This is a genomic window from Arthrobacter sp. NPDC057388, assembly GCF_042668165.1.
Classification (GTDB): Bacteria; Actinomycetota; Actinomycetes; order Actinomycetales; family Micrococcaceae; genus Arthrobacter.
Genome location: NZ_JBHVBL010000030.1, coordinates 1 through 54,431, shown reverse-complemented (window position 1 = coordinate 54,431; position 54,431 = coordinate 1). Strand labels below are relative to the sequence as shown.

Annotated in this window: 43 protein-coding genes and 1 tRNA gene; 23 read left to right on the top strand and 21 right to left on the bottom strand. The window is 64.1% G+C overall.

The window, feature by feature from the left end; genetic code table 11:
- Positions 1-683: 683 nt before the first annotated feature.
- Positions 684-1,754 carry an IS110 family transposase gene (locus ACFUTU_RS14610; RefSeq protein WP_377965462.1) on the bottom strand — a complete coding sequence of 357 codons (1,071 nt, stop codon included), beginning with the start codon at positions 1,752-1,754 and terminating at the stop codon, positions 684-686.
- 1,119 nt (positions 1,755-2,873) lie between these two features.
- On the opposite strand from ACFUTU_RS14610, the gene ACFUTU_RS14605 reads away from it, so the two are divergent.
- Positions 2,874-3,416 carry a hypothetical protein gene (locus tag ACFUTU_RS14605; RefSeq protein WP_377965460.1) on the top strand — a complete coding sequence of 181 codons (543 nt, stop codon included), beginning with the start codon at positions 2,874-2,876 and terminating at the stop codon, positions 3,414-3,416.
- A complete protein-coding gene (locus ACFUTU_RS14600) occupies positions 3,359-4,108 on the top strand; it encodes a hypothetical protein (RefSeq protein WP_377965458.1) in 750 nt (249 codons plus the stop codon). The genes ACFUTU_RS14605 and ACFUTU_RS14600 overlap by 58 nt, the downstream gene beginning before the upstream one ends.
- A gap of 51 nt (positions 4,109-4,159) precedes the next feature.
- Here the strand turns inward: ACFUTU_RS14600 and ACFUTU_RS14595 are convergent, their stop codons facing one another.
- The 9 genes from ACFUTU_RS14595 to ACFUTU_RS14555 form a co-directional block, all read right to left on the bottom strand.
- Positions 4,160-5,263: a Gfo/Idh/MocA family oxidoreductase gene (locus tag ACFUTU_RS14595; RefSeq protein WP_377965456.1), complete on the bottom strand. Its 1,104-nt coding sequence runs from the start codon at positions 5,261-5,263 to the stop codon at positions 4,160-4,162.
- Between the two features lie 344 nt (positions 5,264-5,607).
- Positions 5,608-6,699, bottom strand: coding sequence for a nitrilase-related carbon-nitrogen hydrolase (locus ACFUTU_RS14590; protein ID WP_377965454.1), 1,092 nt, complete (start codon positions 6,697-6,699; stop codon positions 5,608-5,610).
- Between the two features lie 175 nt (positions 6,700-6,874).
- A complete protein-coding gene (locus tag ACFUTU_RS14585) occupies positions 6,875-7,867 on the bottom strand; it encodes a LacI family DNA-binding transcriptional regulator (RefSeq protein WP_377965452.1) in 993 nt (330 codons plus the stop codon).
- A 149-nt stretch (positions 7,868-8,016) separates the two neighbouring features.
- Positions 8,017-8,730: a gluconate 2-dehydrogenase subunit 3 family protein gene (locus ACFUTU_RS14580; RefSeq protein ID WP_377965450.1), complete on the bottom strand. Its 714-nt coding sequence runs from the start codon at positions 8,728-8,730 to the stop codon at positions 8,017-8,019.
- Between the two features lie 36 nt (positions 8,731-8,766).
- Positions 8,767-10,419, bottom strand: a complete 1,653-nt coding sequence (locus ACFUTU_RS14575; RefSeq protein ID WP_377965448.1) for a GMC family oxidoreductase — start codon at positions 10,417-10,419, stop codon at positions 8,767-8,769.
- 44 nt (positions 10,420-10,463) lie between these two features.
- On the bottom strand, positions 10,464-11,414 hold the full coding sequence (locus tag ACFUTU_RS14570; protein ID WP_377965446.1) for an aldo/keto reductase: 951 nt from the start codon (positions 11,412-11,414) through the stop codon (positions 10,464-10,466).
- Between the two features lie 46 nt (positions 11,415-11,460).
- Positions 11,461-12,519, bottom strand: coding sequence for an ABC transporter permease (locus ACFUTU_RS14565; RefSeq protein WP_377965444.1), 1,059 nt, complete (start codon positions 12,517-12,519; stop codon positions 11,461-11,463).
- A 37-nt stretch (positions 12,520-12,556) separates the two neighbouring features.
- Positions 12,557-14,134, bottom strand: a complete 1,578-nt coding sequence (locus ACFUTU_RS14560; RefSeq protein WP_377965442.1) for a sugar ABC transporter ATP-binding protein — start codon at positions 14,132-14,134, stop codon at positions 12,557-12,559.
- A gap of 79 nt (positions 14,135-14,213) precedes the next feature.
- A complete protein-coding gene (locus ACFUTU_RS14555; RefSeq protein ID WP_377965440.1) occupies positions 14,214-15,305 on the bottom strand; it encodes a sugar ABC transporter substrate-binding protein in 1,092 nt (363 codons plus the stop codon).
- Positions 15,306-15,670: 365 nt separating this feature from the next.
- Here ACFUTU_RS14555 and ACFUTU_RS14550 point away from each other — a divergent pair, with 365 nt between their 5' ends.
- Positions 15,671-16,708, top strand: coding sequence for a LacI family DNA-binding transcriptional regulator (locus ACFUTU_RS14550; RefSeq protein ID WP_377965438.1), 1,038 nt, complete (start codon positions 15,671-15,673; stop codon positions 16,706-16,708).
- 409 nt (positions 16,709-17,117) lie between these two features.
- The gene (locus ACFUTU_RS14545) at positions 17,118-17,501 is read left to right on the top strand and encodes an SLC13 family permease (protein WP_377965436.1); all 384 of its coding nucleotides are present in this window, start codon (positions 17,118-17,120) and stop codon (positions 17,499-17,501) included.
- Here ACFUTU_RS14545 and ACFUTU_RS14540 read toward each other — a convergent pair whose 3' ends face one another.
- Positions 17,502-17,651, bottom strand: coding sequence for a hypothetical protein (locus ACFUTU_RS14540; protein WP_377965434.1), 150 nt, complete (start codon positions 17,649-17,651; stop codon positions 17,502-17,504). It lies immediately after the preceding gene.
- A gap of 1,139 nt (positions 17,652-18,790) precedes the next feature.
- Between ACFUTU_RS14540 and ACFUTU_RS14535 the strand changes: the two genes are divergently transcribed.
- From ACFUTU_RS14535 to ACFUTU_RS14520, 4 genes are all read left to right on the top strand, one after another.
- Positions 18,791-19,939, top strand: coding sequence for a glutathione-independent formaldehyde dehydrogenase (locus tag ACFUTU_RS14535; RefSeq protein ID WP_377965432.1), 1,149 nt, complete (start codon positions 18,791-18,793; stop codon positions 19,937-19,939).
- A 69-nt stretch (positions 19,940-20,008) separates the two neighbouring features.
- Complete coding sequence (locus ACFUTU_RS14530) at positions 20,009-21,148, top strand: zinc-dependent alcohol dehydrogenase (protein WP_377965430.1); 1,140 nt, start codon at positions 20,009-20,011, stop codon at positions 21,146-21,148.
- A 13-nt stretch (positions 21,149-21,161) separates the two neighbouring features.
- The gene (locus tag ACFUTU_RS14525) at positions 21,162-21,746 is read left to right on the top strand and encodes a hypothetical protein (protein ID WP_377965428.1); all 585 of its coding nucleotides are present in this window, start codon (positions 21,162-21,164) and stop codon (positions 21,744-21,746) included.
- Between the two features lie 172 nt (positions 21,747-21,918).
- Positions 21,919-22,560: a DUF1345 domain-containing protein gene (locus tag ACFUTU_RS14520; protein WP_377965426.1), complete on the top strand. Its 642-nt coding sequence runs from the start codon at positions 21,919-21,921 to the stop codon at positions 22,558-22,560.
- Between the two features lie 70 nt (positions 22,561-22,630).
- On the opposite strand, the gene ACFUTU_RS14515 is transcribed toward ACFUTU_RS14520, so the two are convergent.
- The gene (locus tag ACFUTU_RS14515) at positions 22,631-23,719 is read right to left on the bottom strand and encodes a LacI family DNA-binding transcriptional regulator (RefSeq protein ID WP_377965424.1); all 1,089 of its coding nucleotides are present in this window, start codon (positions 23,717-23,719) and stop codon (positions 22,631-22,633) included.
- A 212-nt stretch (positions 23,720-23,931) separates the two neighbouring features.
- Between ACFUTU_RS14515 and ACFUTU_RS14510 the strand changes: the two genes are divergently transcribed.
- From ACFUTU_RS14510 to ACFUTU_RS14450, 13 genes are all read left to right on the top strand, one after another.
- Positions 23,932-24,414 (top strand): hypothetical protein, encoded by a 483-nt coding sequence (locus ACFUTU_RS14510; protein WP_377965422.1) that lies wholly within the window; start codon positions 23,932-23,934, stop codon positions 24,412-24,414.
- Positions 24,415-24,455: 41 nt separating this feature from the next.
- A complete protein-coding gene (locus ACFUTU_RS14505) occupies positions 24,456-25,616 on the top strand; it encodes a substrate-binding domain-containing protein (protein ID WP_377965420.1) in 1,161 nt (386 codons plus the stop codon).
- Positions 25,617-25,671: 55 nt separating this feature from the next.
- Complete coding sequence (locus tag ACFUTU_RS14500; protein WP_377965418.1) at positions 25,672-27,180, top strand: sugar ABC transporter ATP-binding protein; 1,509 nt, start codon at positions 25,672-25,674, stop codon at positions 27,178-27,180.
- A 3-nt stretch (positions 27,181-27,183) separates the two neighbouring features.
- Complete coding sequence (locus ACFUTU_RS14495; protein ID WP_377965416.1) at positions 27,184-28,170, top strand: ABC transporter permease; 987 nt, start codon at positions 27,184-27,186, stop codon at positions 28,168-28,170.
- 5 nt (positions 28,171-28,175) lie between these two features.
- Positions 28,176-29,327 carry a Gfo/Idh/MocA family protein gene (locus tag ACFUTU_RS14490; RefSeq protein ID WP_377965414.1) on the top strand — a complete coding sequence of 384 codons (1,152 nt, stop codon included), beginning with the start codon at positions 28,176-28,178 and terminating at the stop codon, positions 29,325-29,327.
- The gene (locus ACFUTU_RS14485; RefSeq protein ID WP_377965412.1) at positions 29,327-30,142 is read left to right on the top strand and encodes a sugar phosphate isomerase/epimerase family protein; all 816 of its coding nucleotides are present in this window, start codon (positions 29,327-29,329) and stop codon (positions 30,140-30,142) included. The genes ACFUTU_RS14490 and ACFUTU_RS14485 overlap by 1 nt, the downstream gene beginning before the upstream one ends.
- A gap of 68 nt (positions 30,143-30,210) precedes the next feature.
- The gene (locus ACFUTU_RS14480) at positions 30,211-31,383 is read left to right on the top strand and encodes a Gfo/Idh/MocA family protein (protein ID WP_377965410.1); all 1,173 of its coding nucleotides are present in this window, start codon (positions 30,211-30,213) and stop codon (positions 31,381-31,383) included.
- A 72-nt stretch (positions 31,384-31,455) separates the two neighbouring features.
- Positions 31,456-31,779, top strand: a complete 324-nt coding sequence (locus ACFUTU_RS14475; RefSeq protein WP_377965408.1) for a putative quinol monooxygenase — start codon at positions 31,456-31,458, stop codon at positions 31,777-31,779.
- 28 nt (positions 31,780-31,807) lie between these two features.
- A complete protein-coding gene (locus ACFUTU_RS14470; RefSeq protein ID WP_377965406.1) occupies positions 31,808-32,809 on the top strand; it encodes a sugar phosphate isomerase/epimerase family protein in 1,002 nt (333 codons plus the stop codon).
- Between the two features lie 163 nt (positions 32,810-32,972).
- On the top strand, positions 32,973-34,886 hold the full coding sequence (locus ACFUTU_RS14465; protein WP_377965404.1) for a helix-turn-helix domain-containing protein: 1,914 nt from the start codon (positions 32,973-32,975) through the stop codon (positions 34,884-34,886).
- Between the two features lie 165 nt (positions 34,887-35,051).
- The gene (locus ACFUTU_RS14460; protein ID WP_377965402.1) at positions 35,052-36,302 is read left to right on the top strand and encodes an iron-containing alcohol dehydrogenase; all 1,251 of its coding nucleotides are present in this window, start codon (positions 35,052-35,054) and stop codon (positions 36,300-36,302) included.
- Positions 36,303-36,336: 34 nt separating this feature from the next.
- Positions 36,337-37,812, top strand: a complete 1,476-nt coding sequence (locus tag ACFUTU_RS14455; protein WP_377965400.1) for an NAD-dependent succinate-semialdehyde dehydrogenase — start codon at positions 36,337-36,339, stop codon at positions 37,810-37,812.
- A gap of 66 nt (positions 37,813-37,878) precedes the next feature.
- Positions 37,879-39,246, top strand: a complete 1,368-nt coding sequence (locus ACFUTU_RS14450; RefSeq protein WP_377965398.1) for an MFS transporter — start codon at positions 37,879-37,881, stop codon at positions 39,244-39,246.
- A 311-nt stretch (positions 39,247-39,557) separates the two neighbouring features.
- On the opposite strand, the gene ACFUTU_RS14445 is transcribed toward ACFUTU_RS14450, so the two are convergent.
- Together ACFUTU_RS14445 and ACFUTU_RS14440 are read right to left on the bottom strand one after the other, a co-directional pair.
- Positions 39,558-39,833, bottom strand: coding sequence for a hypothetical protein (locus tag ACFUTU_RS14445; RefSeq protein ID WP_377965396.1), 276 nt, complete (start codon positions 39,831-39,833; stop codon positions 39,558-39,560).
- A 542-nt stretch (positions 39,834-40,375) separates the two neighbouring features.
- Positions 40,376-40,780: a TerC family protein gene (locus tag ACFUTU_RS14440; RefSeq protein WP_377965394.1), complete on the bottom strand. Its 405-nt coding sequence runs from the start codon at positions 40,778-40,780 to the stop codon at positions 40,376-40,378.
- Between the two features lie 167 nt (positions 40,781-40,947).
- Between ACFUTU_RS14440 and ACFUTU_RS14435 the strand changes: the two genes are divergently transcribed.
- A complete protein-coding gene (locus ACFUTU_RS14435; RefSeq protein ID WP_377965392.1) occupies positions 40,948-41,571 on the top strand; it encodes a hypothetical protein in 624 nt (207 codons plus the stop codon).
- A gap of 463 nt (positions 41,572-42,034) precedes the next feature.
- Here ACFUTU_RS14435 and ACFUTU_RS14430 read toward each other — a convergent pair.
- Positions 42,035-42,116 (bottom strand) — tRNA-Leu (locus ACFUTU_RS14430).
- Positions 42,117-42,322: 206 nt separating this feature from the next.
- Between ACFUTU_RS14430 and ACFUTU_RS14425 the strand changes: the two genes are divergently transcribed.
- Positions 42,323-42,928, top strand: a complete 606-nt coding sequence (locus ACFUTU_RS14425) for an ANTAR domain-containing response regulator (RefSeq protein WP_306922492.1) — start codon at positions 42,323-42,325, stop codon at positions 42,926-42,928.
- Positions 42,929-43,065: 137 nt separating this feature from the next.
- On the opposite strand, the gene pyk is transcribed toward ACFUTU_RS14425, so the two are convergent.
- The 6 genes from pyk to trpB form a co-directional block, all read right to left on the bottom strand.
- The gene (gene pyk, locus ACFUTU_RS14420) at positions 43,066-44,580 is read right to left on the bottom strand and encodes a pyruvate kinase (protein WP_377965390.1); all 1,515 of its coding nucleotides are present in this window, start codon (positions 44,578-44,580) and stop codon (positions 43,066-43,068) included.
- An 82-nt stretch (positions 44,581-44,662) separates the two neighbouring features.
- Complete coding sequence (locus ACFUTU_RS14415; protein WP_377965388.1) at positions 44,663-46,120, bottom strand: glutamate synthase subunit beta; 1,458 nt, start codon at positions 46,118-46,120, stop codon at positions 44,663-44,665.
- Positions 46,113-50,729 (bottom strand): glutamate synthase large subunit, encoded by a 4,617-nt coding sequence (gene gltB, locus ACFUTU_RS14410; protein WP_377965386.1) that lies wholly within the window; start codon positions 50,727-50,729, stop codon positions 46,113-46,115. The genes ACFUTU_RS14415 and gltB overlap by 8 nt, the downstream gene beginning before the upstream one ends.
- Before the next feature lie 266 nt (positions 50,730-50,995).
- The gene (lgt, locus tag ACFUTU_RS14405; protein ID WP_377965384.1) at positions 50,996-52,258 is read right to left on the bottom strand and encodes a prolipoprotein diacylglyceryl transferase; all 1,263 of its coding nucleotides are present in this window, start codon (positions 52,256-52,258) and stop codon (positions 50,996-50,998) included.
- Positions 52,259-52,266: 8 nt separating this feature from the next.
- The gene (gene trpA, locus ACFUTU_RS14400) at positions 52,267-53,085 is read right to left on the bottom strand and encodes a tryptophan synthase subunit alpha (RefSeq protein WP_377965382.1); all 819 of its coding nucleotides are present in this window, start codon (positions 53,083-53,085) and stop codon (positions 52,267-52,269) included.
- A complete protein-coding gene (gene trpB, locus ACFUTU_RS14395) occupies positions 53,082-54,401 on the bottom strand; it encodes a tryptophan synthase subunit beta (protein ID WP_377965464.1) in 1,320 nt (439 codons plus the stop codon). The genes trpA and trpB overlap by 4 nt, the downstream gene beginning before the upstream one ends.
- Between the last annotated feature and the right edge of the window lie 30 nt (positions 54,402-54,431).

Here is a 54,431-nt window from a genome sequence, read left to right as displayed (position 1 = left end):
CGCGGCGGACAGATCATTATCAAGACAAACCCTTCGCAAGGCGTCAGTCACACCCAGAGTCACACCGCAACACAAGCCAATTCCATCATTACTGTGCACACCCTCTTTTTTCGCCCTTTGAGGCACCACGCAACGAGGGAACTTAGCCGTGGCGGGTGTGTAGAATCCTATTTCCATTACGACCGTGACTTCGCCCGGCGCCATAACGTTTCCGTGCTCGGCCGATATCCGGCGGATGGCGTTGTCTTAGCAGTCGTGTGCGACCAAGCTGAGGGCTGGGCTTCAATGAACGTCACGGCGTCTCGCCTCATTCGGACATCCCATGGGGCGGACACCACAGAAGAGGCATGACCCGGACCTCGCCCTATCGAGCATCGGACTGCCACAACTCCCGGCGCCCTCCTATATGACGAAGGCCGGTTATCGGCGGTGCGCGGATCAGACGACCGCGGCTGTCCAGGTCAGGCCATCAATCATGGGTTGGGCAACTCTAAAAGCAGGACTACCGCAGCTTCACGGCCAACCGTCCATGTGATCGACTAGATTCGCTGACTGGCTGGTAGGCTGTCGCGAGAAATGCCGCGCTGGGCGGCTCATGCTGGGGAAAACTTAATGATCCTGTCTTCACCGTTTCACGCGTCCGCTTGCCGCGGTCATAACGGCAATGACCCTTCTATGGTTGGTCAAGTGCGGCACGGGTTCGGTTTTGGTGCGTTGAGTGTTCGGTAGACCCGGCGGGCAAGATAGCGTTTCACGCACCGGCGGACTTCCTTTTTGGTCCGCCCTTCAGCTCGTCGTTTCTCGACGTATTCAACGGTTTCGGCGTCGAAAGTCATCCTGCTGACAGCGGCCATGTGCAGGGCTTTGTTCAGGGTTCTATCGCCGCCACGGTTGAGTCGGTGTCGGACGGTGTTGCCAGAAGAGGCCGGGATTGGGCTGACCCCGGCCAAGGCGGCGAAGGCGGCCTCGGAACGTACCCGCCCTTGGTGGGACCACGCGGTAAGACATACGGCGGCTGTGACGGGACCGAAGCCGGTTTCCTGCAGTAATGGCGCAGCTTCGCTTATTTCGACCAGTTCGGTGATCTGATAGATGTTGGTCTTGATGTCGGCGTCGAGCTCGCTGATGTGTTTGGCCAACCGGACTGCTTCGAGGCGGGCAACAGACAGTGCTAGGGGTTCTTCACGGGCACGCCAGCGTGACACCTCTGTGATTTGGGCGCCCGTCAGGGTTTTACGGGCGTCAAGACCAAGGTCGTTCGTTCGGAGAAGCGCAGTTAGGCCGTTCACGGCGCGGGTGCGGTCGGTGGTCATGGATTCTCGCGCGCAGACCAGGACTCGCAAGGCTGCGCGGACCCCTTCATTCAGCCGCGGCTGGCGTAGCTGCTGCTGGTCCAGCGGGAGGACGGCACCGGCGATCCGGTGCGCGTCCAGCGGATCGGACTTGCCCACTCCGCGTCGGTCCCGGGCATCCATGCGCGCAGCTTCGGCCACGCGGTAGCCGGCCGCACCGACGGCACCGGTAAGCAGGGCGCCATAGGAAGCAGCGCCCTCAACCACCCATAGGGTCGCCAGGTCGGCGCCGGTGCGGCGCGCCACCCAAGCGATGGCCCGGTTGATGCCGGCACAGGTGGTTGGAAAATCCCGGGTCTCGAGCAGTTCGCCGGTCGGGGCGGCGATGATCGCGTAAACATGGTTCTTGGCGTGTGTGTCGACGCCTACGACAAATGGGTGGGAATGCGCAACGATAGACATAGCGGTTCGGGCATCTTCCTCATCTTCGCGAATATGGTCAGGGCCGCGTTCGGCCGGTACCAGTCCGGGTCGAGGTCACTTCGGAACAGCACTGTGACGAGTCACGCCCAGCCATTTGGGGCGGACAACCTTCTGATCAAGTTACCGAGGTGGGCCGGGCCAGGTACCGGTCGCTCTACCCCACGGACGGACGAGTCAATGGAAGGGCGCCCGCACTGGGGCCAGTTCTTTGTTGAGTCACGGCCACGGGGTGGAGCGGCCAGTACCTACTCTGCCAGCCAGTCCCGGACTAGCCACTCCAATCCTCACAGTTCTTTGTCGTCGGGCTGCCACACAACGCCCAGGCGGCTTCAACTGGGCCCGGCGCTCCTGAGCTGATCGCGCTCGCGTTGGAATCTCCCGCGGCAGCGGCGCCCGGTGACACGGTAACTTGGCGGTGGCGGGCGCGCGAAGACACCAAGGTCGTCGGTTCGCTGGTCCTGCGCACTGACAGCGATCCGCAATGGCTTCGCTTCCTGCCATTGTCTAATGCCGTCCAGGACGGTGACGGGTCCTTCACTGGGACCGTGTCGGCCACGCTGAACGACTACGACTGGCCCTCGGGCTCGCTTTACGTCACCGAGATCCAAATGAACGACGGAGCGGCGTACAGCGCCTTCTCTTCCCCAGCGGATTTCATCTCCCCGACCGTGGCTGTGACCGGCACGGAATATCAGCTCGGTCCCCGGCTGCGGGACGTGAGCTTTCAGCCGGCCCAGCCGCTCCCCGGCGACACGATTCGCGCGACCTTCCGGGCGGACGATCTACAGGGCATCCGCGGCCAGCTGGGAATGGGAAGACTCGATCGCTACCAGCGCCGAGGACCTTGGTCCCGGGACCTACTGGGTTGCCTCAGTCCGTCTGGACGATTCCAAAACGGGATCCTCGTCAAGGTGCTGCTACTCCGCCCCCGACGAGTCGCCGTATACCTTCACGGTCACCGACGACCCGGCACACATCACATCGGTTCCGGTGATCTCCGGCCAAGCCCAGGTTCCCTACACACTGAGCGCTGATCCAGGGGTGTGGGGGCCCGGCGCCGTTGACTTTTCCTACCAATGGACGATCAAGTCGCCGACAGTGTGGCCCCTGGAGGCGCAGCCCATCGAGGGTGCCACGGACCCGACCTACCAATTGAAGTACAGGATCTACCAGGACCAGCCGCAGGTCCGGGTCACCGGCACCTGGCCCGACGGAACCAAACGCACACGATTCTCCGAACCCATCACCAAAGTCCTGCCCGGTGACCTTGGAACCCACAAAGCCACCGTGACCGGGACCCCTGGGGTGGGAAACAGACTCACAATCCACGTCGACGGCACCTGGCCCCAAGGAACGTGGTTTGATTATGAATTCGTTACCGCCGACGGCAAGACCGTCAAGCCGGGCCAGTTCATCGACCTGGCCCCGGAGCACATGGGCAAAACCCTCATTGGGCGGGCACGGGCCTACGCCGATGGCTACAACACAGGCTCGTTTGATGCCGCGCCCGTGACCGTCGCGAAGGGAACCATCCCCAACGTCGACGACCTTGGCTTCAACAACATCCCGACCTACGGCTTCCCGTGGAATCCTTCATCAACACCATGGATCCGGGGTGGACCACCGATTACCAGTGGATGAGGAACGGTCTTCCGATCGCGGGTGCCACCACCCCTCGGTACACCCCGGTGCTTGCTGATATCGGAACGAAACTCACCCTGCGTGTCAGAAGGAACCACCCGGCCTACAACACCTTCACCGAGGTCTATGGATCCGGCGCCTATCTCGTCCAAAAGGTGACGTGGTCATTGTCGACAACAGCCACACTCGCGGGAACCGCCAAAGTCGGTTACTCCCTCACAGCCGGAGCCGGGCGCCAGCCGTCGGGCACAACCTACACCTACCAATGGTTCCGCGGCGCGACCGCCATCCCCGGAGCAACGGGCCGAACCTACACACCGGTAGCAGCCGACCTCGGGCGCCAGCTCCGGGCGCGGGTCACGCCCCTCAACCCGATCTACTTCATCCACGCGGCGTGGACTCCCTACTCGGCGGCCATTGGCTACGGATCACTGACTCTTGGAACGCCCTACCTCAAAGGTTCTGCCCTCGTGGGAGCCACCCTCACCGCCTACCTTCCGGGATACACGAGCGGAACCACCCTCAAAAGACAATGGCTGCGTTCAGGCGCCTTCATCCCCGGCGCCACCGGGGGTTCCTACCGGCTCACAACAGCAGACCGCGGGAAACGAATCTCCTTCCGAGTCCTCGCCAGCAAACCCGGCTACACGACAGTCACCAAAATCTCGCCCCTTACCTACACGATCCGCTAAAGCACCGGGTGAACTCTCCGTGAGGAACAATCCCGCTTGACCGAATAATCATTATCGGCGAGCCTGCTCGATGATTTTGAGGACTTCAACTGCGTCGCTGGGATCAACAGGAGGAGCGCTGCCTGCTCGTAGGGCATGCGCCAGCTGCGCGTAGAACTGGGGATAGTCTCCCCGGCTGGTCGGCTCGTCCCGAAAGGATCCAGGAACGCCTAATTTCCCCCAACTTTCCCGAGGTTCAATGCCATATTCAGGATCGGTTGGACGCACGCCCTCCCCTAGCGCCTTTTCCTGTCCATCGAGTCCCCATTTCGTGTAGGCGGCCCGGGATCCCAGGACATGGAACCGGGGACCTAACCGGGCAGCATTACCGTTCATCCACAGTCGCGATCGGGTTCCGGAGCGGTGCAGAAGTGAGAGAAAGGCATCCTGATCTGCGTCGGACTTCTTGGGATCGTCATATCGGGCGGTTTCCCCGTAGATTTTCGCGACCGGGCCAAACAATTGGATGGCCTGGTCGATCAGGTGGGCGCCGAGGTCGTGAAGTATCCCTCCACCCTCAGCCAACAGGGCTGTGTCGCGCCAGTTCCGGAACCCATCCGGCATCCACCACTCGAAGCGGGATTCAAAGGTGCGGACCTTGCCAAGCTTTCCGTCACGAATCAGCTGCTTGAGGGTAAGGAAATCACCGTCCCATCGGCGGTTCTGGAAGACCGTCAGGCACCGACCGGCGTCAGCCGCCGCGGCAATAAGCTCCTCAGCATCTTCAGAAGACGGGACGAGCGGTTTGTCGACAACGACGTGGAGGCCCCTTTCGAGGGCTGCTTTGGCCAGTTGTTTGTGGTTGACGGGAGGTGTGCCGATGACGACAACGTCGAGGACCAGTTCCCCTTCGTCAACCTTGGCAAAGAGCTGCTCAGGGTTGGGAATGATCCGGGCGTACGGATAACTTGCCCGGGCAGCTTTAGTCCGTCCTGGGTCTGACGTGACGATGGCTTCCAGAACATAAGAATCGTCTGCCTGAATGAGCGGGGCGTGGAAGACACGGCCGGATATCCCGAAGCCAATAATGGCGGCCCGCAGTGAAGGCCTGTCACTTCCTGTTGCTTCTTTCGGCTCTGATTCGTAGTCTTCGCCGGTGAGCGGCTCGCGGGTCATTGAGCATCCTCTTCGATCGGATGGTGAACACAGTTGAGCAATGTCTCCGGGGTGGCCGGCCCAGAGTGTCCGGCGACGCGTGTGCTACCCGGGTTGGGCAGGGAATGCTGACCGCCCTTTGCCTGGGTCTGGCTTCGCCCTCCGGAGGGCGATGCCGCCGGCACGAGTCGCCCATACGCGGGCTTCCAGGCCTGCGCATTCTTAGGGAAACGAAAAAACGGTAGCCGTCGTCGTCAGGCTTTGTTCCCATATCATGGCGCCGCTCCCCCGGTCCCCGACGGCATGGCCGCCATTGTGGGATTGGCCGGGGTCCACGCGACGTGTTCCCCGGCCAATCCCCCGGATTAGGCCTTGTAGCCGGACGGCGGTGTGAGTACCCCGCGCTCAATGAGTTTCTCGATATTGGCAGCCCGGGTCGAATCTTCCCGGGCCAGCCAGTCCTCGCTGGGCGGCGCGTCCAGGTACTGGTTCTTCGGGTAGATCGGGTTGTCGTAGATGACCCGGTACTGCTCTGTACGAAGATCCTTGAACTGGTTGTACAGGCCGTTCGACACCCGCGCCCGGCGGAGCGCTTCGATGTCGATCGTGGTGCAGACGAACGAGTCGCCCGAGGTCCAGCCCTGCTGCTTGGTCAGGATCTGGCCCCGCGGTCCGACGATCATGGACTGGCCGCCAAACAGGTCCTGCATGCTCCCGTCCTCACGGACTTCAGGCCCGAGGTTCGGAGCGACGACGTACGCAGAGTTGAACATGGCGTGCGCCCGGTTCTGGAGTTCCCACATGCCGTTCTGCACGGCCGGCTCGATCAGGGTGCCCCGGATAATGATCTCGGCGCCGTTCATCGCGAGCCCACGCGCCACCTCGGGGTACACACCCTCGTGGCAGATGGCGTAACCGATATTTCCAATCTCGGTCTTCGCCACCGGGAAAATGGCGTCCATCGGGTTGCCGTTCCCCTTCTTCTCGATCCACTCGTCCCACACGTCGTGCGGGTTCATGTTGCCGAGCATGCCGCCCTCGTAGGCATCACTGGTGGCCTTGTAGCGCTTGTAGATGATCTCGCCCTGCGGATCGATGATGAAGGCGACATTGAAGTGGCGGTCGGGGAAGTCCTCGTCCTTCACCATGTACAGTTCGGCGGCGATGTAGGTGTTGAGTTCCACGGCTTTTTTCGCCAGCTCGTCCGTCTCCGGCCCCGGGATCGTCACGGCAAAGTGGCGCTCCTTTTCGCGGTTTCCTGGCGTGTTGGCGATCATGCCCTGGATTGCCATTTCGGGAAGGACGACCAGCTTGACCGGAGAGCCCTCCCAACGGCCCACCATCACAGCCGTGTCGATGAATTCGTTGATGCGCTTGACGTTGGCGACGCCGTCGCCGGGATTCTTCACATTGATTGTCCGCGGCGAAACCGCAACAACGACAAAAGGATCGACCATTGTTTTTTCTCTTTTCTCTTCCTTGAGTACCTGAGTTAGCGCTAACTCACGGTATTTCGGTTTTGCTGGAAATTGCAAGACCCGGCGGTTGATTTCTAAAAAAGCGGGGCAGGAGCCCCTGGTCCCGCGGCCTTGAGTTCAGCCATGGGAACGGGTGCGGCAGGCGCGGGAGGGGTCATCCCCTGCTGCGCGGCGACGCTGTGGTGTCCCGGAGCATGAGGAGCGGTTCAAGCAAGGGGATGTCCCCCTCCGCCTCCTCTTTGATCATGGCGAGGATGCGGCCCACAGCAACGTGGCCGATGGCTTCAAAATCAAGCTTCACGGTCGTCAATGCCGGCCGGAAGAACGGCGCTTCCTTGACATCGTCGAATCCCACCACGCTGACGTCGTCCGGCACGTTGCGTCCGGCGTCGTCCATGGCTTTGATCACTCCGAGCGCGAAAGGATCGTTGGCGGCAAAGACTGCCGTGACGTCCTTCCTTGCGGCGAGTTCACATCCCACGCGGTATCCCTCCGCGGCGGACCAGTCCGTCGTTGCCAGGGGCGTCGGAACGACGCGTCCGGCCGCTCCCAGCTCCTCCGCCCAGCCCTGGACCCGGGAGGACGTTGCCATCCATCCGGGCGGGCCCTGAACGTGCCACACCGTTTCATGCCCGAGGTCCAGTAGGTGGCGCACCACCATCCGGGCCCCCCGCACTTCGTCAACGGAAACGCTTGTCGGGCTCGGATGCGATCCTTGCTGGAAGGTCACCACGGGGACGCCGATGTCGAGGTCCTCGAGCACCGTGATCGCGTCCAGGAGGGGCGCGAGCACGATCACCCCGTCAACCGTGTCCGAATTGATGGATTCGAATGCAGCCCGGATATCCCGCCGTTCGAGACTGGCCAGCGTGACCAAACGGGTGGCATAGCCGTGTTGCCGGGCTTCCTCGGAAATACCGTACAGGGCCACCGTTGGGCCCAGGACCGAGAGTTCGAAGCTGACAACACCGATGGTCATGGTCCGGTTGCTGGCGAGCGCCGCGGCTGCGGGATTCCGGCGGTACCGGAGTTGCGCAATCGCGCGCTCAACGCGCTGGCGGATGTCAGGGTCCACATTAGTGGCTCCCCTTACAACCCGTGACACTGTCTGCTGGGAGACCCCTGCGAGCCGGGCAACGTCGGACATCCGGGGAGCTTTTGACCTGGAGGCCAACCGCTCCCCGCGCCCGTTGGTGTTTCGGGCTTCTGAGGGCGCGGGATTCGTGGACATCATCCCATTATCCCCGGCTACCCTCAACGAGGTCCGGAACGCACCGCTGCCCGGCGCGCCAGCTGTCACGGACGCCGGTACCGCAGGACTTCGGGATGCTGGTCGTACGGCCACTCGGCCCCCTCCACCATGTACTTGCGGGTGGTGTAGCTGCCGTCCATGGTTGAGGCAAGCGACGGAGGCCCGTCGAAGCCGATGACGCCCCAACCGACCCGGTTCTCGTTGCCTCCGTATACCGGGTCGCCGTAGAAACCCTGGCGGGTGTTGAGCACCAGCAGCGGGAAGAACTCGAGGAAGTCCTCGTTGACGGGTTGGTTTCCTGCCGGGGCACCCCCCAGACCAATCTCGGAGTGCTCCAGTGAGAAAGCATGCGGCTTGGCCGCACCCGAGAGTGTCTCGAGCACCGCGTCCTGCTCCTCTTCCGTAAGTTGGAGGAATTCGACGTCGGCACGCTCTTTCGCGAGCCGGTCCAACTCCAGGACGCCCTCGCGGTAAAACTCCCGGCGCTGCTTTATGCGCTCCTGCCACGCGGTTTCGTCGCGGCCTTCCATCCGGAGGAACCCGTTGCCGTCCGCGGCCGGGAAGATGAATTGCGTTCCTGCCAGCATCCGGTCAATGAACCGCACGACCTTGGCCTCACGGGCGCCCGGGTGGTGGTCGGTGGGGATGATCCGGGCCGTCGCCGCCTCGATCGTCTTCCACTCGTGCTCGGTGAAGAAGATCGGGCCGTCGACGTCCCGGGTTGAGATGGGTATCGTGGCCCATTCCGCCTGTCCCATGTGAGATCTGTCCTTTCGTGTCCTGTGAAGTGTGGATCAGTTTTCGGACCAGCCGTGGCGGTCGACCTGGAGGATCCGGTCAGAACACCGCCAGGCGTTGGCCATGATCGTCAGGGCCGGGTTGATGCCGGTCGCGGTCGGAAAGAAGCTTGCATCGAAGACGTAGAGGTTTGGCACCTCGTGGGAGCGGCACCAGCGGTCGACGACGGATGTTGCCGGGTCGTTGCCCATGCGGGCGGTGCCCAGTTCGTGTGAGGTGTTGCCCGTGATCCGCTCCATGTTGACCGGAATGATCTTTTTCGCGCCTGCGGCCTCCAGGATTTCCCCGTTTTTGGCGACCTGCCAACGTTCCTGGGCGAAGTCGTTGGAGTGGGGCGTGTGGGTAATCCGGGCGACTGGCAGGCCCCATGCGTCCTTGACGTTCGGGTCGAGGTCGACCCGGTTGTCCTCGACCGGCAGGTCATGCAGCAGGACCCCGATTTTCATGCTGTGGTTGAAGAACTCGCGGTCTGAGTCCTTCGCTGCCTGGCCCCAGGTGGGCCGGCCGGGGAAGCTCCAGTTCACCGGGTGGCCGATCATCGACGGGAAGATCAGCGATCCGAGGATGTGACCCCGGCTCTCGTCCGTCTCGTAAAAGTCGAATGAGCACAGGCTCATGTAGTGGCCCGCCCACCCGTACAGCGGGTCGCTGACCTCACGGTCAAACAGGCCGACGGAGAAGGAATACTGATGGAAGGTCGCGTTCTTGCCGACCATGCCGCTGCCGTTGCCCAGGCCGTCAGGGAAGAGGCCGGACTTCGACATGAGCAGCAGGCGCGGGGTCTCGATGCCGCCGCCACAGACGATTACGGCCTTGGCGTGCTGGATGAATTCGTCGCCGTCCTCGTCCTGGTAGCGGACGCCGGTGGCGCGGCCGTCTTTGCCCACGAGGATCTCGCTGACATAGGAGTCGGGGCGGAGGTCGTAACGGCCGGTTGCAATGGCGTCGGGAATGAAGCTGATCAGCGTGGAGGACTTGCCGTTGCCGGGGTCCGGGTACTGCTGCCAGAAACCGTTCTCACTGAATGGCTGGCGGCCCCGGTAGGGCTCAGTCACCATGCCCTGCGGCATGGGAAATGTGCCGTGGCCGAGCTTGGACATCGCAGTGGCGAACGTCCGGCCGATCTGGCTCAGCGGTGAGGGCTTGGTCGGGTAGCCGCGGCTCCGCCACGCCTCCCACTTGTTCGCTCCTGCCAGACCGGATGTACCGAACTCCCATTCCACCCGTGTGTAGTACGGCTCCAGCTCGTCATAGGAAATCGGCCAGTCGACAAGGCTCGCGCCCGGAACGTCGCCGTGCAGACTGCGCAGCTTGAAATCGCTCTCCGCCATGCGCGGAACCATGCCGCCCCAGTGGGTGGTGCCGCCACCGACGACCTGTGGCGTCGCGGAGAAGTTGGTGATCTCCGCTTCGACCTTGTCGTTGGGGCGGTAGGTCCTGGGCTTGACCTTCGGGTCCTGCCAAATGAAGTTCCGGTTGAGGAACTTTAGCTCATCGCCCGAAGCGTGCTCGGGCTTCAGCCATGGCCCGCGCTCGAGGCCCACCACCTTCAGGCCAGCCTCGGACAGCACCTTTGCCGCGGTTGCCCCGCCCGCGCCGGCGCCGACAATGACAACGTCGACGGGCTCAGGCTGCTTCTTCCTGGTCATTATTTTTCGTTTCCTTTCGTAATTCCTGCTTAGCGCCCAGGCGGTCAGACCGTCGCGGCTTCAATGCCGTTGCGTCCCGCGCTGGCAAGAGGCAGCAGCTGGTCCCAAAGTTCCTGGGGGATGTCATGGTTTAGCAGCCGGAGGGTCTCCTCGACCCGGCTCGGGCGGGACATTCCAACGATGGTGGATGCCACGCGCTCATCGCGCACCGAGAATTGCAAGGCGGCCGCCGCCAATGGGACGCCGTGCTGCTCGCACAGCGCTTCCATGCGCAGGACCCGGTCGATGGTTGCCTGGTCCACGGGTGCGTAGCAGTAACGCGGAACGGCCCGCGGTCCCTTGACGAGCATCCCGCCGCCGAACGGGGCGGCATTGACGAAGGCGACTCCGCGGCGGGCTGCCTCCTCGAGGAGAGGCTCGGCGGTCTGTTCAACCAGGGTGTAGCGGTTGTGGCTGATGACGGCGTCGAACGCGTCCGTCGCAAGGTATTGCAGCTCCAGGTCGATCGGGCCGCCGGCGACGCCCAGGTACTGGATCACGCCCTGGTCCCGAAGATCGACGAGGGCTTCGAGTGGTCCTCCCTTGGCCACGCCTTCCTCGAACGAGATCTTTTCCGGGTCGTGCAGATAGACGAGCTGGAGCTTATCGAGGCCGAGTCGCTCGAGGCTTTCCTCGACAGATCGGCGGACGCGGTCACCGGAGAAGTCGGTGCTGCCGGGAATCGGGTCGACCTTCGTAGCGACGACGTATCCCTTGGGGATGCCGCCGCGCTCGGCGATCGCCCGGCCGATCCGTTCCTCGCTGGCACCCCCGCCGTACTCGTTGGAGGTGTCGATGAAGGTGAAGGGCCCGTCGAAGACGCGGTGGATTGTGGCGACGGCGGTGTCCTCATCGACTTCGTAGCCGTACTGGGCGGGGAAGTTCCCGAGCGCACTCGTGCCGACACAGATATCGGAGACGGTCAGATCCGTGCGGCCGAAGGGACGAATGGACATGAATTCCTGCTTTCTGCTGCTGAATGGGTTGATGATGGGTATCCGGTTAGGCGGCCTGGGCGCGCCGGAAATGTTTGGAGAAGAATCCTGAGATCCTTTGCACGCCGCCTGCGCTCGAGAGGAAGACGGCGAGGATGATCACTGCGCCCTTGATCAGCAGCTGCGGCTCGGAGGAGATGCCTACGAGGTTCATGATGTTGATGATGGTCGTCAGGATGAACACGCCGATCACCGCGTTCAGTGGATCGCCCTTGCCGCCCATGAGGGAAGCACCGCCCACGACGACGGCGGCGATGGCATCCAGTTCGTAACCTACGCCGATGAGCGAGCTTCCCTGCCGTAGCTGGGCCGCCGCGACAAGGCCTGCCAGGCCGGCCAGAACCCCGGAAATGGTATAGGTGATGATCAGGTTCCGCGCGACGGGCAGGCCCGAAAGGCGCGAGGCTTCAGGGTTGCCGCCAATCGCATAGAGGGAGCGGCCGAACGTCGTGTACTTGGCCACAAGGGCCGCGATCACGGCAACGATGATGAAGATCAGGACGGGGTTGCGGACGCCGAGGACGCTGCCGCGGGAGAAGGCCTGGATGAACCACTGGTCGCGGATCTCGATCAGGCTTGTTGACTGGATGATGTAGCTAAAGCCCTTCACGGCGCTCATCATGGCGAGCGTTGCGATGAACGGGGGGATGTTCAACCAAACAACGAGGATGCCATTGATCAACCCGGCGACAGCACAACAGGCAAGCACGAACACGGTGGACGCGCCGGCTGGCATTCCGGCCTGCAAAGTCAGTGCCGTGAGGACCGTGGACATGGCCAGGATCGACCCTACGGAGAGGTCGATGCCGCCCGTCAGGATGACGAAGTATTGGCCAATGGCGAGCACGACGACAATCGAGGCGGCGGTGATCACATTTTCGGCGTTGCGGAACGTCAGGAAGTCGTCGGAAACGTAATAGCCAACCGCGATGATCGCGAGGAGCACGAGGATAAGGTAGCTCTTCGGCAGGGCGCGGAGGGCGCCGCCCCGCAGACGTGAGCCAAAGCTGATGGATGGGGATTGAGTACCACTGCTTTGGGGCAGGGGCGACAGGGTCCGGGACATGGTTGTTCTCCTGGATAGAAATCTGATGGGGGTGCCGTCAGGCGAATCGTTCGAGGATGGCGTTGCCGGAGGGGTCGATGTCGTCGTGGTCGAGTTCTGCGACGACACGGCCGCGGGCCATGACGAGGACGCGGTCGCACATCATCGCTTCCGTAATCTCCGAGCTCGCGACGACGACGGTTCCGCCAGCCTGCGCGAACTCGCGGATGAGCTCGTACATGTCTTCCTTGGCCCCGACGTCGACTCCGCGGGTCGGTTCATCGCAGACAAGGATGCGCGACTGGCGGACGAGCCACCGGGCCAGGATCGCTTTCTGCTGGGTCCCGCCGCTAAGTGTCTTCAGGGGCTGGGTCACGCCGGAGACCTTCATGCCGAGACGGTCGACCATGTCAGCGGCCACGCTGCGCTCGCGTCTCGATTGGATCACGCTGAGCCGGCTGAACTGCGGCAGGCTAGCCAAAGTGATATTGCCGGCAACACCCATGTCAGGGATGAAGCCTGCGGCCTTCCGGTCCTGCGGCAGCAGCCCGATCCCGCGACGAATCGCGTCACGCGGCGCACGAAATTCCACAACCTGCCCGTCGACGCTAATCTCACCGGAGGTACGCTTCCGTGCCCCCGCTATAAGGCCTGCAAGCTCGGACTGGCCGCTGCCGATAAGGCCGGAGAGGCCCAGGACCTCCCCCTCGCGCAGTTCGAGCGATACGCCGTCCACGTATCCCTGCTCGGAGAGGTCGCGGGTAGAGAGGATGACGTTTTCGCGGGGTCCGGGGCCGAGTCGCGGCGAGCGTTCTCCGCGCAGTGCAGCGTCGGCAATGGACCCTTCGAGGCTCTTCCCGACCATCGCCGTGACGACGTCCGCCGGCTTCGAGCTTGCCGTCTTCAAATCTGCGGCGTTCACCCCGTCGCGCAGCACCGTTACCGCATCACAGAGCGAGAAGAGCTCATCCATGCGGTGGGAGATGTAAAGGAGCGTCACTCCCTGTTCGGACAGGGACCGAAGGACGGTGAAGAGCCGTTCGACATCGGGCATAGGCAACGTCGATGTGGGCTCGTCCAGCAGAAGGACCCGTGCATCCTTGTGCAGCGCCTTTGCCAGTTCCACCGCCTGCTGCTCCGCGGTGGAGTAGCTGCCGACAGGACGGCGCACGTCCAGGTCAAACCCCACCCGGTCCAGTGCGATGCGCGCCTGGGCCTGCATCCGCTGCCAGTCCACGGCCGCACCGCTGCGCAGGGGCAGCTGGCCCAGGAAAATGTTCTCGGCCACGGACAGGGACGGTACGAGCGAGAGTTCCTGGTAGATGGTATGAATACCAGCCTGCTGTGCGTCCATTGGATCCCGGAAACGCTGCAGCTCGCCACCCAGGCGGATGCTCCCGGAGTCCTGGGATTCCGCGCCGGAAAGGATCTTGACGAGCGTGGACTTGCCGGCCCCGTTCTGCCCGGCCAACGCGTGGATCGATCCGCGGCCGACGCTGAAGCTGACTCCCTTCAGCGCCTTCACGCCAGGGTAAGACTTGGTGATGCCCTCGAGTTCGAGCTCTGGGACACTTGAGAGGGGTTCCCCTGCGATCCCGGGGGCTGATGCCACCGGGACCTGGTTGTTGGCGGACATAGATGTTCCTTAACTAGGACTTTCGAACTAGGACTTTCGAGGCCGAGCGGGCTGAAGATTGCGGTCCGGGCCGACAGGTTTAGTCTTTGGCGCGGACGTAGGTGTCTTCAGGGACGTAGTATTTGGCCGCGTCAGCGGGCGTGACCACGGTCGTATCGATGTACTTGGTCTTGCCCGGGCACTGAGCCTGGTCGCCCTTGACGGCGGCGACAGCCATGCGCACTGCGGCAGCCCCCTGATCCCACGGCTGGTTGGACGCATCGGCCTGTAGCGGTCCCTTTGGGTTTTCGACCATTTCCTTGATGGCTCCCATACCGCCGTCGTAGCTGGCCATGATGATGCCGTCACCCCAGAGGCCGGCCTGCTGCAGGCCCTGCACGATGCCACCGTGCATGACATCGCTCATGCTGTAGACAACCTTGAGGTCCGGGTTAGCAGTCGCAACATCACGGATCGGGGCCAGAGCCTTGTCCGGTTTCCACTCGCCGTACTTGGTGTCCAGCTTGACGGTGGTGACGCCCGGATGCTTCTGCATGACACTGTTCCAGCCCGCCATGAAGCCGTTGAACCGAAGGTCGCTCAGCACATCTCCCGGGAAGCCTCCGATCCCGACGATCTTGATCTTGCCCTTGTCCCCAAACTTCTCAAGTGCCCGCTGTGCAGCCACCTTGCCCGCGAGCGAACCGGTCTGCTCCTGGTCCTCCGCGACGTAGCAGAACATGTCGGGAACCAGTGACTTATCGACACTCGAGTTGACCGTCACAACAGGGATGCCCGCGTCCTTCAACGCCTGAATTGAAGGACCGACGCCAAGTGGGTCATTCGGATTCATGACGACGACGTCAACGCCCTTGGTGATCAGGGTCTGAACATCGGCATTTTGCCGGACAGTGTCGCCATTGGCGTCCAGCAATTCCAGCCGCGCCCCGACCTTGCCTGCCTCAGCCTGCCCGCCCTCAACGAGGGTCTTCCACCAGTCGCTGCCGCTGATGCCGCGCTGGCTCCAGCCGATGACCAGCCCCTCGCTGGAGGCCTTGCCGCCCCCACCGTCCGCCGCGGCACCAGCTTTGCAGCCAGCCAGACCGAGCGTGCCGACCGTCAGGATAGAAGCGCACAGTGCCGCTGTGGCAAGCCTTTTGTCCCGACGGATTCCAGTTCTAGTTCTCTGCATGAACAACACTCCCTCGTGTTCGTGAGCACCCCTCCTTTGGGGCTTAGTGAGATAAGTTACACGCTGAGTTAGCGCACTATCAACACCTTTCAGAAATTTTGTTGAAAATAGAATGAGCACTGGCTTTTCCCCTAAAAACGGCGCAAACTAAGGGAGTACGCGGTGCAGTCGAGCTCAACTGCCGTTGATAAGGCTACTGATTTATCGCTAACTCGGATGATTGTTCTTCCCCCCGGGCCGTCGAAGCGGCGCTGGCAACAAGGCAGGAAATATGTGTTCAGATCCAGTTGGCATGGCACGGCTGCAGGAACAGGACGGTCACGTACTGCCGTGACACCAAACGACAGGCTCCCTGCGGAGACCCAATGAAAAGTACAGGCAAGAGCCCTGCTGAGGCGCCGCACAACCGCGTGTCGATTGTGGACGTCGCCATGCTGGCAGGAGTCTCGACTCAGACCGTGTCGCGGGTTGCCAACGGGAGTCCCGAGGTGCGCGACGTCACCCGCCGGCACGTCATTGCGGCCATGAACGAGCTGGGCTACCGGCCCAACAGCGCGGCCAGGGCGCTTAAGCGCGGCAGCTTCCAGTCCATCGGCGTGATCACGCTCTCCCTGTCCTCACCCGGGAACATGCGCACCTTGGAGGCGATTGCCCTGCACGCTGCCCGGCAGGACTTCGCCATCACACTGCTCCCGGTTATGGCCCCAACGCAGGCCGGGGTCCAAGGTGCATTCTCCCGGATGGGCGAACTCGCCGTCGACGCCGTCATTGCCATTATGGAGGCGCACCTCCTGGACGCCGCCACGGTAACGCTGCCCCCGGGAGTAAAGGTCGTCGTCGTCGATTCCGACGCCCGGGACCGCTACCGCGTGGTGGACGCCGACCAGTCCGACGGCGCCCGGAAAGCCGTCAAACACCTCCTGGACCTCGGCCATGAGACCGTTTGGCACGTCGCCGGCCCGGAGGGATCCTTCGCCAGCGAACGCCGCGCGGCAGCCTGGCGCACCACTCTCACCGCCGCCGGCAGACGTGTCCCGCCGCTGCTCCGCGGTGACTGGTCAGCCGACTCCGGCTACACCGCCGGACTCCTGCTCGCTGACGAAGCCGGCTGCACTGCTGTCTTCGCCGCCAACGACCACATGGCCCTCGGACTCCTTCGGGCGTTCCGCGAAAAAGGGAAGTCCGTCCCCGAAGACATCAGCCTGGTCGGCTTCGACGACGTGCCCGAGGCCTCGTCGTACGCTCCCCCGCTCACCACAGTCCACCAGAACTTCACCGGCGTCGGAGAACGCTGCGTCGACAACGTCCTCCAGCAACTCCGCACCCACACCAACGAACCCGGCGTTACCCTTGTCCCGGCCCAACTTGTAATCCGTCAAAGCACAGCTCACCCGAAGAAGTGAAATCTAGCAACGGTCAGGCCAGTACATCTGCTGCCACAGCACCTCTGCTGGGGCGGCCGCTGACAGCGAACGCCGGCGACGGCGGACACACTGCCCCTAGTCCTTTGTCACATTTTGGTAGGCCAGCGCGTTACTCGCAGCCGCGGGGCAAACGCCGGCGCATTCTCACCGGTCAACCCCTTCGGCGTGCTCGCCAACGCCATGCTCGATGAGGCAGGGGCATCCGCAGAGTCCCTGAAGCTGTAGGTCTACTGCTTCGTGTTCAACGCTATCCTCGCCGTCCTGGCTTACATCCTCGTGCAGTGGATCACGAAACGCCGCGCCACACAGGGAGGTGAAAGCGGAGCCGGTTCCAGCTCCGGCCCTGCGTCAGGGCCCGGTCGAGGTCGCGGCAACACCGATACGGGTTTTGACCCTTATCGGCCTGGGAGCGTTGCTGGTTCTGACGACGGTCCGGCGCATCGTCGTCGGAGTGGCTTCGCTCGTTGTCGCCCTGGTGCTGATCTGCGTGAATCCCGGCGTGCAGAAGCCCGCCGTGGAGAGCAGGCCCTGGTCCGCCATCATGCTGGTTACCGGCATCGTCACCTATGTGGGCCTGCTTGAAGAAATGGGAGCGCTGAAGGAACTGGAAGCAGGTATCGCCGGTTTGGGCGACAATTCCCTCGCCGCCCTTATCGCCAGCTACGTGGTCGCGATCGTCTCCGCCTTCGCCTCCACCACCGGCACCCTCGGCGTGATCAGTCCGATCGTCACGCCCATCGCATTGGACCGACACTGTCCCCCATCGGCGTGATTAGATGGCCATCAGTTCCTCCGTCGTGGACGTCAGCCCGATGTCCACCAGCGGGGCACTGCTGATGGCCAGCGCCCAGCCCAAGGATGAGCGGATGCCGTCAACAGCCGGTAAAAATCCCGGGATCAAAATCTTGTCGCATGACTTCATGCCCACGCAGGGAACACGGCCCAGAGTGCGGGGCAATGACCCGCGCCCAGCCCGGCTGGTCGCTGGAGCGGCACTGCGGCAATGAAGAGTCGCCGACGACGCTGGACACGGCTGCGTGGTTGGCTCGCTGGACCGCGGATATCCGAAAGACCCTGCGGGCCCCTATGCGTGAGGCAGGGGCTCCGTAACCACCTCGACACCGTCGCCGTCATGGATAAGACGCCGCCCTGCTCCAGCATCCAACCAGATCCAGAAAGCGGACCCGTCAGGCATCCATTCATCCAGGACACCCTCAAGCGGGTGCCGGCCGCCGCTTTGGAGACGGACGCGACTCCCGGCTGGCACAGTTTCCGGTCCTGCAACCCATACGTCGCAACCCTGAAAGTTTTCCACACTATCGGAGGGGGATACACCGTGACCCGGAGAACTCGCAGGAAGGGCTGGGAATCTTTCTCGTTCTGCCAACGGTTCGTCCTTCCTGCCACCGATCGGTTGGACCGGAGGCGCCAGCCGCTGCAAAAGACCGGTTCTGTGCGACTTGTCAGCTGACAGACGCGGAATCGCTAGGCGGATCAAAGCCGTTACGCGCCGTACGTTACGTTCCCCCCGGAGGGGATTGGGGGGCGCCACTCCGGGCGGAACTGAAACAAATATCAAAGAGTTAGTGGACAAACAATTTGAGCGCGAATCAGTGCAGGGTTTGCAGAAAATTCCGACCCCTCCGCTTAATCCCTGTTGGCGACAGCCTACGGTTGGACATCATGTCCGGAGAGTTGCCTCGCGGCGAGGGCGACGCCGCGTGCCCGGCGGACTCAACCCCTGGGAGTCTGACGGGCGCAACCAGCGCAGTCTGCGGGCGCTTTTTTTGCAGCAATTCACGCCACCCCTCGACATCTCATACTAAGGGTGCTTAGCATTAAGGCTCGGTAGCTACCTATTTCGCGAAGGGGCTGACCGGCCGGGTTTTCCAGGGCAGCCAGCCGCCTTAAATCCCCGGGCCTGCCTCCCGTTTCGGGTGGACTCAGAGGTCCTATACGAATCCCACTACCTTGCGGCTCACCTACGCGTACCTGGGTGACGTGCGCCCTGGCGGCACTTGTGCGTGGCCTGCAAGGTCGGCATAGGAAGAGAGCGGAACAATGAAGGCAGTAGTTTACAAAGGACCGAACGACGTCAGCGTCGAGGAAATCCCCGACGCCAAAATCGAGCACCCCGCCGACGTGCTGGTGCGCATCACCTCGGCGAACATCTGCGGCTCGGACCTGCACATGTACGAAGGCCGCACCAGCTTCGAACCCGGACGCTCCTTCGGCCACGAAAACCTCGGCGAAGTGGTCGAGACCGGCCCCGCGGTGAGCAAAGTCAAAGTAGGCGACCGTGTCGTTCTGCCCTTCAACATCGCCTGCGGATTCTGCAAAAACTGCGAACGAGGCTTCACCAACTACTGCCTGACCATGCAGCCCGAACCCCAGCTCGCCGGCGCAGCCTACGGGTTCGCGGACATGGGCCCCTACCAGGGCGGACAGGCCGAATACCTGCGCGTGCCCTACGGGGACTTCAACTGCCTGCGCCTGGGCGAGGACTCCGTGGAAAAAGAACTCGACTACGTCATGGTCGCCGACATCTTCCCCACCGGCTGGCACGCCACCGAACTGGCCGGCGTATACCCCGGAGACTCCGTGGTCATCTACGGAGCAGGACCGGTCGGACTCATGGCCGCCTACTCAGCAATCATCAAAGGCGCCGGCAAAGTCATGGTCGTTGACCGCCAGAACGACCGCCTGAAACTGGCCGAACAGATCGGCGCCATTCCCGTGAACGATTCAGAAGTCGACCCCGTCGAATTCGTCAAGGACCAGACCATGGGATTCGGCGCAGACCGCGGCTGCGAATGCGTCGGCTACCAGGCCCACGACCCAGGCGGAAACGAACACCCCAACATGACCCTGAACCGGCTCGTGGACTCCGTCCGCTTCGTCGGCGGCATCGGCGTCGTCGGCGTCTTCCTGCCCCAGGACCCCGGAGGCCCCGACAAACTCGAGCAGCAGGGCAAAATCGCCTTCGACTACGGAAACTACTGGTTCAAAGGCCAAACGATGGGCTCAGGCCAATGCCCGGTCAAAAAATACAACCGGGCCCTGCGCGACCTCATCGCCGGCGGAAAGGCCAGCCCCTCCTTCATCGTCAGCCACGAACTGCCACTGGACCAGGCCCCCGAGGGCTACAGAAACTTCGACAGCCGCGAAGACGGCTGGACAAAAGTCGTCCTCCACCCAGCCGGGGCCTGAGAGCGGCCAGAAAGGAGAACGTTCATGTCGAAACGAGCAATTCCGGGGGTGTGGTCCTGATGCAGAGCAATGGTTTACCGCGGCCCGTACAAAGTACGTGTCGAAGAAAAAGACATTCCGAAGATTGAGCACCCGAACGATGCGATCGTACGGGTCAGCAAGGGCGCCATTTGCGGGTCCGATCTGCACCTCTATCACGGCATGATGCCGGATACACGGGTGGGGATGACGTTCGGGCACGAGTTCGTCGGCACCGTGCATGAGGTGGGTTCGTCCGTGCAGAACCTGGCCGCGGGCGACCGGGTGATGGTGCCGTTCAACGTGTACTGCGGCTCCTGTTACTTCTGCTCCCGGGGCCTGTACTCCAACTGCCACAACGTCAATCCGAACGCGACGGCAGTGGGCGGCATCTACGGCTACTCGCACACGTGCGGAGGGTACGACGGCGGGCAGGCTGAATTCGTGCGCGTCCCCTTCGCCGACGTCGGACCGTCAAAGATACCCGAGTGGATGGACGAGGAGGACGCGGTGCTGCTCACGGACGCGTGTCCCACGGGCTACTTCGGTGCCCAACTCGGGGACATCGCGGAAGGCGACACCGTGGTGGTGTTCGGTGCCGGCCCGGTGGGACTGTTCGCGGCCAAGTCTTCCTGGCTGATGGGGGCGGGGCGGGTCATCGTGGTCGACCACCTAAACTACCGGCTGGAGAAGGCCAGCAGCTTCGCCCATGCCGAGACGTTCAACTTCACGGAGTACAACGACATCGTGGTGCAAATGAAGAAGGAAACCGACTATCTCGGTGCCGACGTCGTCATTGACGCGGTGGGGGCCGAGGCGGACGGCAACTTCCTCCAGCACGTCACCAGCAGCAAGTTCAAACTGCAGGGCGGCTCCCCCATCGCCCTGAACTGGGCCATCGACTCTGTGCGCAAGGGCGGCACCGTGTCCGTCGTGGGCGCCTACGGCCCGATCTTCAGCGCCGTGAAGTTCGGCGACGCCATGAATAAGGGCCTGACCCTGCGGATGAACCAGTGCCCGGTCAAACGGCAGTGGCCGCGGCTGTTCGAGCACGTCCGCAACGGCTACCTGAAGCCCAGCGACATCGTCACTCACCGTATTCCGCTGGAACACATCGCCGAGGGCTACCACATTTTCTCCGCCAAATTGGACAACATCATCAAGCCGCTCGTTGTCGCCGGCCAGTCCTGAAGGGAAGCGCACCATGTCTGAGACCGCCACACCTTACATCGCCGGCAAACCCACCCAGAAGAAGTCCGCGGAGGACCTGCGGGCGCAGATCCCGGGATGGGGTGCTGACCTTGACCCGGCCGACCGGCCCTCCTACCCCCGGGAACAGCCGGGCATTGAGACCGGCGCGCACTGGGACTTTCCGGAACGCCAACCGGAGAAATGGCCCCGGGAACGCTCTGTCGAGCACGCCTTCCTGCCCCCCGTTTTCGGGACTTCCACCCCTCCTGCCGGGGTCTCCGGCGCCATCCGGAAGTACGCCTACAAGTACAGTGAGGGGCGGGCCGCGCACTGGCTGCTGCTGGTCGCGGCCGATCGGGTGGACGCCTGGGAACACCACCTGAAGTCCTTTGCCACCTTCCATCCCGACAACCCCTTTACCGAAACCGGGGTGGTCAGCGAGTTCCGCCGAGGCGGTCTCCGCTCACGGTTCGGCCAAAAACGCGCGGACTTGAACCACCAGTGGATCGACCCGATTGTCGTCGGCGGCCCCTGGGTACTGGCGGGCCTGGGGGCTGTAGCCGCATTGAGGGCCCTGCGAAGGCACCGCCGAGCCTGACGCCCCTCTGCAAGGGTGGAGACATGTATTCCCCAAGGCCGATCCCCCGGGATAGTCGAACCAGCGACGGCTTATCCGGTCCGGCAAGGATCGCGCCTTGGGGATCCAACCTTGCCCTGCTTCGGTGCCCCGAAACCAGGGCGGACGCACATCACCCTCCCGAGGAGCCTTAATGAACGGTCGGATCCTGTCAGCCCGCCGTGCTCTCGTCTGCGTCGCCGTCGGGGCGGCGGCCGGCATCGTCGCAGCGGTGGCCGTATCGCCTGCCCTTGAGCCTTTGGTTGCGTGGTGCACCGCCGGCGTCATCGCTCTGGTATGGGTGTGGCGGATATGCTGGCGACAGGACCCGGCGGGGACTGAACGCCTCGCGCGCGAGGAGTCGGCCTCCCGTGTGACAGACGATGCGATTGTCACCGCTTGTATCGCGAGCATCGCCGCCGTGGTGGTCGCATTGATCCAGTCGAGCAACCAGAACGGAGATCCGGGCTCGGTAGCGCTGGTCATCCTGGGCGTCCTCGGCACGATTGTTGCCTGGGCGCTCGTCAACACGGTCTATGCCTTGAAGTACGCCCGCATGCACTTCCTCGATAACCCTGACGACGGGTTCGACGTCAAGCATGAGACGCAACCTACCTACAGCGACTTCGCCTACTTCGCCTTCACTGTCGGAATGTCCTACGCTGCGCCTGAGGTCGAGCCGAGCAACAGTGAGATCCGGCGCAAAGCTCTTCTCCACGCTCTCCTGTCGTATTTCTTCGGCACAGTCCTGATCGCGGTCTCCATCAACCTGGTCACGAACCTCGGCCAAGGATGACATTGGGACAGTCACAGCTGGTTCCGGACCGGGTCTTCAGTGAAGTACCCCCGCCTCGGCTCGCTGGGCGTCACCCGTCTTTTGGTGCCCGTTCCTTGCGGGGTGTGGCGCGGGTGGAGCTGTTGCGTACGACAAGGGTCGGTGGGATCGGTGTCCGGTCCACCTCCCGCCCCTCCATCGCGCCGATCAGCACTTCCATACTCATAAGCGCCAACGCGGTGAAGTCCTGCCGCACAGTGGTCAGGGGCGGCAGGAAATAGTCTGAACCTTCGATATCGTCGAAGCCGACGATACTCACGTCGTCCGGGACCCGGACGCCGTTCTCGGCGAACGCGCGTATGAGACCGAGCGCGGTGTGGTCGCTGGCGGCGAATATAGCCTGGGGAATCTTGTCCTCGCGGACCAACTGGAGGCCCGTTTCGTAGGCCCAGCGTGGGCTCCAGTCCCCCTCAAGACAGAGCCCCGGTGAAAGCCCGGCATCGCGCAGCGCGGCCTCCCAGCCCCGCTTGCGGACCCGTCCATCGAACCAGTCCATGGAGCCCGCGACGTGGGCGATGTCCGTGTGGCCGAGGTCGATGAGATGTTGGGTGGCAAGCCGTGCACCGAGCTCCTGGTTTTCAGAGTATGTGAAGACGTTGGGAGACGATGACGCTCCTGCGGCAATCATTTCCACCGGCACCCGGCATGAGGCGTTCCAAACAGCTGACGCCATATCAACCACAGGCGCGACGACGATGATTCCCCCGGCGCCCGTGTCATCGAGGGTGTCAAGCGCCGCTTGTACCGATTCGTCGTAAGGCTTCTCGGCACTGATGACAGTTGTGGCATAGCCCTTCTTGCGGGCAATGTTTTCGAGGGCCATCAGGGTCCCGACGGGGCCGAACCGGGGGGAGCCGTCAGTGACAATCCCAATGGAAGTCGACCGATTAGTGACCAGCGCGGTCGCTGCCCTGTTTCGGCGGTACCCAATGTCCTGGATGACCTGCAAGACGCGCTGACGGGTTGCGGCACTGACATCCGGCGCATTGTTGAGGACCCGTGAGACCGTCCCGAACGAGACTCCGGCGACTTGGGCCACATCATTAATGGTCGGCTTCCGAGGCAACGAGGTTTCCGGGCGCCGTCCATTCGCCCGGCGCGGGATTGCAGCGTCTGCCATGCTCTCTCCTGTCTCGCGCAGCCCCGCTCCATGCCGGAAGGAACTTATGTGCGTCCTAATCCTACGGTGGCACATGCCACCTGCTGCCTTCCTGCTGCGCTGATGTGAAGTTTGACACTCCCCACCGTAAACGCTTACGATCACTTCCGTAAACGTTCACGGACGCTCGTTAGCGTTTACGAAACTAGGGATTCAATGAGGAAGGAGCGGATATGCCTGGCACCGTTGCAGATGCACTTGCGCTCGATTCCCGTTTCAGGCTTCGAAATGTTCACCGGGCGCAGTCGGCAAATCTGGCATTGCTCCTCACGGACGAAGCAGTCGATGATCTCGCCGTCGCTGTCCGAACCTTCGTCGCCGCTGGCTCCTCGGCCGTTGTCTGCATCTTCGAGGACAACGTCCTATGGGCCAGCATGATCATCACCGTTGACGAATCGGGCGGAGCCGCATCGGTTTCCACGATGGGCGGCCCGGTCGCCCAAGCTGGCGGTGACATGGCCAAGGCGGCAGCCGAGGCAGTGAACTGGGTCCAGGCCCACTTCGGGCCGTGTTCCCTTGGCTTCTTTGTCGACAGAGAGCATGCGCAGGCACTCCTGCGTGCTTCAGACAAGGCGAGGTCTGTCCGCGCCGCCTCAGCCGCCGGTGCGCTCGTCCTGTCGCCGGTTCCCCCGGCCCTGGCCGTAGCCCTCGCCTGATCCAACCCAACCATCCATCCACCTCAAAGCACTGGAGAACAATGATGATCCGCAGGCTTCCCCTTGTGGCCGTGGCCGCAGCCCTGTCACTTTCTGTCGCTTCCTGCAGCAGTTCGGCAACGACCACGTCAAACGCTCCTGACGCAGGAGTTTCCGAGAAGGCACAACAGGCCCTGGACAAGATCACGGGCCAGGTCCTGAGCAAGGGGCCCGATGGTGAGACGCCCTCGGCGGCGTCCGCAGCAGATCTGACGCCCGAACAAATTGAGAAGATCAAGTCGCTCAATGCCACCGCCGCCATCGTGATGCACTACGGCGGCAATGACTGGGCCACCGCCCAGACCAACGGACTCAAAAGCGAATTCGCAAAGCTCGGCATCAAAGTCATCGCCACAACCGACGCGAACTTCAAGCCTGACAAGCAGGTCTCCGACCTCGAGACCGTGATGACGCAGAAGCCAGACATCATCGTCTCCATCCCCACCGACCCTGTGGCCACCGCCGGCGCATACAAGAAGGCTGCAGCCGCCGGAACCAAGCTCGTCTTCATGGACAACATTCCCCAGGGACTGACCGCCGGCCGGGATTACGTTTCCGTCGTTTCCGCCGACAACTACGGCAACGGCGTCGTCTCCGCCCACCAGATGGCGAAGGCCATTGGCGGCAAGGGCAAGATCGGGCTTGTCTTCCATCAGGCTGACTTCTTCGTCACCAAACAGCGCTACGAGGGCTTCAAGGCGACCATCACCAAGGAGTACCCCGAGATCCAGATCGTTGAGGAAAAGGGCATCGCAGGCCCCGACTTCGCTGGTGACTCACAGGCGGCCGCGAATGCAATGCTGAGCAAGCACGCCGACCTGAAGGGCATTTGGGCTGTCTGGGACGTTCCCGCCGAGGGCGTCATGGCTGCTGCCCGTGCCGCGGGACGGCAGGACCTTAAGATCGCAACTGAGGATCTGGGCAAGAACGTTGCCATCGCCCTGGCCAAAGACCAGCTCGTCGTGGGCCTCGGGGCCCAGGTTCCGTTCGACCAGGGAGTAACCGAGGCTCGGCTTGCCGCAGGCGCACTCATCGGTAAGAAGGCACCGGCCTACGTGGCACTGAGCGCCCTGCCGGTTGACCACTCCAACGTCCTGGACGCCTGGAAGCAGGTCTATCACGAGGATGCTCCGAAGGACATCCAGGACTCCTACAAGAAGTAGCCAGACCTGACGGTGCAGGGGACTCCATCCCCTGCACCGTCCTGAAAGGGCAACAATGAACACCGCAGACAATGTCGTCGAGATGCGCTCAATTTCCAAGGGCTTCAACGGCGTTTCAGTTCTCAAGGACGTCGGTTTCGACGTCCGGAAGGGCGAGGTCCACGCCCTCGCGGGAGGCAACGGCGCCGGCAAGTCCACCCTCATGAAAATCCTTCAGGGCGTGTACCAGGCAGACGCCGGCGAGATCATGATTGGTGGCAACCCGACTGTCATTAACTCGATCCACGATGCGAAGGCTGCCGGCATCGGCATGGTTTTCCAGGAGTTCAGCCTCGTACCGAGCCTGACTGTCGCTCAAAATATCTTCCTCTCAGCTGAACCGCTCGGCGCCGGCGGCCTGATCGACGACCGCACCTCGGTGCGGCGGGCCAGGGAGCTCTTCGCGGAGATGGAGGTGGACGTCGACCCCCAGGCCGAGGTCTCCCGGCTCGGCACGGCCTACTGGCAGCTGACCGAGATCGCCAAGGCGCTCTCGCAGAACGCCCAGGTGCTGATCATGGACGAACCCACGGCGAGCCTTGCCCGTCACGAGTCGGAAGCGCTCTTCGAGCTGATTGACCGGCTCAAGCAGCGCGGCATCTCGATCATCTACATCTCTCACCGCATGGACGAGGTCTACCGGCTCGCCGACCGGATCACCATCCTCCGGGATGGCCGCCGGCTCCTCACCGAGCCGCTGACCGCTGTGACCCCCGAGCAGATCGTGGAGGGCATTGTCGGTAAGAAAATTGAGGGTCAGCTTGCCTACCGCGAGCGGGACCACGTCGCTCACGAGGGAGCGCCGCTGCTTGAGGTCCGCGGACTTAATGCCGGGCCACGGGTCAGGGAAGTCTCTTTCTCGCTCCGGCCCGGGGAAATCCTGGGATTGGCCGGCCTTATGGGCAGTGGCCGGACCGAACTCGCGCGGACTCTTTTCGGTATCGACCGCCGGGACAGCGGCGACATCCTGATCCGTGGAGAGAAAGTTAGCCTGAACTCACCACAACACGCCATCGATGCCGGGATAGCACTCATCCCGGAGGACCGGCGGGCGCAAGGACTTGTACTGGACCACTCCGTCCGGGACAACCTGCTTTTGCCCTTGCTGGGCCAGATCAAGCGCGGGCCGCTTCTTGACTCCACCAAAGGCAAGGACCTGTCCTCGTCGCTGATCAAAAAGTTCGCCGTCAAGGTCGCCCACCCCCACCGGCCGGTGCGCCTGTTATCAGGGGGCAACCAGCAAAAGGTTGTCATTGCCAAGTGGCTGGGCACAGACCCGGACATCCTGATTCTGGATGAACCGACTGCCGGCGTCGACATCGGCACGAAGAGCGAAATTTTGGACATGATCCGTGAGCTGGCCAGCGCCGGCAAAGCCGTCATCGTCATCTCTTCCGAGTACCCCGAACTACTCGCGGTCAGTGACCGCGTCCTCGTCCTGAAGGACGGCTCCGTCATCCGTGACATCCCCCGCAGCGACATCGCTGATGAGGAATATCTTCAACTTGCAGTCCAGGGAGTTTGAACAGTGAGCAAGGCAAACACCATCGCGCCCCGGGACACCGTGGCACCCCGCAACTTCGGCACCGTGCTGAAAGAACTCGACTGGCGACGCTATGTCATCTATATCGGCTTCGTCGTCGTCTTCCTCTTTTTCGCCGTTCTGCTGCGTGACCAGGGCTTCCTGTCACCGCAAAACCTGCTGAACATCTTCCGGCAGACCGCCACCATCACCGTCATCGCCGTCGGCATGACTTACGTCATCTCATGCGCCGAAATCGACCTGAGCGTCGGGTCGGTTGCCGGCCTGTCCAGCGTCTGCACCGCTATGGCCCTTTCCCAGTGGGGCCTGATCCCGGGCATCCTTGCCGGACTGGCCGTCGGACTCGTGGTCGGCTCCATCAACGGCGCCCTGGTCAGCCTCCTCGGCATCCCCTCCTTCCTGGTGACACTCGGCATGCTCGGCATAGCCGTTGGTGTGGCCCAGTGGATCACCGCCTCCGCCCCGCAGCCGATTCTGAATGACACGTTCAATATGCTGTTCGGATCCGGCGACTTCGGTCCCGTGCCGGGCCTGGTCGTCTGGAGTGCCATCTTCGTCGCCATCGGCGCCGTTGTTCTGAACCGCACCCGGTTTGGCCGGCAGGTACTGGCCACCGGCGGCAACCGGAACGCCGCAGAGTTCACCGGGATCAACACCAAGCGCATCAAATTCCAGGTACTGCTGATCTCGGGCGTGGTCGCGAGCGTCGCCGGCATGCTGTACGCCGGCCGTCTCCAGTCGGGCCGATTCCAGTGGGGAGCGGGCGACGAACTCTCCGCCATCGCCGCCGTCATCCTGGGTGGAACAAGCCTCTTCGGCGGATTCGGCTCCATCGTCGGAACTCTCTTCGGGGCCCTGCTGATTGGCCTGATTAACAACGGACTGATCCTGGCTGGCCTCGACAGCAGCCAGCAGCAGGTGGTCCGCGGCGCAATCATCATCCTTGCCGTCGCCCTCGCCCGGAAGAAGTAAGGACCGTGACCTCCACGCCACGAGCCGGGATCATCGGCACAGGATTCATGGGCGCCGTCCACTCCCGGGCGGTGCGCGCGGCAGGAAACACCATCAGCGCAGTCGCCGGACGCAGCCAAGCTTCCGCTGAGGCGGCAGCAGCCACGTTCGGCGCCCGGACCGCAGCCGAGTCGCCCGAGGCACTGATCGCGCGCGACGATGTGGACGTCGTCCACATCTGCACTCCGAACGCCACCCACGCCGACCTCGCACGCAAGGCCATCGCAGCAGGCAAAGCCGTCATTTGCGAAAAGCCCCTCGCTACCAGCATCGAGGACGCCAACGACCTGACCTGCCTCGCCGAGCAGGCAGGCGTCGTCGCGGCCGTGCCTTTTGTCTACCGGTTCTATCCAGCCGTCCGCGAGGCACGCGACCGTATTACCAGCGGCGAGGCGGGCCGCCTCTGGCTGCTGCACGGCTCCTATCTGCAGGACTGGCTGGCGGGCGAAGACGAGACCATCTGGCGGGTCGACTCGAAGCTCGGAGGCGCATCCAGGGCCTTCGGAGACATCGGCGTCCACTGGTGTGACCTGATGGAGTTCACCACAGGACACCAAATCACCAGGATCATGGCAAAGACGAGCCGGGCCTATGAGCAGCGCGAAACCGGTGGAACGCTGTCCTCCGTGGCCACCGAGGACGGGGCAACGCTCCTGTTCGAGACCGACAAGGGAGCCACCGGCTCGCTGGTGGTCAGCCAAGTCAGTCCGGGGAGAAAGAACCGCCTGTGGTTCTCCTTCGATGGAACAGAAGCGTCGTTCAGCTTCAACCAGGAGCGGCCGGACACGCTGCACATTGGACGCACCGATTCCAGTTCCAATATCCCCGTGGGTCCGCAGACCCTCTCCTCTCCAGGTGGCCGGCGCTACGCGATCCTCCCACCGGGCCACCCCCAGGGATACCAGGACAGCTTCAACGCTTTCGTCGCAGACACCTACGCAGCTGTCCAGGGGCAGGCACCCGACGGCCTGCCCACGTTCCGCGACGGGCTCCGGGCAGCACTGCTGACCGACGCACTCGTCACCTCCGCAGCACAAGAGTCGTGGCAGGACGTCCGCGGCACCGACAACCCCCTGGAATTACTTAAAGCTTCCTCCGCATCTGAAAGGCAGAAGTAATGAAACTTGGTTACTGTTCCATCACTTGGGGCGGCGTCGTTGGCCACCCGCAAGGCGTAACGAGCGTCAAGGACCTCTTTTACATGACCCACGGCTCCATGAGGGACGCCGTCAAGGACATCGCGTCTGTCGGCTACGAAGGTGTTGAGATGTTCGACGGCAACCTTGCGGAGTACGCGGAAAAGCCCGAGGAACTCAAAGAGATCCTGAGCAGTTCAGGAGTCGCACTGACAAGTGTGTATACCGGAGCGAACTTCATCTACGCCGATATCCTCCCTGACGAAATGCACCGGATCCACCGGGCCGCCGAGTTGGCCGCCAGCTTCGGAGCGGAACGGCTCGTGGTCGGCGGTGGAGCACGGCGCGCGGCCGGAACCACAGACGACGACTACCGACGTCTGGGTGAAGCCCTGGACAGCGTAACTGACGTCGCGGAAAAATTCGGCCTGTCGGCAAGCTACCATCCGCACCTGAGCACCATCGTCGAGAGCCCGGAGGAGCTGGACCGGCTCATGCCGCTCACCCGGATCGGTTTTTGCCCGGACACGGCCCATCTCGCTGCCGGCGGAGCGGATCCGGCTGCCATCATCCGGAAGTATCCCGACAGGATCCAGCATGTCCACCTCAAGGACTTCCAGAAGGACCCTTTTAATTTCCTGCCCCTTGGGCAGGGGGAACTCGACTTCCCGGACATCATCGCCGCGATCCGCGAAAGCGGATACGACAGCTGGCTGATGGTCGAACTCGACAACTACGACGGCGACCCGCGAGCCGCCGCCGAAATCAGCAAGAAGTACATCGAGACACTCCTCTGACCCTATTTGACCCCACGGGAAGCCACATGGAGGCACCACCCGTATATTCCGAAAGGAACAAGATTCACATGCAGAACCTCAACGTCGGGCTCATCGGAGCCGGCTTCATGGGCAAGGCCCACTCCCTGGCCTACGCCGCCATGCCCATGTTCTTCTGGCCGGCACCGGCACTGCCGGTCCGGAAAGTCATCGCTGAAGCGAACGAGGACCTCGCGGCTGAAGCGGCCCGCCGCTTCGGCTTCGAAAATTCCACCTCGGACTGGCGCACCATTATCGACGACCCTGACATCCACGTCGTAGATATCGCCACGCCGAACCACCTTCACGCCGAAATCGCCATCGCCGCGGCAGAAGCAGGCAAGCACATCATCTGCGAAAAGCCTCTTGCCCGCACGGGCGAGGAATCAAAGGCAATGTACGACGCAGTCAAAGACAAGAACATTGTCCACATGGTTGCCTTCAACTACCGCCGGACCCCAGCAGTCGCCCTTGCAAAGAAATACATCGAAGAAGGCGCCATCGGCCGTGTCCTGAGCTTCCGTGGAACCTACCTCCAGGACTGGAGCGCAGACCCGAACTCCCCGCTTTCCTGGCGCTTCCAGAAGTCCATTGCGGGTTCCGGTGCCCTCGGTGACATCGCAACACACGTCATCGACATGGCACGCTACCTCGTCGGCGAGTTCAGCGCCGTCAATGCCGTTCTCTCCACTTGGATCCCGGAACGGCCGCTGCAGACAGGCGGGGCCGACGCACTCGGCAACGTCCGGGGCGGGGAGGGCCCCAAGGGCCAGGTCGACGTCGATGATGAAGTCATGACCATGATCCGCTTCGCCAACGGGGCCGTAGGATCCCTTGAAGCGACCCGCAACGCCCACGGCAGGAACAACTACATCACCTTCGAAATCCACGGAACCGAAGGCAGCATCGTCTTCAACTACGAACGGCGCGACGAACTGCAGGTGTCCTTCGCCTCCGACCAGGCCGACCGCCGCGGATTCCGCACTGTCTACACCGGGCCGGCCCACCCGTACGGAGAAGGACTCTGGCCCATTCCTGCCCTCGGCATCGGCTACGGCGAAACCAAGATCATCGAGGCCCACGACTTCTTCAAAGCCATCGCAGAAGGCGGCAGCGTAAGCCCCAACTTCGCAGACGGCTACCAGGTCGCCCTGATCGACGACGCCATCGTGGAATCGGCTGCCAAAGAAGCATGGGTCGAGGTCCCGCAGATCAACAGCTGACCCGACCAACGCGGGAGGGACGGCCCTAAGCCGTCCCTCCCGCACATTCACAGGACCATCCAAGGACGGAAAATGCCCAACACCCTCCCAGCCCCGCAGAACACCGCAGAAGTCTGGCTGATGCCGGTCTTCATCGCCAAAGCGTGGCATGAAACCGATCTTCAGGAAGCACTTAGTGCTCTTCAGGCGGAAAGCCGCAAAGATCCAGGCTGTCTCGAGTACACCGTCTTCTCCGACGACCAGAGGCCCGGTACGTTCGTCCTCATCGAGGGATGGGCTCGTCAGGAAGACCTCAAGGCCCATAACGAGGAAGCCCACGTCAAGGACTTCGTAAAGGGCGTGGAGCCCCTCTTGGCCGTACCGTTCTCCGTAACTCCCTTTACTCCCCTGCCCTGACCTTCGACACCCTGCAAAAGGACGCCACATGCCCCGCCCGTACACCCTGTTCACCGGCCAGTGGGCCGACCTGCCCTTCGAGGAAGTCGCCAGGCTCGCCTCCGGGTGGGGCTATGACGGCCTGGAAATCGCCGTCTCCGGCGACCACCTGGACGCCTGGCGCTGGGACGAACCCGGCTACGTCGACTCCAAACTCGAAATCCTGGACAAATACAACCTCAAGGTCTGGGCCATCTCCAACCACCTCAAAGGCCAGGCCGTGTGCGATGACCCCATCGACTTCCGCCACGAAGCCATCGTCGGGACCCGGGTCTGGGGCGACGGCAACCCCGAAGGCGTCCGCACCCGCGCCGCCGAAGAAATGAAAAACACCGCCCGCCTGGCCAAAGCATTGGGTGTGGACACCGTCGTCGGGTTCACCGGCTCCTCCATCTGGCAATACGTCGCCATGTTCCCGCCCGTCCCGGAAAAAGTCATCGACGCCGGCTACCAGGACTTCGCCGACCGCTGGAACCCCATCCTGGACGTCTTCGACGAACACGGCGTCCGCTTCGCCCACGAAGTCCACCCCAGCGAGATCGCCTACGACTACTGGACCACCGTCCGCACCCTCGAAGCCATCGGCCACCGCGAAGCCTTCGGCCTGAACTGGGACCCCTCCCACATGATGTGGCAGGGCATCGACCCCGTCTCCTTCATCTGGGACTTCAAAGACCGGATCTACCACGTCGACTGCAAAGACACCAAGCTCCGCCCCACCGGCCGGAACACCGTCCTCGGCTCCCACCTGCCCTGGGGCGACCCCCGCCGCGGCTGGGACTTCGTCTCCGCCGGCCGCGGCGACGTCCCCTGGGAAGCCTCCTTCCGCGCCCTCACCGCGATCGGCTACACCGGCCCCATCTCGATCGAGTGGGAAGACGCCGGCATGGACCGCCTCCACGGCGCCCCCGAAGCCCTCAACGCCCTCAAAAAATACGACTTCCCCGCCTCCCAAACCTCCTTCGACGCAGCCTTCAGCACCAAGGACTGATACCTCCGTGCCAGTACACACTCCGGAAAGGTGTACGGCAGCCTTCAGCCCTGCCTGGTGCCGGCGGCTTACGTACTAGGCGGGGGCGGCTACCATGGGCCCTATGGGTGCACACGAGAGTCCGCCCGTCCGTGAAAGTGCCGGTCCCGTCGATGGGATTGCCTTGGGGCAGCTCCTGTCGCTCCTGGTCGAGGGCGTTTCTGCTGAGGATCTGGAAACACACCTGGCGGGACTGCAGGCGAAGAGCCAGATAGATCCGGCGACGACAGCAGCTGCACGCAGCCTCAATGCCAGGCTTTGGGAAGCGGGCAGGCGTGAAGGCCTGCTTCGGGTTTTGTATGACACGGCCACCGATTTGACGGGTATCCGCGATGTCGAGGCTGTCCTGAAAGCCATTGTGCGGAGGACCCGCTCCCTCATCGGCAGCGACATCGCCTACCTGAGCCTGAATGACTACGCGACCGGCGAGTCCTACATACGGGTGACCGACGGTGCCGCGACGGCGCTGTTCCGCAACATCCGGATGCCCCTCGGGGAGGGCGTCCTCGGCGCGGTGGCTACCGGAGAGGCGCCAGCACAGAGCGCTGACTACCTGATGGATAACACCAAGTCACACCTTGAGTCGAGTGATGCTGCCGTCGCTGCCGAGGGCGTCAAAGCCATCATGGGCGTCCCGTTGCGGGTCGAAGGCAAGGTGATCGGTGCGCTCCTGGTGGCCGACCGGCATGCACACAGCTTCAGCAGTGACGACGTCGCTCTCATGGAATCCATCGGCACCCATGCCGCGGTTGCCCTCGAAAACGCCCGCCACTTCACCGAAATGGCTGATGCCCTCGCCCGGCTCGACCAGGCCCAGCGCCAGAACCTTGCGCACGTGAGGGCGCTGGAGGAGCTTTCGTCACTTGACCAGCGGCTGATGGAAACCCTCGCTTCCACTGATAGCCTTCACGGCCTCCTGCGGCTGCTGGCCGAATCCATGGACAGCGAGGTTTTCGTGGTCTCCCCGATGGGCGAACCGATGGCGGGGCCGGTGCCTGCTTTCGACTTCGGCAGCCCGGCGGCGTTGAGCGCCGCCGAGATGTCAGCGGCGCGGACGCTGCCCGTGGCCTTCAATGTCAATGGACGCGCCTACACCGTGATGTCCGCCGTTGCCGGCGATCAGCATCTCGCGTCGCTGGTGGTTGCGGGGCATCTGACCCAAGACCGGAACGCCATACTTGAGCGCAGCGCCCTCGTGCTCAGCGCCGCGCTGCTTTTTGAGCGCACCTACCAGGACGCGCAGTACCGCCTGCAACTGGAGCTCATCGATGAGCTCCTGAACCCCCGCCCTGAAAACATCGAAGCCCTGAAACGGCGGGCCAGCCGGTTCGGGCTCGCCGACAACCTCCAGCTCGTCGTCAGGGTTGTAGGAGTCAGGGACGACCAGCGGCAGCGCGCCCTGGCAGTGCTCAGGCGGCACACGGAAGGCCGTGCGGGAATCACGGCCCTGCACGAATCGCACCTGTGCATTATTGAGCCGTCAACCCACTTCGATGGCGAACAGGGACCCCCGGCAGTTGATCGGGGTGCCGATATCGGGCAGGCGATTGTCGATGCCCTCAAGCGGCAGCGCATCGAGGCCAGCGTCGGCTCATCGGATACAGTGACGGGCTTCTCCCGGCTCCCGGCGGCCCACGCAGAGGCCCACTCCGTGCTGGGTGCACTGCAGGCACTGGCACGGCATGGTGAGGCGGCGAACAAAGCTGCCCTGGGCACTGCGGGGATGCTCCTCGGCGCCATGGAGAGCCCGTTTGCCGCCCAACTGTTGGCGGCCCAGCTCGGCCCGCTTCTGGACTACGACAGTCGTCGCGGGACACATCTGGTCCCGACCGCGTGGACCTTCCTTGAGAATGATGCCTCTCTCGCTGCCTCGGCCAAGGCCCTGCATATCCATAGCAACACGTTGCGACAGCGGCTGGACCGGATCGACACCCTGCTCGGCGAAGGCTGGCGGCGGGGAGGACGTTCCCTGGACGTCCATGTCGCCTTGCGGCTGTGGCGGCTGCAATCACTGGGAGTGGGCAGGCGCACCCCCTGACAGCGGGCTGACAGCGGGCGCCGGCGCTAACAGTGGCATGTGACCACATGACAATGGATGCAATGTGGCAGGAACATCCATATGTTGCATCACACGACTCTGGAAGGATGAGATCTGCGGCACCTTTCGGTAGCCGAAGTCCCCCATCTTTAGGAGTTAGTCACAATGTCGTGTGCGCATGCCGCGGGCATTCATCCCACTACCTTCGGCGTCCTGCGGCTGCCGCGGAACATCGTCGTCGGCGCCCAACAGCGATTTGCCATCCCCGATATCGCCGCAGAGTTCGGCGACCAGGTCCTCATCTGCACCGACCCGCGCCTTGCCGCCTCGGACGAGCTGCACGCGCTGGTCCGAAGCCTGGAGAGCCGGAACCTGTCCGTCCGGGTCTTCGGCGAAACCGAGCCGGAACTGCCGACGCCGGGCATCATCGCCTGCGTGGAGCAACTCAAAGGCCAGGACATCGACGTCATCATCGGTTTCGGCGGCGGAAGCTGCATGGACATGGCCAAGGTGGTCTCGGTGCTGCTCACGCACGGCGGCCAGCCCAGCGACTACTACGGCGAGTTCGCTGTCCCCGGCCCCGTCAAGCCCGTCATTGCACTGCCGACGACCGCGGGCACCGGCTCGGAAGCCACGGCCATCGCCGTGGTGTCCGACCCCGGGCTCGGGATGAAAATGGGCATCTCCAGCCCGCACATCATCCCGTTCGCTTCGGTCTGCGACCCCGAGCTCACCTACTCCTGCCCGCCGTCACTGACTGCGGCGACAGGCGCGGACACTTTCGTGCACCTGGTGGAATCATTCACCGCAATCACCCGGGAGCCCACCCGGACCCTTGCCAACGAACGCGTTTTTGTGGGCAAGAATGTCCTGACGGACTCCCTCGCGCTGGACGGAATCCGGCTGGTGGGCCGCAGCCTGGCCACGGCCTACAAGGATCCAGGCAACGTCGAGGCCCGCGGGGACATGATGCTGGCCGCTCTCTACGGTGGCATCGTTCTCAGCAACGCCGGAACCGCCGCGGCACACGCCCTTCAGTACCCGGTCGGCGCACTGACGCACACCCCGCACGGCGTCGGAGTCGGACTCCTGCTCCCGTACGTCGTCCGCCACAACTTCAGCGCGATTGTGCCCCAGCTGGGGCAGATCGCCGAAGCCCTAGGACGCGACACCAAGGGCATGGACGCCAGGAGCGCAGCCGCCGCCGGCGTCGAGGCCATCGACGAAGTAATTGCCGCCATCGAACTGCCCTCCACGCTGGAGGAACTCGGTGTGAAGGAAAGCGACCTTGACCGGATCGCCACACTGTCACTGAACTCCAAGCGGCTCATCGACAACAACCCGGTGCCGCTCGACCTCGAAGCCGTCAGCTCCATCGTGCAGGCAGCCTTCACGGGCGACCACACCATCCGCTGACGCAACCCCCAACACCAGAAGCAAAGGCTCACCCATGACTCTCCTTTCCACGCGGGAACCGCTTGACCTCCAGGGACTACCAGTCCCCCGCCAGCTGCTCATCGCGGGACGCTGGCAGGACGCCGCGAGCGGCGGTACTGTCGACGTCGTCAACCCCTCCGACGCCACCGTCATCACAGCGATCGCCGACGCCGACGTAACGGACGGACTCGCCGCCGTCGACGCTGCCGCGGCTGCACTCTCAGAATGGGCTGCCACGCCACCGCGGAGGCGCGCCGAAATCCTCAGCCGCTGCTTTGACCTGATGACCGAACGCAGCGAAGAACTCGCCCGCCTCATCTCCCTCGAAAACGGCAAGGCCCTTCCCGACGCCCGCGGAGAGGTGGCCTACGCCGCCGAGTTCTTCCGCTGGTACGCGGAGGAGGCCGTCCGGATCATCGGCGACGTGTCCGTCTCACCGTCCGGAGCCAACCGCATCCTGGTCCAGCACCAGCCCATCGGCGTGTGTGTCCTGATCACCCCGTGGAATTTTCCCGCCGCCATGGCCACACGCAAGCTGGCACCGGCGCTTGCTGCCGGCTGCACGGCCGTGCTCAAGCCGGCTACCCTTACTCCCCTGACGTCCCTGGCGATCGCCCAGCTGATGATCGACGCCGGGGTCCCGGCCGGCGTCGTAAATGTCATAACCACGAGCAGGACCAGCGACGTCATGACGCCGATCCTCGCCGATCCCCGAGTGCGCAAGCTGTCCTTCACAGGCTCCACCGGCGTCGGGCGGCACCTGCTGCGCCAAGCGGCCGACAACGTGCTCAAGTGCTCGATGGAGCTCGGCGGCAACGCGCCGTTCCTGGTGTTCGAGGACGCCGATCTGGACAAGGCCATCGACGGCGTCATGGTCGCCAAGATGCGCAACGGGGGCCAGGCCTGCACGGCCGCCAACCGTATTTACGTCCAGCGCGGGATCCAGGCCGAGTTCGCCAGCCGTCTGGCCGGCCGCATGGCCGCCCTGACGGTTGGTCCGGGCACCGATCCTTCCACCGAAGTCGGCCCCCTCGTCGACGAAGCCAGCGTCCTGAAAGTTGACGCCCTGGTGCGCGATGCCCTCGACCAGGGTGCGCGCCTGCTCACCGGCGGACAGTTGCCGGAAGGAGATGGCTACTACTACCCGCCCACGGTGGTGGCCAACGTGCCGCTGCACGCACGCATGGTCAGCGAGGAAATCTTCGGACCAGTAGCGTCCATCATCGGGTTCGACACAGAAGAAGAAGCCATCGCAGCCGCAAACGACTCCGAGTACGGCCTCGCTGCCTACGTCTTCACGGAGGACCTCCGCCGCGGGCTGCGGGTCTCCGAACGCATCGAAAGCGGAATGGTCGCCCTGAACCGCGGCCTGGTATCTGACCCGGCCGCCCCGTTCGGCGGCGTCAAGCAAAGCGGGCTGGGCCGTGAAGGCGCCCACCAGGGCCTGCTGGACTTCACTGAGACCAAGTACATCGCCGTGGACTGGTAAACCGGGTCCCCACCCGCAACCCACCGTCCTTCAACACCTCTGTTTGACCATCGAAAGAAAAGACCAATGACGCTCCCTTCAACCACTGCCCCCAAGGCGAACCGAGTGCCGTGGCGCGTGTCCCTGGCCAGCTTCGCCGGCACCACCATTGAGTGGTACGACTACTACATCTTCGGCCTCCTGGCCGCCACCGGCGTCTTCAGCCGGCTCTACTTCCCGGAGCAGGACCCGGCCACCGGGCTTCTGCTCGCGTTCCTCACCTACGCTGTCGGCTTCGTGGCCCGTCCCTTCGGCGGCATGTTCGCCGGGCACTACGGGGACAAGATCGGCCGCAAGCCGATGCTGGTGCTGTCCCTGCTCCTGATGGGCTTCGCCACACTGGCCATGGGTCTTCTCCCCACCTATTCCCAGATCGGTGTGTGGGCCCCCATCCTGCTGACCGTGCTCCGCCTCATGCAGGGCTTTGGCGCCGGCGCCGAATGGGCAGGAGCAGCCATTATCTCGACCGAACACGCCCCGGAGGGCCGACGCGGATTCTTCGGCAGCTTCACCCAGATGGGCGTCCCTGCAGGCATGCTGCTCGCCAACTCCTCCGTTCTGGCCGTCAAGGGCAGTGTTCCGGCCGACGTCTTTGACGCCTGGGGCTGGCGCATTCCCTTCCTGCTGAGCGTGCTTCTGATCGTCGTGGGCCTGGTCGTCCGGGCGAAGCTCGAGGACTCCGAGGACTTCAAAGACCTCATCGCCAAGAAGCAGACCGCCCACAACCCGCTGGGCGAAGCCCTGAAGAAGGAAACCAAGGGCGTCTGGCTGGTCGTCGGCATGCGCCTGGCGGAGAACTCCGCCTTCTACCTGTACACCACCTTCTCCGTGGTCTACATCATGCGGACCTTCGGGCCCGAGCGCGCCAACCAGGGCTCCATGTCCGTTCTGATCGCGTCCGCCATCGGCGTCATCGCTGTGCCGCTCTGGGCAGCGCTGTCGGACCGCATCGGCCGCAAGCCGCTCTACCTGTTCGGCTCCATCGGTGGACTGCTGTTCTTCCCGCTCTACTTCGTCATGACGGATACCGGAAGCGCGCTGCTGGCCACCCTGGCCATCATCATCGGCCTCGCGGTCTTCCACAACTCGATGTATGGCCCGCAGGCTGCCTTCTTCGCGGAGCTCTTCTCCACGAAGCTGCGTTACAGCGGCGCTTCCATGGGCTACCAGTTCGGGTCTGTCCTGGCCGGCGGCATCGCACCGCTGGTCGCCGTGGCCCTGCTCAACGCCGGTAACGGCGAACCCGGCTGGGTGATCCTGTACTTCAGCGTCATCGGTGTCATCACAGTGGCCTCGGCGATCCTGGCGCCTGAGACTGTGAAGCGTGTCCGCGGCCGCCTCGATGGGGCATCTGTCTCCGCTGCGGACTCAGCTGACAAGGCCCGCGTGCACTAAACGGCCTTTCAAAGCATCATGCCGGTGTCATCGGCAGGGCAACCTGCGGATGACACCGGCATTTTGGCAACGGTCGTCCGCTGGCGTGAAAGGCGAACCGGGCCGGCTCATATCCAGCTAAGCCACCCCTACCTCACGTCAGGCAGTGGGAAAGAGCGTCAGAACAGGATTCGAAATATGGACCACTGCACGCGCCGAAAACACCTGGACGGCTAGCAACTTGCACTAGAAAGGAGGCCAACGACGACAGGCAGTGTCGTCGTTGGCCTCCTTTCTGCGCCGCATGGTGTCATTCACAAAGGCACTTGGTTTTAGGCTGCCGTCGGAAGCGTTACGTAGCTGCCCTCGACGAGGCCGGCGGCAGCAGCGGGAGCGCCAGCTACGGTGACATAGCTGCCGCGGGTGACGGGAGGCATGTGTCGGATGCCGGGGACGGTGACATAGGTGCCTTCAACACCAGCCGCTGCGCTGCCGCCGGGCAGAGTTACGTAGCTGCCACCGCGCACTGCGGTGCCGACGACAGTGACGCCGGCAGCGGTCTCAGGGGCGGGTTCGGTCGTTGCGGGGCGTTGGACCAGCAAAGTCATGGGTTCTCCTCGGGGTTCAGGATAGGGGCCTCAGGATAGGGGCCAGTTCCGGTTCCAGTGCCGCTCAAGCAGAAGAGCGTTGCGGGTTGTGTCGCTTGCCCTGCCGGCCCGGGGATGTTCACCGGTGCGGTACTCGAGGGCTACTCTGGCCTACACCCAAGCTTAACGTCTTATTAGGAGCTACTCAAAATAACGTGGGGAGACTCACTGGTCTGTGCCCTTGGGATCACAGTCCACGGCCTGCCGGACCCAGTGCTGCACTCCCCCGGGGTCCGGACAAGGTCGGGCAACCCGACAGGTTCTGGGCTGATCCTGCACGTGCTGAGCCGAGCAGCGGCCCCGACCAGCCAGGTCCTGTCGCCCTCCCCGGTAGCCAGAAGCGCGGCTTTGTCCGCGCTGCGGACCGCCGTCGAGGGCAGGATCATCCTCGAGTGGTTGTATTTGGGGGACGGCCAAATGAACTGCCGGGTCTTTTGTCACGCTTCCGGGAACGGACCGGTCGACGGTCCATCGGTTCACCCTAGCCCGGCAGGTTCCTGGTATCAGTCGTCGTCGGTGATTCTGCCGGTGACCGGTTTGCGGGACAGGTGGACGTCGCCGACTTCCGGAGAGCGGGCGGTTGCGGCGGCGATGGCATCGCGGTGCCGGTTGACGAAGGCGAAGATGTACTTCGCGGAAAAGAGCATGATGGTGAAGGAGGACAGCACCGCGACGATGATGATCAGCAGGTTGTCCACCATCCCGACGGCGGTGATGACCGAGTCGAAGGAGAAGACCATGTCCAGGATGATGATCTGCGCCAGCACGGCGCCAAACGTGGCGGCCTTCGCGCTACCCATGCCATGGGATTCCGTTCCCTCAAGCTTCCCGTGGATCTGCCGTACTGCTTTATAGACCAGGAATAAGCCGCCGAAGAGCAGGATCAGATCCCGTCCGGAGAACCCCATTCCGAAGAGTTCGAAAAGATCTCGGAGAGGGAAATAATCCAGGAGGCTACGAACAACAAGGACGCTCTGCGTACCCGTGGCAGACGTGATCAGCGTTCTCTGCATCGGCTACGTCATCGCCTGCATGGCCGTCGTCATCACCATGGCCCTCGTCGGGTTCTACGTACATGTACCTCCAGGACGACCGCGTCCAGACAGAAGCCACTCCCTTCGCCCCCGTGGGGCGCAAGGGCAGGGTCCGTGCCGCGATGGCGTCGATGGTGCTTGAAGAGATGACCCGGGGCGACAGGCCCGTCCTCATCGCCCGGGCTCCCGAGTTCTACGGTCCGGGAAAGACGCAGAGCTTCACGAACGCACTCATGATCGACCGGCTCAAGACCGGCAGGAGACCCCTTGTCCCGGTACGGGATGACCGGCAGCGGACCCTCATCTGGACCCCCGACGCGAGCCGTGCACTGGCACTTCTGCGCAACACACCCGACGCCTACGGGCAGACATGGCACCTACCAGTCGCCGAAGACCGCCCGAACTACCGGGAATTCGTTGCCATGGCCGGCGAGGCGTTCGGCAAGGACGCCGGCTACACGGTCGTGCCGCGATGGGCCCTCAGCACTGCCGGACTCTTCTCCGCGCACGTGCGCGAGCTCAAAGAACTCCTGCCGCGCTACTCACACGACAACCGCTTCGACTCCACAAAGTTCACCACGCGCTTCCCCGAGTTCAAGGTGACCGCCTACCGTGACGGACTCTCCATCACCCACCAGGAAACCGAGGCTGAGCGGCTGCATTGACCACATCATGTAGCCGACGCCGGCCGCGACTATGTACAGGTATGGACGGAAAGGCTCTTGCAGCGTGGACGAAGGGAAGTGAGCCTCATGTGGTGCCCGTCGCGCGTTAGCTCACCATCCGCGCCCACTAGACAGCCCGCTACCTGTTGCCAAAAGTCACGTCGCCGATCCAGCGGCAGCAATGAACAAGAAGAGCAGCCGCCAATAGCCCAGCAGGAGGAAAACCTGATGAACATCCAACGACGCAGCGAAGAAACCGAGAAAATGTTTTTCCTCACGTCATGCTGGCCGCACCAGGCTCGTCCATGAACAGGTATGGAACGGCAAACCGTCGATCCAGGAAGCTAAGGAGACCACCGCCCACTGCACCGGCCACCAATGAAAAAGGCCCCCGAAGGGGCCCTTCACAACACAAAATGTGCACACTCAGAGGCTGAGAAGCCCCTGACCTGCGAAAACACTGTGCCCGAGGTGGGACTCGAACCCACACACCTTTCGATACCGCATTTTGAGTGCGGCGCGTCTGCCAATTCCGCCACTCGGGCGCGGAGTACACGGAGTAACAATCGTAGGCTCACAGCGAAGTGTGAGCAACGCAGCCACTACCAGTGCGCGGATTTACTCTACATGCAGATAGGCTAAAACCCAGAATCGCGCCACCGCCGTCGCAACAAGCCATGCCGACCCAAGTACCAGCGCGGGGCCCAACTAAGATAGTCATAGTCCCGCCGTACCTTTTCAAGGAGATCCCGTGTCAGAACCGACGGAGTCAAACAAAACGTCCCAGCCGGCGCGCCGCGTCGTCGTGGCCGAAGACGAAACCCTTATCCGCCTCGACATCATCGAAATCCTGCGCGGTGAAGGCTATGACGTCATCGGCGAGGCCGACAACGGCGAGAAGGCCGTGCAGCTGGCCGAGGAGCTCAAGCCGGACCTGGTCCTCATGGACGTCAAGATGCCCGTGATGGACGGCATCTCCGCCGCCGAGAAGATCGTCAAGGCACGCATCGCCCCGGTGGTGCTGCTGACCGCATTCAGCCAGAAGGAACTCGTGGAGCGCGCCCGCGACGCCGGCGCCATGGCCTACGTGGTGAAGCCCTTCACGCCCGCCGACCTGATCCCCGCCCTGGAGATCGCGCTGTCCCGCCACGAGGAGATCAAGGCCCTCGAAGCCGAGGTCACCGACCTGCAGGAGCAGTTCGCCACCCGCAAGCTCGTGGAACGCGCCAAGAGCCTGCTGACCACCAAGATGGGCCTGACGGAACCGGAAGCCTTCCGCTGGATCCAGAAGACCTCGATGGACCGCCGCCTCAGCATGCGCGAAGTGGCCGAGACCATCATCAACCAGGTCAACTAACGCCAAAAGCAGCAAGACAGAAGGACCCCGGCACCCCGCCGGGGTCCTTTCGCGTTAAGCCCGGAGGAGCCGGGCCCGCTCCCATTAAAGAAAGATCCCCGCCGCCAGATAACCGGCGACGGGGATCTCAGACCAGGTTACTCAGCCGGATCGGCTGCAACCTTGTTCTTCTTCTTCTTTTCCGGCCACGGGCCGAGCTTTTCACGCTTGTCCGCCGCTTCGCCCGTACGGGACGTATCGGCGAGGTCGCCCACCTTGTGGACCTTCAGCGAGTTCGTCGAACCCGCCTTTCCGGGAGGGGAACCGGCAGCGATGACCACGAGGTCGCCGTCTTCCACCAGTTCCATGTCCAGCAGGCTGCGGTCCACCTGTGCGGTCATTTCATCCGTGTGGCCCACCATGGCAACCAGCTGCGGCTGGATGCCCCAGGTCAGCGCCAGCTGGTTCCACACGTGCTCCACCGGGGTGAACGCGAAAACCGGCTTGATCGGGCGGAGGCGGGACAGGCGGCGCGCCGAGTCACCGGACTGCGTGAACGTACAGATGTACTTGGCGTCCAGCTGGTCGGCGATTTCGACGGCGGCACGGGTGATCGCGCCACCGCGGGTCTTGGGCTTGGTCCCCAGCGGGGGGACGCGCTCCAGGCCGTGCTCCTCGGTGGATTCGATGATCCGGGCCATGGTCTTGACCGTCTCGATCGGGTACTTGCCCACGCTGGTCTCGCCGGAGAGCATGACCGCATCGGCGCCGTCGAGCACGGCGTTGGCGCAGTCGGAGGCCTCAGCCCGGGTCGGGCGCGGGTTGTCGATCATGGACTCCAGCACCTGGGTGGCCACGATGACCGGCTTCGCCCAGCGGCGCGCCAGTTCAATGGCACGCTTCTGCACGATCGGCACTTCCTCGAGCGGAAGCTCCACGCCCAGGTCGCCACGGGCAACCATGATCGCGTCGAACGCGTCGATGATTTCGTGGAGCTGGTCCACGGCCTGCGGCTTTTCGATCTTGGCGATCACCGGAACGCGGCGGCCCTCTTCATCCATGATTTCGTGGACGCGCTTGATGTCGGCGGCGTCACGGACGAAGGACAGCGCAACGAGGTCGACGCCGCGGCGGATGGCCCAGCGCAGGTCGTCCTCGTCCTTTTCGCTCAGCGCGGGGACGTTCACGGCAACACCGGGAAGGTTGATGCCCTTGTTGTTGGACACGTAACCGCCCACGGTCACCTTGGCAACAACCTTGACGTCGTCAACCTCAAGCGCACGCAGCGCCACCTTGCCGTCGTCGATCAGCAGGGCATCGCCCGGGTTGACGTCCTCGGTCAGGCTCTTCAGGGTGGTGGAGCAAATGTCCTTGGTACCGGGAACGTCTTCGGTGGTGATCGTGAAGATGTCCCCCACGGCCAGCAGGTGCGGTCCGTCAACAAACCGGCCAAGGCGGATCTTCGGACCCTGCAGGTCAGCCATGATCGCCACAGCCTTGCCCAGGTCGGCCGCCGCCTTGCGGACGTTCTCGTAGGTGTTGTCGTGCACGGAGTAGTCACCGTGGCTCATGTTCATGCGGGCTACATCAACGCCGGCTTCCAGCACCGCGAGGGTGTTTTCGTAGCTGGCAATGGCCGGTCCGAAGGTGGCCACAATCTTTGCGCGTCTCATATACCTACCCTATTGGTCACTTGCATTGGTTAAGTTGTCACGGAGATGAATTCCCCGGGTCGGCCGCCACGAAGGAGGCGCGCTACAGGACAGCTATGGCGCGGTCCGTCGGAGCCACGGGTGCAGGAAGGATGGTGCTGCCCATCAGGAACTTGTCCACCGCAGCAGCAGCCGCACGGCCTTCTGCGATGGCCCACACGATCAGGGACTGTCCACGGCCGGCGTCGCCAGCCACAAAGACACCCTCCGTGTTGGTCATGTAGTAGCCGTCGCGGGCCACGTTGCCGCGGCCGTCGAACTCGGCGCTGACCTGCTCGGTGATGCCGGCGGGTTCTGCGCCGGTGAAGCCCAGCGACAGGAACACCAGGTCCGCGGGGATGATCCGCTCGGTTCCGGCCTTGGGCAGCCGCTTGCCGTCCACGAATTCGGTCTCGGCGACCTTCACGCCGGTCAGCTTGCCGTCCTCGCCCACGAACTCCACGGTGGAGGCGAGGTACGTGCGCTCACCGCCTTCCTCGTGGGCGCTGGCAACCTCGAAGAGGGTCGGGAACGTCGGCCACGGCTGGTGGCCGGCGCGCTCCAGCGGCGGCTGCTTGCCGATGGCGAGGGTGGTAACAGACGCTGCCTGGTGGCGGTGCGCCGTGCCGATGCAGTCCGCGCCGGTGTCGCCGCCGCCGAGGATGACCACGTGCTTGCCGCGCGCGTCGATGTGGTTTTCCGGGGACTCCCCTGCCACCACGCGGTTGGCGGGAACCAGGTAATCCATGGCGAAGTGCACGCCCTCGAGCTCGCGGCCCGGGATGGGCAGGTCACGCGGCACCGTGGCGCCGGTGGCGATCACCACGGCGTCGTAGCGGCGGCGCAGCTGCTCCCAGGTCACGTCCGTACCGACGGCGACGCCGGTGCGGAAGCGGGTGCCTTCGGCTTTCATCTGCTCGAGCCGGCGGTCCACCTGCTCTTTTTCCATCTTGAAGTCGGGGATCCCGTACCGCAGCAGGCCGCCGATCTTGTCGTCCCGTTCGTAAACGGCCACGGTGTGGCCGACGCGGGTGAGCTGCTGGGCAGCCGCCAGGCCGGCAGGGCCGGATCCGACGACGGCGACCGTCTTGCCGGTGAGGCGGTGCGGGGGCAGCGGGTTGACCCAGCCGTTGTCGAAGGCCTCATCGATGATTGACACCTCAACCTGCTTGATGGTCACCGCGGGCTGGTTGATGCCCAGCACGCAGGACGCCTCGCAGGGAGCGGGGCACAGCCGGCCGGTCCATTCGGGGAAGTTGTTGGTGGCGTGCAGCCGCTCAATCGCTTCCTCGCCCTTGTCCCGCCACATGAGGTCGTTCCACTCGGGAATCAGGTTCCCCAGGGGGCAGCCCTGGTGGCAGAACGGCACGCCGCAGTCCATGCAGCGGCCGGCCTGGCTCTTCAGGACACCCTTTTCCTGGGCCTCATAGACTTCCTTCCAGTCCATGATGCGGACGGGAACGGGACGGCGCGGCTGGGTTTCACGCTGGCGTACTTTCAGAAATCCGCGTGGGTCAGCCACCGGTCACCTCCAGGATTCGAGACCAAACTTCTTCGCCGTCGGGGTCAAGGCCCTCTTCGATGGCGTCAAGCCTGGTTTGCAGCACTGCGGCGTAGTCGCGCGGCAGCACCTTGGTTATGCGGGCAGCGGTGTCATCGAAGTTGTCGAGCAGACGCGCCGCCAGCTGGGATTCGGTTTCCTCCACGTGCTTGACCAGCAGGCCGTGGACGATGTCGCGGTCCTCGGCGTCCAGCTCGAGGAGCTGGAGTTCGCCGGACTGCAGGGCTTCCTTGTTGACCCGGGCGCTGTCGAGGTCCAGCACGTAGGCCGTGCCGCCGGACATGCCCGCGCCGAAGTTACGGCCGGTGCGGCCGATGATCAGCGTCTGGCCGCCGGTCATGTATTCACACCCGTGGTCGCCGATGCCTTCAACAACGGCAGTGGCGCCCGAGTTACGGACCAGGAAGCGTTCGCCCACCTGGCCGCGCAGGAACAGTTCGCCGCTGGTGGCGCCGTAGCCGATCACGTTGCCGGCCACGACGTTCCGCTCAGCCTGGAACACATTGGTGCGGTCCGGGCGGACGATGATCCGGCCGCCGGAAAGGCCCTTGCCGACGTAGTCGTTGGAGTCGCCGTACATGCGCAGCGTGATGCCGGCAGGCAGGAATGCGCCCAGTGACTGCCCGGCGGTGCCGTTCAGCGTGATGTCGATCGTGTCCGTGGCCAGCACGTCCGTGCCGAACTTCTTGGTCACCTCGTGGCCGAGCATGGTGCCCACGGAACGGTCCGTGTTGATCACGTCAACGGTGATCTTCACCGGGGCACGGTCCGTCAGCGCTTCGGCGGCCATGGTGATGAGCCGCTGGTCGAAGTGCTTGTCCAGCTCGTGGTTCTGGCCGGTCAGGTTACGCAGCGGGGCGTCGTCGTCGAACTCAAGGCCGTGCAGGATCGGATCCAGGTCCAGCCCTTCGGCCTTCCAGTGGCTGATCGCGTCGCGGGTATCGAGCATTTCGGCGTGGCCGATCGCTTCCTCGATGCTCCGGAAGCCGAGCTCGGCGAGGATCTCGCGGACTTCCTCGGCCAGGAACTCGAAGAAGTTGACCACGAACTCCGGCTTGCCGCTGAAGCGCGCCCGCAGCTCGGGGTTCTGCGTGGCAACGCCGACGGGGCAGGTGTCCAGGTGGCAGACACGCATCATGATGCAGCCCTCAACCACCAGCGGCGCCGTGGCGAAGCCGAATTCCTCACCGCCGAGCAGCGCGGCGATAACGACGTCGCGTCCCGTCTTGAGCTGGCCGTCCACCTGCACCACCACGCGGTCGCGCAGGCCGTTGAGCATGAGGGTCTGCTGGGTCTCTGCGAGACCCAGCTCCCACGGAACACCGGCGTGCTTGAGCGAGTTCAGCGGCGAGGCGCCGGTACCGCCGTCGTGCCCGGAAACAAGCACGACGTCGGCCTTGGCCTTGGTCACACCGGCGGCCACTGTGCCGATGCCCACCTCGGAGACGAGTTTGACGTGCACCCGGGCCGAGGGATTCGCGCGCTTGGCATCGTAGATGAGCTGCGCGAGGTCCTCGATCGAGTAGATGTCGTGGTGCGGGGGCGGCGAGATGAGTCCGACGCCGGGGGTCGAGTGGCGCGTCCGGGCAACCCAGGGGTAGACCTTCTGCGCCATCAGCTGGCCGCCTTCGCCCGGCTTGGCACCCTGGGCCATCTTGATCTGTATGTCGTCCGCGTTGGTCAGGTACAGGCTCGTGACGCCGAAGCGGCCCGAGGCAATCTGCTTGACGGCGGAGCGGCGCTCGGGGTCGAGCAGGCGCTCCACGTCCTCGCCGCCTTCACCGGTGTTGGACTTGCCGCCCAGCCGGTTCATGGCGATCGCGAGGGTCTCGTGGGCTTCCTTGGAGATGGAGCCGTAGCTCATGGCACCCGTGGAGAAGCGCTTGACGATGCTGGAGACCGGCTCGACTTCCTCGAGCGGCACGGCGGGGCGCAGCCCGTCCTTGAACTTGAGCAGACCGCGCAGGGTCATCAGGTTCTCGGACTGGTCATCCACGCCCTTGGTGTAGGCCTTGAAGATGTCGTAACGGCGCTCACGCGTGGCGTGCTGCAGCCGGAAGACGGTCTCCGGGTTGAACAGGTGCGGCTCGCCGTCACGGCGCCACTGGTACTCGCCGCCGCCCAGCAGGGGCCGGTGCGGCTGCTCGATGCCGCCCTCCGGGTAGGCCATCTGGTGGCGTGCGGATACCTCGGCCGCGATGACGTCCAGGCCCACGCCGCCCAGCTGGGAGTGCGTGCCCGCAAAGAATTCGTCCACCAGCTCCTGGCCCAGGCCCAGCGCTTCGAACGTCTGGGCACCGGTGTAGGACGCAACAGTGGAGATGCCCATCTTGGACATGATCTTCAGGACACCCTTGCCGAGGCCCTTGATGAGGTTGTAGACGCCGTCCTGCGGTGTCACGCCCACCACGTCGCCGGCAGCGATGAGCTGCTCGACGGATTCCATGGCCAGGTACGGGTTCACGGCGGAGGCGCCGTAGCCGATGAGAACTGCCACGTGGTGCGTCTCGCGGACGTCGCCTGCCTCGACCACCAGCGCAGTCTTGGTGCGGTTGGCGCTGCGCAGCAGGTGGTGGTGCACGGCGCTGACCAGCAGCAGCGACGGGATCGGGGCCCACTGCGCGTTGGAGTCGCGGTCGGAGAGCACCACGTACTGCACGCCGCGGTTGATGGCGCCGGAGACCTGTTCGCAGATTTCGGTGAGCCGTGCGCGGAGCGCGTTCTCGCCGCCTTCGGGGCGGTAGAGGCCGCGGACCTTCATGGCCACACGGTTGCCCTCGGCGTCCTCAATGTTGGCGATCTTGGCGAGCTGGTCGTTGTTGATCACCGGGAACGGCAGCTGGACCTGCGGCTGCCGCACCTGCTTGGTGTCCAGGAGGTTGCCGTTCGGGCCGATGGCGCAGGTCAGCGACGTGACCAGCTCTTCACGGATGGCGTCCAGCGGCGGGTTGGTCACCTGCGCGAAGGACTGCACGAAGTAGTCGAACAGCAGGCGCGGGCGCTTGGACAGCACGGCCACCGGGGTGTCGGAGCCCATGGCGCCCAGCGGTTCGGCACCGGTGCGCGCCATCGGGCCCAGGAGGATCTTCAGCTCTTCAGTGGTGTAGCCGAAGGTGCGCTGGCGGATGTTCACGGACGCGGCGGTGTGCACCACGTGCTCGCGCTCGGGCAGTTCGTTGAGGTCGATCAGGTTGTCCTTGACCCACTCGGCCCAGGGGTTGGCCGCGGCCACCTCGGCCTTGACCTCGTCGTCGCCGATGATGCGGCCGGCCTCGGTGTCCACCAGGAACATCTTGCCGGGCGAAACGCGGCCCTTCTTGACCACCTTGGAGGGCTCGACCTCGATCACGCCCACCTCGGAGGCGAAGACCACCAGGCCGTCCTCGGTGATCCAGTAGCGGCCGGGGCGCAGGCCGTTGCGGTCCAGCGTTGCGCCCACCAGGCTGCCGTCGGTGAACGACACAGCCGCAGGCCCGTCCCAGGGCTCCATCAGGAGGGAGTGGTACTCGTAGAACGCACGGCGTGCCGGATCCATCGTGGCGTGGTTTTCCCACGCCTCGGGGATCATCATCATGATGGCGTGCGTGATCGGGCGGCCGGAGAGCCACAGCAGTTCGGCCACCTCGTCGAAGGACGCCGAGTCGGACGCTCCGGGGGTGCAGATCGGGAACAGCTCTTCCGGCGAGTCTCCCAGCAGCGGGTTGGCCAGCTGGGACTGGCGGGCGCGCATCCAGTTGCGGTTGCCCTTGACGGTGTTGATTTCACCGTTGTGGGCGATGGTGCGGAACGGCTGGGCCAGCGGCCAGGACGGGAAGGTGTTGGTGGAGAAGCGGGAGTGGACGATCGCCAGCTTGGTCTTGAAGCGCTTGTCCGAAAGGTCCGGGTAGAACGGCTCCAGCTGGGCCGTGGTCAGCATGCCCTTGTAGACAATAGTCCGGGAGGACAGCGACGGGAAGTAGACGCCGAACTTGTTCTGGGCGCGCTTCCGGATGCGCCAGGCGCGGCCGTCAAGGTCGTTGCGTTCCAGCTGCTCGCCGGTTGCCGAGGCGAAGAACGGCTGGGAGAAGTAGGGCATGCAGGCGCGCGCCATGGCGCCGACCAGGTCGGCGACGACGGGAACCTCACGCCAGCCGAGGACCGTCAGGCCCTCGTCGGCGGCCAGCGCTTCGATGCCTGCCTTGGCGGCGTCGGCCTCGCGCTGCTCAGCCGGCAGGAAGGCGGTTCCCACCACGTACTGGCCGGGGGCCGGAAGTTCGAATTCAGTGACGGCGCGGAAGAACTCGTCCGGCACCTGCATCAGGAGGCCGGCGCCATCACCCGTTCCCTCATCGGCGCCGACAGCACCGCGGTGCTCCAGGTTGCGGAGGGCGGTGAGGGCGGCCTCGACAATGTCGTAGCCGGGTTCCCCGCGCAGAGTGGCGATAATCGCAAGACCGCAGGCGTCCTTCTCCTGCTCCGGGTTGTACAGCCCGGATGCCTCGGGGAGCGCCGCGAACCGCTTGAACGGCGACATGGCGGCGTCCGGCTGGTTCGGTTCTGACCAGCTGGGGCTTGAAAGAGTTTGGGTCATGGGAGACGTCCTTCCTCCTGATCGTGCGTATGGAAGGGACAACGTTGGCCCCACTCAGCGCGCCACTGTGATGGGCACAACAAAGTGTTACTGCTTACTGGAAATTGTAGGGCAGGCCTACCTGCAGAACTAACAGTTACGCAGGCGTCCGCCCCGGGCTTGACCCCGTCAGCAGCTCTATGCTGACCGGAGTGGCCTCTGCCACGACGTTGTGGTGGTGGGCGCTCCGAGCGGTAACTCTCTGCTGCCCTGGGTACCGGCGCCTTCTAGCGTGAGCTGTCGGCTTCCGGCGCGGTCCCGGTGTCTGTGCCACCGGACTTTCCGGTGTTCCGCGACTCCGCGGCGGCTGGGGTACCGCCGGTGGATGCCGGGACTGCTTCCGTTTGGGCAGAAACTAGCCCGGAACCGTTTTGGTTATCAGGGAGATTACCACGCAATTCACTATCTGAGACAACAGCGCCCGTATCACGGACTGGATTGCCGGTCACATTTGGGTCGCCGGCGGAGTCCTTCGGCGTCTCTTTCCCGGCGGCCGAACCGTCAGATTCGGCACCGGCGGGCTTCCCGCCGTCGGCCTTTTCACCCACCGCAGGGGCGGGCTCGCGGCCCGGCAGGTACACACTGTCCGCATTGCCGTCCTTGCGCCGGCCCAGCACGATGAACACGGCCAGGGCCGCGACAAACACGAAGATGCTGGTCCAGACGTTCAGCCGGGTGGTGATGCCGAACAGGCTGATCTGCTCTGCGTCGTCGATCCGCATCGCCTCGATCCAGACGCGGCCCAGCGTGTAGTACATGGCGTACAGCCAGAAGAGCCGGCCGCGCCGGAAGTGGAACCGGCGGTCGAGGGCGAGGAGGATCAGCACACCCGCGATGTTCCAGAGGGATTCGTACAGGAACGTGGGGTGGAACAGGGTGTCGGCCGGGTACCCTGCCGGGAAGTTGGCGTTGTCCGCGTCCACCTGGAGTCCCCAGGGCAGCATGGTGGGGCCGCCGAAGAGCTCCTGGTTGAAGTAGTTGCCCCACCGGCCCAGGGCCTGCGCCAGCAGCAGCCCGGGCGCTGCGGCATCCATGAATGCCGTGAGCTTGACCCCGGCCCGGCGGCAGCCGATCCAGGCGCCGAAGGCACCCAACACCACGGCGCCCCAGATTCCGAGGCCGCCGCGCTGGATCTGCGGGATCAGGGAGAGGTCACCGGTGCCGTCGAAGCCCGGGCCGAAGTACGCGTCCGGAGAGGAGAACACGTGGTAAAGCCGGCCGCCGATGATGCCGAACGGGATGGCCCAGATGGCGATGTCCCAGACGCTGCCCTCGGGCACTCCGCGCTTGGCCCAGCGGACGGACGTCAGCCACAGGCCCACGACAATGCCCGCCAGGATGCACAGGGCGTAAGCGTGGATGCGGAGCGATCCCCACGGCAGCGGAATATCGAACCCGGACCAGTCCGGGCTCGGAATGCTTGCCGGCACCATGCCGGCCGGAAGCAGGCCGGCGGGTGCCAGTACAGCTGCGGTGAGGAGCGTCTGCATGGGTGCGGCTACTTCCTGGTCAGTCCGGTACTGAGGTCTTTAGTCAGCTTGGCGACGGCGTCCACGCCGCCGTCGCGCACTGCCGCCACAAGCGCCGAGCCGACGATCACGCCGTCGGCGTAGGCGGCGATCTCCGCCACCTGCTCCGCGGTGGACACGCCGAGGCCGACGCACACGCGTTCCGCTCCGGCGGCCTTGGCCGCGGCAACGACGCCGTTGGCCGCATCGCTCACGGCCGTGCGTGCACCGGTGACGCCCATGATGGAGACGGCGTAGACGAAGCCGCGGCTGGCGTCCACGGTCCGGCGCATGCGCTCCGGAGTGGAAGAAGGCGCCACGAGGAAGACCCGGTCCAGGCCGTACTTCTCCGAGGCGTCCATCCACTCGGCTGCCTCGTCGGGAATCAGGTCAGGGGTGATGAGCCCTGCTCCCCCGGCCTCGGCCAGGCGCCGCGAGAACTCCTCCACGCCCATCCGGACCACGGGATTCCAGTACGTCATGACCAGGACGGCGGCATCCGTCTGGCTGGTGATGCCGGCAACGACGTCAAACACCTGGCGCACGGAGAACCCCTTGGCCAGCGCCTCGGTGGTGGCCGCCTGGATGACCGGGCCGTCCATGACCGGGTCCGAGTACGGGATGCCGATCTCGATCAGGTCGGCGCCGTTGCGCGCCAGGGCGATGCCGGCGGCGATGGTCTCCTCGACACTGGGGTACCCGGCAGGCAGGTAGCCGATCAGGGCCGCACGGCCTTCCGCGCGGGCCTTGTCGATGGCAATGGCCGACTTGCTGGTGATCTGCTTGCCGGAGTTCTGCGCAGTAGTCACAGCTGCTCCCCTTCCTTGCCGATGGTCGCCTCGGCGGAATCCTTGTCCAGCAGGTCGAACCATTCCGCCGCAGTGGCTACGTCCTTGTCACCCCTGCCTGAGAGGTTGACGATCACGATCTTGTCAGCGGCGTCGCCGCCTTCGGCCGCCAGCCGCTGGCCCACCTTGATGGCACCGGCCAGGGCGTGGGAGGACTCGATCGCGGGGATGATGCCTTCGGTGCGGCACAGGAGACGGAAGGCTTCCATGGCTTCGCTGTCGGTGATCGGCTCGTAGCTGACGCGTCCGATGTCGGCCAGGTACGAGTGCTCCGGTCCGACGCCGGGGTAATCCAGCCCGGCGGAGATGGAGTGCGACTCGATGGTCTGGCCATCGTCGTCCTGCATGAGGTAGGACCGGGCGCCGTGCAGCACTCCGGGCCGGCCCAGCGTGATGGTGGCCGCGTGCCGGCCGGTCTCGACGCCGTCACCGCCGGCTTCGAAGCCGTAGATCTTCACCGACGGGTCATCCAGGAAGCCGTGGAAGATGCCGATGGCGTTGGAGCCGCCGCCGATGCAGGCGCAGACGGCGTCCGGCAAGCGGCCGGTCTGCGCCAGGATCTGCTCGCGTGCTTCATCGCCGATGACCTCGTGGAAGTAACGCACCAGGGCCGGGAACGGGTGCGCCCCGGCTGCGGTGCCCAGCAGGTAGTGGGTGTTGCCGACGTTGGCGACCCAGTCCCGGAGCGCTTCGTTGATGGCGTCCTTCAGGGTCTGCGACCCGTTGGTGACGGGGATGACCGTGGCGCCCAGGAGCTCCATGCGCGCCACGTTCAGGGCCTGCCGGCGGCAGTCCTCGGCGCCCATGTAGACCACGCATTCGAGGCCCAGCAGGGCTGCGGCCGTCGCACTTGCCACGCCGTGCTGCCCGGCGCCGGTCTCGGCGATGACGCGGGTCTTGCCCATGCGCTTGGCAAGGAGCGCCTGGCCCAGCACGTTGTTGATCTTATGCGAGCCGGTGTGGTTCAGGTCCTCGCGCTTGAGGAAGATCCGGACGCCGCCGGCGTGCTCGGCGAAGCGCTTGGCTTCGGTCAGCAGCGAGGGGCGGCCGGAGTAGTTCCTGTTGAGCTCCGCGATCTGCGCGGTGAACTCCGGATCGGCCTTGGCCTTCTCGAAGGTGTCCTCGAGCTCGTCGAGGGCGGCGATCAGTGACTCAGGCATCCAGCGGCCGCCGTAGGCGCCGAAGTAGGGTCCCGGGGCGTGGCGCAGCGAGGTGCCTCCCTGCAGGAATGCATCCACCGAGCCCTCGTCAGAGCCGGCTGTTGGCGCGTCGGCCATCAGTCTCACCATCCTGTTCACTTTTTCCTG

Coding starts and splice junctions, on each gene's coding strand:
- ACFUTU_RS14455 (WP_377965400.1), top strand. CDS start 36,337: ATGACTCTCCTTTCCACGCGGGAACCGCTTGACCTCCAGGGACTACCA.
- ACFUTU_RS14540 (WP_377965434.1), bottom strand. CDS start 17,651: ATGAAGTCATGCGACAAGATTTTGATCCCGGGATTTTTACCGGCTGTT.
- ACFUTU_RS14575 (WP_377965448.1), bottom strand. CDS start 10,419: ATGACCAGGAAGAAGCAGCCTGAGCCCGTCGACGTTGTCATTGTCGGC.
- lgt (WP_377965384.1), bottom strand. CDS start 52,258: ATGCAGACGCTCCTCACCGCAGCTGTACTGGCACCCGCCGGCCTGCTT.
- ACFUTU_RS14520 (WP_377965426.1), top strand. CDS start 21,919: ATGAACGGTCGGATCCTGTCAGCCCGCCGTGCTCTCGTCTGCGTCGCC.
- ACFUTU_RS14550 (WP_377965438.1), top strand. CDS start 15,671: ATGAAAAGTACAGGCAAGAGCCCTGCTGAGGCGCCGCACAACCGCGTG.
- ACFUTU_RS14595 (WP_377965456.1), bottom strand. CDS start 5,263: ATGACCCGCGAGCCGCTCACCGGCGAAGACTACGAATCAGAGCCGAAA.
- ACFUTU_RS14560 (WP_377965442.1), bottom strand. CDS start 14,134: ATGTCCGCCAACAACCAGGTCCCGGTGGCATCAGCCCCCGGGATCGCA.
- gltB (WP_377965386.1), bottom strand. CDS start 50,729: ATGACCCAAACTCTTTCAAGCCCCAGCTGGTCAGAACCGAACCAGCCG.
- ACFUTU_RS14445 (WP_377965396.1), bottom strand. CDS start 39,833: ATGACTTTGCTGGTCCAACGCCCCGCAACGACCGAACCCGCCCCTGAG.
- pyk (WP_377965390.1), bottom strand. CDS start 44,580: ATGAGACGCGCAAAGATTGTGGCCACCTTCGGACCGGCCATTGCCAGC.
- ACFUTU_RS14570 (WP_377965446.1), bottom strand. CDS start 11,414: ATGTCCATTCGTCCCTTCGGCCGCACGGATCTGACCGTCTCCGATATC.
- ACFUTU_RS14450 (WP_377965398.1), top strand. CDS start 37,879: ATGACGCTCCCTTCAACCACTGCCCCCAAGGCGAACCGAGTGCCGTGG.
- ACFUTU_RS14590 (WP_377965454.1), bottom strand. CDS start 6,699: ATGGTCGATCCTTTTGTCGTTGTTGCGGTTTCGCCGCGGACAATCAAT.
- ACFUTU_RS14500 (WP_377965418.1), top strand. CDS start 25,672: ATGAACACCGCAGACAATGTCGTCGAGATGCGCTCAATTTCCAAGGGC.
- ACFUTU_RS14440 (WP_377965394.1), bottom strand. CDS start 40,780: ATGGGGTTCTCCGGACGGGATCTGATCCTGCTCTTCGGCGGCTTATTC.
- trpB (WP_377965464.1), bottom strand. CDS start 54,401: ATGGCCGACGCGCCAACAGCCGGCTCTGACGAGGGCTCGGTGGATGCA.
- ACFUTU_RS14435 (WP_377965392.1), top strand. CDS start 40,948: ATGTACCTCCAGGACGACCGCGTCCAGACAGAAGCCACTCCCTTCGCC.
- ACFUTU_RS14565 (WP_377965444.1), bottom strand. CDS start 12,519: ATGTCCCGGACCCTGTCGCCCCTGCCCCAAAGCAGTGGTACTCAATCC.
- ACFUTU_RS14535 (WP_377965432.1), top strand. CDS start 18,791: ATGAAGGCAGTAGTTTACAAAGGACCGAACGACGTCAGCGTCGAGGAA.
- ACFUTU_RS14460 (WP_377965402.1), top strand. CDS start 35,052: ATGTCGTGTGCGCATGCCGCGGGCATTCATCCCACTACCTTCGGCGTC.
- ACFUTU_RS14580 (WP_377965450.1), bottom strand. CDS start 8,730: ATGGGACAGGCGGAATGGGCCACGATACCCATCTCAACCCGGGACGTC.
- ACFUTU_RS14480 (WP_377965410.1), top strand. CDS start 30,211: ATGCAGAACCTCAACGTCGGGCTCATCGGAGCCGGCTTCATGGGCAAG.
- ACFUTU_RS14505 (WP_377965420.1), top strand. CDS start 24,456: ATGATGATCCGCAGGCTTCCCCTTGTGGCCGTGGCCGCAGCCCTGTCA.
- ACFUTU_RS14610 (WP_377965462.1), bottom strand. CDS start 1,754: ATGTCTATCGTTGCGCATTCCCACCCATTTGTCGTAGGCGTCGACACA.
- ACFUTU_RS14485 (WP_377965412.1), top strand. CDS start 29,327: ATGAAACTTGGTTACTGTTCCATCACTTGGGGCGGCGTCGTTGGCCAC.
- ACFUTU_RS14515 (WP_377965424.1), bottom strand. CDS start 23,719: ATGGCAGACGCTGCAATCCCGCGCCGGGCGAATGGACGGCGCCCGGAA.
- ACFUTU_RS14530 (WP_377965430.1), top strand. CDS start 20,009: ATGGTTTACCGCGGCCCGTACAAAGTACGTGTCGAAGAAAAAGACATT.
- ACFUTU_RS14525 (WP_377965428.1), top strand. CDS start 21,162: ATGTCTGAGACCGCCACACCTTACATCGCCGGCAAACCCACCCAGAAG.
- ACFUTU_RS14585 (WP_377965452.1), bottom strand. CDS start 7,867: ATGTCCGACGTTGCCCGGCTCGCAGGGGTCTCCCAGCAGACAGTGTCA.
- ACFUTU_RS14510 (WP_377965422.1), top strand. CDS start 23,932: ATGCCTGGCACCGTTGCAGATGCACTTGCGCTCGATTCCCGTTTCAGG.
- ACFUTU_RS14470 (WP_377965406.1), top strand. CDS start 31,808: ATGCCCCGCCCGTACACCCTGTTCACCGGCCAGTGGGCCGACCTGCCC.
- ACFUTU_RS14475 (WP_377965408.1), top strand. CDS start 31,456: ATGCCCAACACCCTCCCAGCCCCGCAGAACACCGCAGAAGTCTGGCTG.
- ACFUTU_RS14555 (WP_377965440.1), bottom strand. CDS start 15,305: ATGCAGAGAACTAGAACTGGAATCCGTCGGGACAAAAGGCTTGCCACA.